Origin of the sequence: Halobaculum sp. D14, assembly GCF_051195135.1 — an archaeon.
Taxonomy (GTDB): Archaea; Halobacteriota; Halobacteria; order Halobacteriales; family Haloferacaceae; genus JBNTKA01.
Window position 1 is genome coordinate 880036 of record NZ_JBNTKA010000002.1, and the last position, 55594, is coordinate 935629.

At 70.6% G+C, this 55594-nt stretch carries 54 protein-coding genes and 1 tRNA gene (1 of these 55 cut by a window edge); 24 read left to right on the forward strand and 31 right to left on the reverse strand.

Features of this window, described 5'->3' with window-relative positions:
* Positions 1-75: 75 nt before the first annotated feature.
* Positions 76-1650 carry a thermosome subunit alpha gene (gene thsA, locus ACQUST_RS10325; protein WP_435127935.1) on the reverse strand — a complete coding sequence of 525 codons (1575 nt, stop codon included), beginning with the start codon at positions 1648-1650 and terminating at the stop codon, positions 76-78.
* 181 nt (positions 1651-1831) lie between these two features.
* Here thsA and ACQUST_RS10330 point away from each other — a divergent pair, with 181 nt between their 5' ends.
* From ACQUST_RS10330 to ACQUST_RS10340, 3 genes are all read left to right on the forward strand, one after another.
* Positions 1832-2284, forward strand: a complete 453-nt coding sequence (locus ACQUST_RS10330; protein ID WP_435127937.1) for a DUF5518 domain-containing protein — start codon at positions 1832-1834, stop codon at positions 2282-2284.
* Positions 2285-2411: 127 nt separating this feature from the next.
* Entirely contained in the window at positions 2412-4172 is a 1761-nt protein-coding gene (locus tag ACQUST_RS10335) for a radical SAM protein (RefSeq protein ID WP_435127939.1), read from the forward strand.
* A gap of 1 nt (position 4173) precedes the next feature.
* The gene (locus tag ACQUST_RS10340) at positions 4174-5001 is read left to right on the forward strand and encodes an MBL fold metallo-hydrolase (protein WP_435127941.1); all 828 of its coding nucleotides are present in this window, start codon (positions 4174-4176) and stop codon (positions 4999-5001) included.
* 33 nt (positions 5002-5034) lie between these two features.
* On the opposite strand, the gene ACQUST_RS10345 is transcribed toward ACQUST_RS10340, so the two are convergent.
* A complete protein-coding gene (locus tag ACQUST_RS10345; RefSeq protein ID WP_435127943.1) occupies positions 5035-5256 on the reverse strand; it encodes a DUF7511 domain-containing protein in 222 nt (73 codons plus the stop codon).
* Between the two features lie 166 nt (positions 5257-5422).
* On the opposite strand from ACQUST_RS10345, the gene ACQUST_RS10350 reads away from it, so the two are divergent.
* Positions 5423-6118, forward strand: coding sequence for a YkgJ family cysteine cluster protein (locus tag ACQUST_RS10350; RefSeq protein ID WP_435127944.1), 696 nt, complete (start codon positions 5423-5425; stop codon positions 6116-6118).
* Between the two features lie 96 nt (positions 6119-6214).
* Positions 6215-6613, forward strand: a complete 399-nt coding sequence (locus ACQUST_RS10355) for a TRAM domain-containing protein (protein WP_435127946.1) — start codon at positions 6215-6217, stop codon at positions 6611-6613.
* A 131-nt stretch (positions 6614-6744) separates the two neighbouring features.
* Here ACQUST_RS10355 and ACQUST_RS10360 read toward each other — a convergent pair whose 3' ends face one another.
* Positions 6745-7449 (reverse strand): class I SAM-dependent methyltransferase, encoded by a 705-nt coding sequence (locus tag ACQUST_RS10360; protein ID WP_435127948.1) that lies wholly within the window; start codon positions 7447-7449, stop codon positions 6745-6747.
* 263 nt (positions 7450-7712) lie between these two features.
* Here ACQUST_RS10360 and ACQUST_RS10365 point away from each other — a divergent pair, with 263 nt between their 5' ends.
* Positions 7713-7985 (forward strand): MarR family transcriptional regulator, encoded by a 273-nt coding sequence (locus ACQUST_RS10365; protein ID WP_435127950.1) that lies wholly within the window; start codon positions 7713-7715, stop codon positions 7983-7985.
* A gap of 136 nt (positions 7986-8121) precedes the next feature.
* Positions 8122-9033, forward strand: a complete 912-nt coding sequence (locus ACQUST_RS10370) for a glycosyltransferase family 2 protein (protein WP_435127952.1) — start codon at positions 8122-8124, stop codon at positions 9031-9033.
* An 85-nt stretch (positions 9034-9118) separates the two neighbouring features.
* Here ACQUST_RS10370 and ACQUST_RS10375 read toward each other — a convergent pair whose 3' ends face one another.
* Complete coding sequence (locus ACQUST_RS10375) at positions 9119-9949, reverse strand: amidohydrolase family protein (RefSeq protein ID WP_435127954.1); 831 nt, start codon at positions 9947-9949, stop codon at positions 9119-9121.
* A 105-nt stretch (positions 9950-10054) separates the two neighbouring features.
* Here ACQUST_RS10375 and ACQUST_RS10380 point away from each other — a divergent pair, with 105 nt between their 5' ends.
* Positions 10055-10213, forward strand: coding sequence for a DUF7559 family protein (locus tag ACQUST_RS10380; protein ID WP_435127956.1), 159 nt, complete (start codon positions 10055-10057; stop codon positions 10211-10213).
* Positions 10210-10797 (forward strand): Hsp20/alpha crystallin family protein, encoded by a 588-nt coding sequence (locus tag ACQUST_RS10385; RefSeq protein ID WP_435127958.1) that lies wholly within the window; start codon positions 10210-10212, stop codon positions 10795-10797. Before ACQUST_RS10380 ends, ACQUST_RS10385 begins: the two co-directional genes overlap by 4 nt.
* Here ACQUST_RS10385 and ACQUST_RS10390 read toward each other — a convergent pair.
* From ACQUST_RS10390 to ACQUST_RS10410, 5 genes are all read right to left on the reverse strand, one after another.
* Positions 10794-11957: an NAD(P)/FAD-dependent oxidoreductase gene (locus ACQUST_RS10390; protein ID WP_435127960.1), complete on the reverse strand. Its 1164-nt coding sequence runs from the start codon at positions 11955-11957 to the stop codon at positions 10794-10796. The genes ACQUST_RS10385 and ACQUST_RS10390 overlap by 4 nt on opposite strands.
* Positions 11954-12721 carry a creatininase family protein gene (locus ACQUST_RS10395; protein WP_435127962.1) on the reverse strand — a complete coding sequence of 256 codons (768 nt, stop codon included), beginning with the start codon at positions 12719-12721 and terminating at the stop codon, positions 11954-11956. Before ACQUST_RS10395 ends, ACQUST_RS10390 begins: the two co-directional genes overlap by 4 nt.
* Positions 12722-12965: 244 nt before the next feature.
* Positions 12966-13910, reverse strand: coding sequence for a DUF7388 family protein (locus ACQUST_RS10400; RefSeq protein WP_435127964.1), 945 nt, complete (start codon positions 13908-13910; stop codon positions 12966-12968).
* Positions 13911-14086: 176 nt separating this feature from the next.
* Entirely contained in the window at positions 14087-14686 is a 600-nt protein-coding gene (locus ACQUST_RS10405; protein ID WP_435127966.1) for an NUDIX hydrolase, read from the reverse strand.
* A gap of 151 nt (positions 14687-14837) precedes the next feature.
* Entirely contained in the window at positions 14838-15932 is a 1095-nt protein-coding gene (locus ACQUST_RS10410; RefSeq protein ID WP_435127968.1) for a glycosyl transferase family 2, read from the reverse strand.
* 170 nt (positions 15933-16102) lie between these two features.
* Between ACQUST_RS10410 and ACQUST_RS10415 the strand changes: the two genes are divergently transcribed.
* Together ACQUST_RS10415 and ACQUST_RS10420 are read left to right on the forward strand one after the other, a co-directional pair.
* Positions 16103-19807 carry an MMPL family transporter gene (locus tag ACQUST_RS10415; protein ID WP_435127970.1) on the forward strand — a complete coding sequence of 1235 codons (3705 nt, stop codon included), beginning with the start codon at positions 16103-16105 and terminating at the stop codon, positions 19805-19807.
* Positions 19808-20024: 217 nt separating this feature from the next.
* Positions 20025-21389, forward strand: a complete 1365-nt coding sequence (locus tag ACQUST_RS10420) for a PQQ-dependent sugar dehydrogenase (RefSeq protein ID WP_435127972.1) — start codon at positions 20025-20027, stop codon at positions 21387-21389.
* Positions 21390-21650: 261 nt separating this feature from the next.
* On the opposite strand, the gene ACQUST_RS10425 is transcribed toward ACQUST_RS10420, so the two are convergent.
* The 5 genes from ACQUST_RS10425 to ACQUST_RS10445 form a co-directional block, all read right to left on the reverse strand.
* Positions 21651-21753: transfer RNA gene (locus ACQUST_RS10425), tRNA-Gln, on the reverse strand.
* Between the two features lie 56 nt (positions 21754-21809).
* A complete protein-coding gene (locus ACQUST_RS10430; protein WP_435127974.1) occupies positions 21810-21962 on the reverse strand; it encodes a hypothetical protein in 153 nt (50 codons plus the stop codon).
* A gap of 131 nt (positions 21963-22093) precedes the next feature.
* Positions 22094-22549, reverse strand: coding sequence for a metal-dependent transcriptional regulator (locus tag ACQUST_RS10435; protein ID WP_435127976.1), 456 nt, complete (start codon positions 22547-22549; stop codon positions 22094-22096).
* A gap of 1 nt (position 22550) precedes the next feature.
* A complete protein-coding gene (locus ACQUST_RS10440; RefSeq protein WP_435127978.1) occupies positions 22551-23039 on the reverse strand; it encodes a ferritin family protein in 489 nt (162 codons plus the stop codon).
* 132 nt (positions 23040-23171) lie between these two features.
* The gene (locus ACQUST_RS10445) at positions 23172-23543 is read right to left on the reverse strand and encodes a DUF2267 domain-containing protein (RefSeq protein ID WP_435127980.1); all 372 of its coding nucleotides are present in this window, start codon (positions 23541-23543) and stop codon (positions 23172-23174) included.
* Between the two features lie 151 nt (positions 23544-23694).
* Here ACQUST_RS10445 and ACQUST_RS10450 point away from each other — a divergent pair, with 151 nt between their 5' ends.
* The gene (locus tag ACQUST_RS10450) at positions 23695-24897 is read left to right on the forward strand and encodes an MFS transporter (protein WP_435127982.1); all 1203 of its coding nucleotides are present in this window, start codon (positions 23695-23697) and stop codon (positions 24895-24897) included.
* Positions 24898-25024: 127 nt separating this feature from the next.
* On the opposite strand, the gene sufD is transcribed toward ACQUST_RS10450, so the two are convergent.
* The 4 genes from sufD to ACQUST_RS10470 all read right to left on the reverse strand — a co-directional run bounded on the left by sufD (position 25025) and on the right by ACQUST_RS10470 (position 31515).
* Entirely contained in the window at positions 25025-26236 is a 1212-nt protein-coding gene (gene sufD, locus ACQUST_RS10455; RefSeq protein ID WP_435127984.1) for a Fe-S cluster assembly protein SufD, read from the reverse strand.
* On the reverse strand, positions 26233-27663 hold the full coding sequence (sufB, locus tag ACQUST_RS10460; RefSeq protein WP_435127986.1) for a Fe-S cluster assembly protein SufB: 1431 nt from the start codon (positions 27661-27663) through the stop codon (positions 26233-26235). The genes sufD and sufB overlap by 4 nt, the downstream gene beginning before the upstream one ends.
* Positions 27664-27726: 63 nt before the next feature.
* Positions 27727-28638, reverse strand: coding sequence for an ABC transporter ATP-binding protein (locus tag ACQUST_RS10465; RefSeq protein WP_435127988.1), 912 nt, complete (start codon positions 28636-28638; stop codon positions 27727-27729).
* Between the two features lie 138 nt (positions 28639-28776).
* Positions 28777-31515, reverse strand: a complete 2739-nt coding sequence (locus ACQUST_RS10470; protein ID WP_435127990.1) for a DNA-directed DNA polymerase — start codon at positions 31513-31515, stop codon at positions 28777-28779.
* A gap of 176 nt (positions 31516-31691) precedes the next feature.
* Between ACQUST_RS10470 and ACQUST_RS10475 the strand changes: the two genes are divergently transcribed.
* The 3 genes from ACQUST_RS10475 (at position 31692) to ACQUST_RS10485 (ending at position 32924) form a co-directional block, all read left to right on the forward strand.
* A complete protein-coding gene (locus ACQUST_RS10475; RefSeq protein ID WP_435127992.1) occupies positions 31692-31865 on the forward strand; it encodes a DUF7331 family protein in 174 nt (57 codons plus the stop codon).
* Between the two features lie 141 nt (positions 31866-32006).
* Positions 32007-32462, forward strand: a complete 456-nt coding sequence (locus tag ACQUST_RS10480; protein ID WP_435127994.1) for a DUF7322 domain-containing protein — start codon at positions 32007-32009, stop codon at positions 32460-32462.
* Positions 32463-32504: 42 nt separating this feature from the next.
* Entirely contained in the window at positions 32505-32924 is a 420-nt protein-coding gene (locus ACQUST_RS10485; RefSeq protein ID WP_435127996.1) for a DUF7346 family protein, read from the forward strand.
* Positions 32925-32951: 27 nt separating this feature from the next.
* On the opposite strand, the gene rad50 is transcribed toward ACQUST_RS10485, so the two are convergent.
* The 3 genes from rad50 to ACQUST_RS10500 are packed head-to-tail and all read right to left on the reverse strand — an operon-like array spanning position 32952 to position 37440.
* Positions 32952-35648: a DNA double-strand break repair ATPase Rad50 gene (gene rad50, locus ACQUST_RS10490; RefSeq protein ID WP_435127998.1), complete on the reverse strand. Its 2697-nt coding sequence runs from the start codon at positions 35646-35648 to the stop codon at positions 32952-32954.
* Positions 35645-36973, reverse strand: coding sequence for a DNA double-strand break repair protein Mre11 (gene mre11, locus ACQUST_RS10495; protein ID WP_435128179.1), 1329 nt, complete (start codon positions 36971-36973; stop codon positions 35645-35647). Before mre11 ends, rad50 begins: the two co-directional genes overlap by 4 nt.
* The gene (locus ACQUST_RS10500; protein ID WP_435128000.1) at positions 36970-37440 is read right to left on the reverse strand and encodes a hypothetical protein; all 471 of its coding nucleotides are present in this window, start codon (positions 37438-37440) and stop codon (positions 36970-36972) included. The genes mre11 and ACQUST_RS10500 overlap by 4 nt, the downstream gene beginning before the upstream one ends.
* A gap of 137 nt (positions 37441-37577) precedes the next feature.
* On the opposite strand from ACQUST_RS10500, the gene ACQUST_RS10505 reads away from it, so the two are divergent.
* The 3 genes from ACQUST_RS10505 (at position 37578) to ACQUST_RS10515 (ending at position 40334) form a co-directional block, all read left to right on the forward strand.
* Positions 37578-38537 carry a succinylglutamate desuccinylase/aspartoacylase family protein gene (locus tag ACQUST_RS10505; protein WP_435128002.1) on the forward strand — a complete coding sequence of 320 codons (960 nt, stop codon included), beginning with the start codon at positions 37578-37580 and terminating at the stop codon, positions 38535-38537.
* A 70-nt stretch (positions 38538-38607) separates the two neighbouring features.
* On the forward strand, positions 38608-39702 hold the full coding sequence (locus ACQUST_RS10510) for a pyridoxal-phosphate dependent enzyme (RefSeq protein ID WP_435128004.1): 1095 nt from the start codon (positions 38608-38610) through the stop codon (positions 39700-39702).
* A 110-nt stretch (positions 39703-39812) separates the two neighbouring features.
* Positions 39813-40334, forward strand: coding sequence for an NUDIX hydrolase (locus tag ACQUST_RS10515; RefSeq protein ID WP_435128006.1), 522 nt, complete (start codon positions 39813-39815; stop codon positions 40332-40334).
* Between the two features lie 25 nt (positions 40335-40359).
* Here ACQUST_RS10515 and ACQUST_RS10520 read toward each other — a convergent pair whose 3' ends face one another.
* On the reverse strand, positions 40360-41769 hold the full coding sequence (locus ACQUST_RS10520) for a TiaS agmantine-binding domain-containing protein (protein ID WP_435128008.1): 1410 nt from the start codon (positions 41767-41769) through the stop codon (positions 40360-40362).
* 181 nt (positions 41770-41950) lie between these two features.
* On the opposite strand from ACQUST_RS10520, the gene ACQUST_RS10525 reads away from it, so the two are divergent.
* The gene (locus ACQUST_RS10525; protein ID WP_435128009.1) at positions 41951-42928 is read left to right on the forward strand and encodes a transcriptional regulator; all 978 of its coding nucleotides are present in this window, start codon (positions 41951-41953) and stop codon (positions 42926-42928) included.
* A gap of 252 nt (positions 42929-43180) precedes the next feature.
* Positions 43181-43882 carry a hypothetical protein gene (locus ACQUST_RS10530; RefSeq protein WP_435128011.1) on the forward strand — a complete coding sequence of 234 codons (702 nt, stop codon included), beginning with the start codon at positions 43181-43183 and terminating at the stop codon, positions 43880-43882.
* A gap of 108 nt (positions 43883-43990) precedes the next feature.
* Here the strand turns inward: ACQUST_RS10530 and ACQUST_RS10535 are convergent, their stop codons facing one another.
* Positions 43991-44251 carry a glutaredoxin family protein gene (locus ACQUST_RS10535; RefSeq protein WP_435128013.1) on the reverse strand — a complete coding sequence of 87 codons (261 nt, stop codon included), beginning with the start codon at positions 44249-44251 and terminating at the stop codon, positions 43991-43993.
* Between the two features lie 158 nt (positions 44252-44409).
* Here ACQUST_RS10535 and ACQUST_RS10540 point away from each other — a divergent pair, with 158 nt between their 5' ends.
* A complete protein-coding gene (locus tag ACQUST_RS10540) occupies positions 44410-45093 on the forward strand; it encodes a GNAT family N-acetyltransferase (RefSeq protein WP_435128181.1) in 684 nt (227 codons plus the stop codon).
* Between the two features lie 18 nt (positions 45094-45111).
* On the opposite strand, the gene ACQUST_RS10545 is transcribed toward ACQUST_RS10540, so the two are convergent.
* The gene (locus ACQUST_RS10545; protein WP_435128015.1) at positions 45112-46359 is read right to left on the reverse strand and encodes an amidohydrolase family protein; all 1248 of its coding nucleotides are present in this window, start codon (positions 46357-46359) and stop codon (positions 45112-45114) included.
* A 100-nt stretch (positions 46360-46459) separates the two neighbouring features.
* Here ACQUST_RS10545 and ACQUST_RS10550 point away from each other — a divergent pair, with 100 nt between their 5' ends.
* A complete protein-coding gene (locus ACQUST_RS10550) occupies positions 46460-47041 on the forward strand; it encodes a transporter (protein ID WP_435128017.1) in 582 nt (193 codons plus the stop codon).
* Positions 47042-47043: 2 nt separating this feature from the next.
* Here the strand turns inward: ACQUST_RS10550 and ACQUST_RS10555 are convergent, their stop codons facing one another.
* Positions 47044-47607 carry a GNAT family N-acetyltransferase gene (locus ACQUST_RS10555; protein WP_435128019.1) on the reverse strand — a complete coding sequence of 188 codons (564 nt, stop codon included), beginning with the start codon at positions 47605-47607 and terminating at the stop codon, positions 47044-47046.
* Positions 47608-47730: 123 nt separating this feature from the next.
* Complete coding sequence (locus ACQUST_RS10560; protein ID WP_435128021.1) at positions 47731-48354, reverse strand: metal-dependent hydrolase; 624 nt, start codon at positions 48352-48354, stop codon at positions 47731-47733.
* A 150-nt stretch (positions 48355-48504) separates the two neighbouring features.
* Here ACQUST_RS10560 and ACQUST_RS10565 point away from each other — a divergent pair, with 150 nt between their 5' ends.
* Both ACQUST_RS10565 and ACQUST_RS10570 read left to right on the forward strand, forming a co-directional pair.
* Positions 48505-49224 (forward strand): helix-turn-helix domain-containing protein, encoded by a 720-nt coding sequence (locus ACQUST_RS10565; protein WP_435128023.1) that lies wholly within the window; start codon positions 48505-48507, stop codon positions 49222-49224.
* Between the two features lie 123 nt (positions 49225-49347).
* Positions 49348-49719, forward strand: a complete 372-nt coding sequence (locus ACQUST_RS10570; RefSeq protein WP_435128025.1) for an ArsR/SmtB family transcription factor — start codon at positions 49348-49350, stop codon at positions 49717-49719.
* Positions 49720-49810: 91 nt separating this feature from the next.
* On the opposite strand, the gene ACQUST_RS10575 is transcribed toward ACQUST_RS10570, so the two are convergent.
* From ACQUST_RS10575 to ACQUST_RS10595, 5 genes are all read right to left on the reverse strand, one after another.
* Positions 49811-50176, reverse strand: coding sequence for a thioredoxin family protein (locus ACQUST_RS10575; RefSeq protein WP_435128027.1), 366 nt, complete (start codon positions 50174-50176; stop codon positions 49811-49813).
* Positions 50177-50291: 115 nt separating this feature from the next.
* Entirely contained in the window at positions 50292-51629 is a 1338-nt protein-coding gene (hmgB, locus tag ACQUST_RS10580; RefSeq protein ID WP_435128029.1) for a hydroxymethylglutaryl-CoA synthase, read from the reverse strand.
* 67 nt (positions 51630-51696) lie between these two features.
* Positions 51697-54021 carry an Ig-like domain-containing protein gene (locus tag ACQUST_RS10585; protein WP_435128031.1) on the reverse strand — a complete coding sequence of 775 codons (2325 nt, stop codon included), beginning with the start codon at positions 54019-54021 and terminating at the stop codon, positions 51697-51699.
* Between the two features lie 42 nt (positions 54022-54063).
* Complete coding sequence (locus ACQUST_RS10590) at positions 54064-54642, reverse strand: DUF2150 family protein (RefSeq protein ID WP_435128033.1); 579 nt, start codon at positions 54640-54642, stop codon at positions 54064-54066.
* A 108-nt stretch (positions 54643-54750) separates the two neighbouring features.
* Positions 54751-55594, reverse strand: partial view of a TatD family hydrolase gene (locus tag ACQUST_RS10595; protein ID WP_435128034.1) — the 3' portion only. It continues 5 nt past the right edge of the window; only the last 844 of its 849 coding nucleotides appear in the window; its start codon lies beyond the right edge, outside the window; its stop codon occupies positions 54751-54753.

Below are 55594 nucleotides of genomic sequence, written 5' to 3' on the forward strand. Positions count from 1 at the left end.
CCGCCCCAGTCTTCCCCACTTCGTCCGGGTCCGCTCCGGTCCGTCCCGCTTTGCCCGTCTCGTGGCGCGCGGTTCTCAGTTCGCCTTCGCCGCGATGACGTCGTCGATGCGGAGAATCATCGTCGCGGCCTCGGTCGCGGATTCGAGCGCCTCGCGCTTCACCGCCGCGGGGTCGTAGACGCCGGCCGCGGCCGGGTCGTCGATGCGGCCGACGCCGGTGTCGACGAGGACGCCGGCGGTGCCGTCGGCGTCGAACATCGCGCGGAGGTCGACCAGCGCGTCGATGGGGTCCATGCCGGCGTTCGCGGCGAGCGTCCGCGGCAGCGCGTCCACGGCGTCGGCGAACGCCTCGACGGCGAGCGCCTTCCGGCCGGTGACGGCGTTCGCGCCGTCCCGCACCCGGTCGGACACCGCGACTTCGACGGCGCCGGCGCCCGGAACCACGTCGCCCTCCTCGTAGGCGGCGGTCACGACGCCGAGCGCGTCGTCGATGGCGCGCTCCAGTTCGTCGACGACGTGGTCGGTGCCGCCGCGGACGAACAGCGTCACGGTCCGGGAGTCGTCGCTGCCGGAGAGGAACGTCAGGTCGTCGCCGCCGACGGCCTCGACGCGCACCTCGCCGGCCGTCCCGAGGTCGCTCGCCTCCAGGTCCGCGACGGCCCCGAGCCGCTTCGCGCCGGTCGCGCGAGCGAACGCGCGGGCCTCGGACTTCGAGACGTTCGAGAACGCCAGGATTCCCTCGTCGGCGAGGTGAGCCGCGACGCGGTCTTCGATCTTCTTCGAGCAGACCACGACGTCGGCGCCGGCGTCGGCGATGCCGCGGGCGATTGCGCGCCGCTCGTCGTCTTCGGCCTGCAGCGCGGCGTCGAGCTGGTCGACGGACGTGATGGTGTACTCGGAGTCGACGTCGCCGGTGCGGACGTCGAGTTTCACGTCGAGGACGGCGACCGATGCGTCGGTGACGGTCCGCGGCATGTTCCCGTTCACCGGCTCCTTCTCCAGGATGACGCCGGGGACGACGGACGTCGACGCGGCCGACGCGCCGGTCTTGGTGAACACGCGGACGTCGTCGCGGTCGACGCGGCCGTCGCGGGCGACCTGCAGCACCGCCTCGACGACGAGGTCGGCGAGCCGGTCGGCGGTGAGGTCGCCGGTGCCTTTCCCGGTCATCGCGGACTCGGCGACGGCCCGCAGCATCGTCTCGTCGACGTCGCCGTCGACGGTCATGCCGTCGACCGCGTCGAGCGCGAGCCGCAGCGCCTCGTAGTACCCTTCGACGATTGCCGTCGGGTGGACGTCGTCGGCGAGCAGGTCCTCGGCGCGCGCGAGCAGTTGGCCGGCGAGCACCGCGGCCGTCGTCGTCCCGTCGCCGACTTCGGCCTCCTGCGTCTCGGCGACCTCGACGAGCATCTGCGCCGCCGGGTGCTCGATGTCCATCTCCGTCAGGATGGTCGCGCCGTCGTTCGTGACGACGACGTCGCCGGTGGAGTCGACCAGCATCTTGTCCATGCCGCGCGGCCCGAGCGTGGTTCGCACGGCGTTCGCGACCGCGCGGCCCGCCGCGATGTTCGACTGCTGGGCGTCGCCGCCGCGGGTCCGCTGGCTGCCCTCCGCGAGAATGTACAGTGGTTGCTGGTGAATGTACGCCATGATACTCGAAGACCAGTATGGATGCGGTTCTATATGAAGATATCGAGAAACTTGGCGCGGAATTAGCAGGGCAGCGTGGCGGCAGCGTCCGGTGTCCTGTCTCCGCTCGCTGATGGTCGTCCGCGTGCAGCCACGCGACGGCCACCTATTTATGTGAACGTGCCGAAACGTCCGGCGGTAGATGCCCTCCGTTCAGCCCTTCATCGACCGGCTCCCGCCCGTGTGGCGATACGCTGCCGTCGGCGGCGTGGTCGGCGCCGCGCTGACCGTCGCGCAGAACTGGCAGTGGTGGGCCAGTTCCGACTTCTCCGCCGACATGGTCGTGGTCGGCGGGGTCGTCGCCGGCTACCTCGCGAAGCGAAGCGCGGCCGACGTGAACGCCGACCGCGCGGGGTTCCTCGCCGGCCTCGTCGCGGGCGTCCCCGGCTACGTCTGGCTGTTCCCGGCGCTGCTGGAGGCCGCTGCGAGCTTCGCCGGCGGCGGCGTGGCGCTGGCGGTCACCGCCGCGTTCTTCCTGCCGTTCAGCGTCGCCGTCCTCGCCATCACGGCCACGGCCGGACTGCTCGGCAGCATGGTCGGCGGCTGGCTCGCCGGGAAACTCGGCGCTCGCCGGGACGTCGCTGCGGGGAACTGACGGCGTTCCGCGGCGTCGACGCCGGCTTCGGCCTCGAACTCGACGCGGCCGCGTCGCGGGTCGCCGGCGGCGCCGCTCCGGTCGCGGGACCGCACGGTTTTAGCCGCTCGACCGTCCACGTCACAGTATGACCGCGCCGGACCCCGCAGACCTCTCCGTGACCATCGTCGACGGCTACGTCGACGAGCCGGCGCACTTCGGCGTCCCGCCGTACATCTCGACGTATCCGCGGTTCACGGCGGGCGCCATCGTCGACGCCGGCGTCCCGGAGTCGCAGGTGACGTACCACACCATCGACGAACTCCGCGACGACCGGCGGAAGTGGGGCGACGTCGCCGACGCCGACCTCGTGGTGTACGTCGGCGGCATGACCGTCCCCGGGAAGTACGTCGGCGGCACGCCGGCCGAACCCGACGAGGTGCGCGAACTCGCGTGGACCGCCGACGGCGTCACGCTGCTCGGCGGCCCCGTCCGGTTCGGCGTCGGCGACGAGAACGCCGGCGCACAGGAGATGGAGCGCGACGACCTCGACTACGACTTCGTGTCGATGGGCGACGTCGAAGCCGCCGCGCACGACCTCATCGAGAGCGGCCTCGAAGGCTTCGGGAACCGCATCCGCGACTACGACGAGGTGGCGCGCTGGAGCGGCATGGGCGCGTTCGTCGTCGAACAGCACCCGAACCACCCGGACTACCTCATCGCGGAACTGGAGACGTCACGCGGCTGCGCGTACCGCTGTTCGTTCTGCACGGAGCCGCTGTACGGCGACCCGGACTTCCGGACCGCGCCCGACGTCGTCTCCGAGGTCGACGCGCTCTCTGACTACGGCGTGAAGCACTTCCGGCTCGGCCGGCAGGCCGACATCCTCGCGTTCGGCGGCGACGGCGAGGCGCCGAACCCGGACGCGCTCCGACAGCTGTACGGCGGCATCCGCGACGTCGCGCCGGGGCTGGAGACGCTCCACCTCGACAACATGAACCCCGTGACCATCACGGACTACCCGGAGGCGTCGAAGGAGGCCATCCGGGTCATCGCCGAGCACAACACGCCCGGCGACACCGCCGCGTTCGGCCTCGAATCCGCCGACCCGGAGGTCCGCGAGCAGAACAACCTCCTCGTGAGCGCCGAAGAGTGCCTGGAGGCCGTCCGCGTCGTCAACGAGGCCGCCGGGTGGCGCCCCGGCGAGTCCCGCGGCGACGCGCCGACGTTCGGCGACGACGCCGCCCGCCGCCTCCCGAAACTGCTCCCCGGCATCAACCTCGTCCACGGACTGGAGGGCGAAACCGAGGCGACGTTCGAGCACAACAAGCAGTTCCTGCAGGACGTCCTCGACGAGGGGCTGTTGGTCCGCCGCGTCAACATCCGGCAGGTGATGGCGTTCGAGGGCACCGAGATGGCGGACACCGGCGCCGAACTCGCCCGCGACCACAAAAAGCAGTTCCAGCGGTACAAACGCGAGGTGCGCGAGCAGTTCGACCGGCCGATGCTGGAGCGCGTCATGCCGCCCGGCACCGTCCTCCCCGACGTCCACCTCGAATACCACGAGGACGGCACGACGTTCGGCCGCCAGCTCGGCACCTACCCGATTCTCGTCGGCATCCCGGGCGAGCGCGAACTCGGCCGCAGCGTCGACGTCGCCGTCGTCGACTGGGGCTACCGCTCGGTGACGGCCGTCCCGTACCCGCTCGACGTGAACGGCGCGTCGATGACCGAACTCGCGGCCATCCCGGGCGTCGGCGACAGCACCGCCGGCGACCTCGTCGTGAACCGGCCGTACGCCGACGCGCAGGAGGCCTCCGCCGTCGCCGACGTGGACCTCTCCCGGTTCGCCGAAACCGACATCCCCGGCGTCGACGACGCCGTCGAATCGTCGGGCCGCGCCGACTGAGATGCACGTCGACCAGTTCTCCGTCCCCGTCGACACGCGCGCGCCGACCGGGCAGACGAACGCGTACGTCGTCGTCGGCCCCGCCGCCGACCGGGACAGACACTCGGCCGCCGGCGACGCCGACAGCGCCGCGGAGACGGAGACGCTGCTCGTCGACCCGGCGGCGCGGACCGACACGCTCGACACCGTCGTCCGCGAGAAGGGCGTCGACCACGTCGCCGTCACCCACGCCCACCCGGACCACGTCGGCGCCGTCGCCGACTACGCCCGCGAGTCCGGCGCCACGGTGTGGGCGCGCCGCGGCCGCGAGGACCGCTTCCGCGACGCCGCCGGCGTCGCCCCCGACCGGACGTTCGCGGAAGGCGACCGGGTCGGCCCGGCGACGGTACTGGACACGCCGGGGCACGCCCCGGACCACGTCTGTTTCGCCGTCGCGAACCGAATCCTCTGCGGCGACGTCGCCGTCGCGGACGGCAGCGTCGCGGTCGCCGCGCCGGAGGGCCGCCTGCGCGCCTACCTGACCGCGCTCCGCCGACTCCACGCCCGCAACCCCGCCGCGCTGTACCCGGGCCACGGGCCGCGCATCGACGACGCGCAGGTGACGTGCGCCCGGCTCATCCGGCACCGCCTCGACCGCGAAGCGTCCGTGCTCGACGCCGTCCGCGCCGGCGCGACGGACCCGGACGCCGTCGTCGACGCCGCCTACGACGCGGACCTCACGGGCGTCCGCGACCTCGCGCGCGCCACCGCCGTCGCGCACATCGAGAAACTCGCGTGGGACGGCCTGGTGGAGTGGGACGCGGCCGCCGAGCGCGTCACGCCGCGCTGAGCGCCTGCGCCGTTCGGGTCGCGCTCGCCGTCGCTACCTGATCTCCGACAGCGGCACGAACGCGTCGGCGTCCGCGGAGAGCCAGTGGGTCATGAGGACGTGCTCGTCGACGTCGGACGGGTGGACGGTGCAGCGGTCCGGCTCGCCGTCGTGTCTCACCAGCGTCGCACGCAGCCCGGAGGGCGCGGCGAACCGCGGGTCGGCGGTGCGAAGCCGCTCGTCCGAATCAGCGTCGGAGTCGGTGGAAGCCGACATCGACTGTCGCTCGCCCCGCCGCCGCCTTAACCGTCGCTAAGACCAGTCCGGGCGGCTCCCCGGGACTATTGAGCCGTCCGGAGGCTCATGGACTGGCACGGCTGCGGGCGCGGCCCCGGTCCGCGCACCCGACGACGTTTTGGGCGCGGCAGCCCGACTCGGGGACGTGAAGCCACTCGAAGCGGAGCTCGACCGCGCCCGCGAGCTCGACGTCGACGCGCTCGCGGACGCCATCGAAACCATCGGCTTCGAGTGCACCCGCTGTGGCGCCTGCTGCAAGAGCGAATCCGGCTGCGGCGCCGACGACGCGGACGAAGAGCCGCACACGGCGACCGTGTTCCCCGACGAAGTCCGGACGCTCCAGTCCGCCGCCGACACCGACGACTACGACTGGCGGGACGTCGCCCGGCCGATGCCGTACGGGCTCACCGAAGGCCCGGACGGCCCGGAGGGCGAGACGTTCGAGTGGGCGCTCCAGACCGACGACTGCGGCGACTGCGTCTTCTACGAGGAGGGCGACGACGACTACTCCGGGGCCTGCGCGGTCCACGAGGACCGGCCGCTCATCTGTCAGACCTACCCGTTCAGCGTCGACCTCGGCGGCACCAGTCAGCCGATGGGCGAGGCGGTCGACGAGGAAGGGATGGTTCGCGCGCACGAGTGCGAAGGCCTCGGCCGCGACATCGACCGGGCGGACGCCGTCGACCTCGCCGAGGCCCTGAAGGCCCGCGCCGTCCGCGAACTCGAAGAGGCGATTTCGGTCCGCGACGCCTTCGAACCGGTCGAAACCGACACCGGAGAGGTCGTCGTCCACGACTCGGAGGGCGCGAAGCGCCCCGACGGAACGCCCGTCGACGACTGAACTCTCGGCCGGCCGTACCGCCGGCCCCGCGCCGCCGAACTCGGCGGTAGGTATTTGTCACCGCAGTCGGACGAACCGTGTGGAGGTCTATATACCGTGGAAATCTCGGACGAACTCCTCTGTCTGTTCAGCGCTGAAGTCCGCGAAGACGGGGACCGATACGTGGTGGAGGTGCCGCGCCGCGAGGTCGAAACAGGGAGCGTCGACGCCGGCGACGTCTACCGGGTCGCGCTCATCTCCCGCTCCGCCGCGGAGGACGGCGCCGAATCATCCGACGAACGCGTCAGCGACGGCCCGCAGCCGCCGGTCGAACCCGGCGAGGTCCGCTACGTCGAAATCGAGGACATCGGCAAGCAGGGTGACGGTATCGCCCGCGTCGAGCGCGGCTACGTCATCATCGTCCCCGGCGCCGAAATCGACGAGCGCGTGAAAATCGAGATTACCGAAGTCAAGTCGAACTTCGCCGTCGGCGAAATCATCGACGAGGACGTCTAGGCCGGGCGCCCCCGGCATCGACGTCCTCGCCTGCACCGCGCCGGTGAGCGGTGCGCGGGGCTCGTCGGTACGGACCCGTCGGTGCCGGGCGGTTCGAGTCGCGAAACGGACAGCGGTGTCGCGGCGGCCCGCTACACTTCGGCCGTCCAGTACGACACCGAGGAGAACCGGCCGCCGACCGGGTTGTCGACGATGGCCTGGTCGGCCGACCAGATCGGGTCGGCGACCGCGTTCGGCACTTTCCGGTAGAAGCCGTACGGGAGCAGGAAGTCGTGGCTGTGCTCGCGGAGGTGGAGGCCGGCGTCCTCCACGAGGCGTTCGACGCCGCTGCGGGAGTAGAGCCGCGACCCCATCGGGAGCGCCCAGTTGTAGAGGACGCGGAGCGACGCGTCGTCGAACGTGTCGAAGAACACGGTCCGCTTGGAGACGCGCGCCATCTCCGCGAGGAACTTCGCGGGGGTGTCGGCGAGGTGGAAAAAGCGCATCGCGAACACCGCGTCGAAGTGGTCGTCGGGGAACGGAAGCCGGGCGGCGTCGCCGCGCATGAACTCGATGTTGTCGGCGACGTCGGCCTGCCTGGCCTTCCGGCGGCCCTGTTCGAGCATCGCGTTCGAGATGTCGAGGCCGACGATGTCCGCGCCGCGCTCGGCGAGCATCACGGTGAACCGACCGGTCCCGCAGGCGATTTCGAGCACGCGCTCGCCGTCCACCGGCCCGATGGCGTCGAGAACCGCCTCTTTCTCCCGGCGGTCGATGAGCCGTCCGCCCTTCGAGAACCGCTTGGCGTCGTACTCCTCGGCCACCGAGTCGGCCTGGTACCACTCCTGCCCTTTCACGCTATCACGGCGTCCTCGCCGGAGTGGTAAAACCGCACCGATTGCGTCGCTCGGTCTGCGACGACGCGGCCGTCGTAGCCCCTGCGCCCGAAGATAACTGCTGAACGACACTTCCCATCGACTCGCGACGGACAGCACCGCTGACCCCCGTGGTGCGGCCGCGGTTCGACCCGAACGACCCATATAAGTGAGTATAAGGAGTATGGACGGTTTGAACCCGTATTGAGATAACCTTTACCACAGGGTGGCGATACTGACGGAGTATGAGCACCAGTGCAGCAGACCCGGAGGCAGCCGACCCCCTTTCAGAGACGGAGTACCGCGACCGCCTGCGCGACCTCCCGCCGAGCGCGAAACTCGTCGCGAAAGTCCTCGAAGGCGACGCCCCGCTCTCGCAGGGCCAGCTCGCCGAGGAGTCGCTGCTCCCCGACCGGACGGTCCGCTACGCCCTGAACCGCCTCGAAGAGTGCGACCTCGTCGGCTCGCGCTACTCGTTCAAGGACGCCCGCAAGCAGGTCTACTTCCTGAACACGTAACCGGCGTCGCCGCCCGTCGACGCCCACGGCTGGTCCCTCCGCGACGGAACCGCGGCTCGACGCCGCGCCCGTCTGTTCTCGGTTCGGTTCCGAATCCAATCCACCCATTTAAGTCTCGGAGTCGCTACCGTTGGGTATGGAGTTCACGGTGGTCGTCCCGACCCTGAACGGCCGGGACAGGCTCGCGGCGAGCCTCGACTCGCTCGCCGCGCACGCGCCCGACGCGGAGGTGGTCGTCGTCAACGGCCCCTCCGCCGACGGCACCACCGGGATGGTCAGGGAGCGAGACGACGTCGACGTCCTCGTCGAGATTTCGGCGCGGAACGTCAACGTCGCGCGGAACGCCGGCGTCGACGTCGCCGGCAACGACGTCCTCGCGTTCGTCGGCTACGACCACCGCGTCGAGGAGGGGTGGCTGGACGCCGCCCGCGACGAACTCGCCGCCGGCGCCGACGTCGTCACCGGGCCGCTGCGGCAGACCGTCCGCGGCGGCGCCACCACCGAGGAGCCGGAACGCCGCCGCATCGCCGACCGCGACGTCACCTACTTCACCGGCCGCAACGTCGTGTTCCGGCGGCGCGTCGTCGACCGGCTCGACGGCTTCGACGAGTACCTCGAGACGGGCGGCGCCCGCGACGCCGCCCACCGGCTCGCCGCGATGGACGTCGACGTGACGTGGGCCGCCGACGTCGCGGTCAGACGCGACGCGGACGCGCAGGCGGACGGCGGCCGCGACGACACCGACCTCCGCTGGAAGTACCGCTCGCTCGCCTACCGCCTCGCGAAGAACTACGGCGCCCGCCCGACCGTATTCCGTCGGCTACTCGCGCACGCAGGCGGCGGCGCGGCCGACGAACTGCGGGCGGTCCTGACCGGCGACACGACGCCGACGTCGTGGGTCGGCGCCGGCCGCGACGTCGTCGCCGGACTGGCGACCGGCCTCTCCGACGGACTGGTCGCGCGCGCCAAGGATCGGTCGACGACGCGGAACCCCCACGGCGTCTCCGACCGCGCCGACCGCGCCGTCGCGAAGTACGACCGACGGTAAGCCGGCCGCTGCGCCGCTGTTCCTCCGGGTACCCTCGTCGAGCTCGTCCGTCGCTGCGTTTCCGAGCCGCTGCTCGGCCGAGTCGCTACTCGTCGGCGCCGGGGGCGAGCCCCGGGAAGACGCGGGACGGGTTCGCGGAGAACGCTCGGCTCATCAGGTCCTCGGGGACGTCGAGCGTCAGCAGCTCCATGACGCCGACGTCGGGGTGGGTGTCGGGGGCGCCCGACCCGAACAGGACGCGGTCCGGGTGTTCGAGCAGCCCCTGTTCGAGCACGTCGCGGTACCGGACGAACGACGTGTCGAGGTACAGGTCGTCGTAGTCGTCGAGCAGCGCGAGCGCGTCCGTCATCAGGTCGCGGTTCAGCGGGTAGCCGCCGAAGCTGCTGAGCACAACCGGGAAGCCGTACTCCAGCACCGTGTCGGCGGCGGCGGCCGGCGGGAACGACTCGCCGGCGTGGACCAGCAGCGGCGCGCCGGCGTCGTCGACCTGCTCCAGGACGGCTTCGGTCGGCAGGCCGTCCATGCCGGGGTCGAGCACGAAGCCGTGGAACCGGTCGTCGTAGGCGTACTGCTCGACGTCCCCCGGCTCGGTGTGGTGGCTCGCGGGGGACGCCGTGAGGTTCCGGAGCCGAGAGACCGGGGTGTCGCCGGGGTCGCGCGGCCCGTTCAGCCGCGCCACCGCGCAGAACGGCCGGTCGACGGAGAGGCGGGCGACGGCGTTGTTCGCGCGGAGGTAGCCTTCGCCGGCGGGACGCGGCCCCGGCGAGACGGCCGCCCGGACCACGCCGGCCTGATGCATCTCCCGCTGGAGCCGCTCGGGCGACACCTCCCGGCCGCGTGCCGCCACGGCGCCCTCGTCGGGGTCGAGTCGAGCGTGGACGTCGACGACCCGGAACTCGTGCTCCAGTTCCAGCATTCGTCTTCTGTGTGGATGTGGGGTGTCTTAGATGTTGCAGAAAGCGCCGTGGCCGTCGCGGTCCGCCCCACGCCGTTTATTGTGGCCGACGCCGTACCGTCTGGTATGCCCGCCACGAAGGAAGTCAAGTGCACCAGCGACGACTGCGAACTCGACATGTTCGAGAACCACTACACCTACGACATCGCCGACGACCACTCCGTCTCGGACCTGTCGTGTCCGCTCTGCGGCGGGACGGACTGCCTCGAAGAGATCGAGCTATGAGCCAGCGCGGCGTCGACGTGGCCGGCCTGAGAGCCGTCGGCGAGTCGGCGGTCAGCGCCGTCCTCGACCGCGTCGGCCGCGGCGTCTCCGCGGTCCAAGAGCGGACGCCGCTCCCGTACGACGTCCTTGAGTCCGACGACGCGTACCTCGTCGTGTTCGACGCGCCCGGCGCGACGAGCAGCGACGTCCAGGTCCGGTTCCGCGACGGCGCCGTCGAGGTGCGCGTCGACCGGTTCCGCGACCCGCACGACGGCTTCGAGATGCGGTTCCCCGGCCGCGGGCTCTCGCTCGACGGCCGCGCGGAACTCCCGCCGGGCGCCGCCGTCGACCCGGGCGGCGCCGCTTCGACGCTCACCGGACGCGGCACGCTCCGCGTCAGACTCCCGAAAACCGAGGCGGACCGCGAACACGCCGTCGAAATCACCGACGTCGACGCGGACGCCGAGACGGCGGATGCGGCCGCGGACGCAGACGCTGACGCCGAGACGACCGGCGCGGACGAGGAGACGCTGGAGGAAGATGACCCGGACGAAGACGGAGATGACCGCGGACGCGGCGCGGGCGCGGGAAGCGCGGACCGCTAGTCCGTCGCCTCTCGCCGCTCTTCGACGACCATCCCTTCTCGAATCTCGAACTCCCGGTCGCCGTCGAACCGGGTCGGGTCGAACGACGCCGGACCGTCGCGTTCGCCGAGCACCTGCTCGGCGACGAGTTCGCCGGTCGCCGGCGCGCGCATGAAGCCGTGGCCCTGCCAGCCGGCGGCAACGTAGACGCCGTCGGCGACGGCGCCGACCAGCGGGTCGCCGTCCGGAGTCGCGGTACAGAGGCCGGCCCAGGCGCGCTCCGGGGCGGCGTCGTAGTCGGCGCGGTGCCGCAGGACCTCGCGGGTGTCCGCGACGAACCAGTCGTCGCCGTCGCGGTCCCAGTCGTCCGGGTCGGCCTCCTCGGGCACGGTGCCGTCGCCGCCGAGCAGGCCGTCGGGGTGCGGCCGGAAGTAGACGCCGGCGGTGGCGTCGTAGCACATCGGGCCGTCGTAGCCGTCGGCGCCGACGAGCGCCTGCACCCGGTACGGTTTCAGCGGGAGCGCGACGCCGGCCTCCCCGAGCAGCGCCGCGGTGTGCGCGCCGGCGGCGACGACGACGGCGTCGAACGGCCGCGTCGCGGCCGCGTCGCCGCCGCTGCCCGTCCCCGAAACCGTGACCGCCGGTGGCGACGTCGACACCGACACCGCCGCGTTCAAGCGGAGTTCGGCGCCGGCGTCGACCGCCTTCCGGGCGACCAGTTCGACGTAGCTCGCCGGGTCGGTCCAGCCGGCGTTCGACGCGACGGCCGCGGCGGCGACGTCGTCGGTGCGGAGCGCCGGGAACCGTCGGCCGAGTTCCGCGCCGGAGACGGTGTCGACGTCGCGGCCGTGCTGACGCATCCGGGCCGCCGCGGCGCCGATGGCCTCCGCGCGGGCGTCGTCGCCGTCGCGGGCGAGCATCACGTACGGGCACTCGCGGAGCCTGAAGCCGCCGTCCCCGGAGAACGACCGGAATCGCTCCATCGACCGCGCGCCGAGTTCGGCGTCGACGTCCTCGGCGTAGGCGTCGTACAGCACGCCGGCGGCCCGGCCGGACGACGCGGCAGCGACGCGGTCGCCGCGCTCGAACACGGTGACGTCGGCGCCGCGTGCCGCGAGGTCGTAGGCGGCGGTGACGCCGACCGCGCCGGCGCCGACGACCGCGACCCGTTCGGGGCTCACCGGTGGGGCTCCGGCATGAGCGCGTCGAACGGCCGGGACGCCAGCCAGTCGACGAGCGCGTCGAGTTCGTCGGTCGCCTGCTCGTACAGCCTCCTGCCCTTCTCGGCGTCGCCGCGCGTCGGCTCGCCGACCGCGCCGGACTCGGAGAAGTCCGCGGTGTCGAAGCCGACCGACGCCCCGTGGACGCGCTTCCCCCACGACTCGGCGGCGCCGGCCTCCGCGTCCGCCAGTTTCGCCTCCCGGACGAGGTCGGCGGCGACGTACGACACCATGCTGGTCTCCATCGCGTCCGCGTGCCCGATGCCGGACTGGTCGAACAGCTCCTCGTCGAGGCCGCCGAGGCTCGACCACCAGTCCCACGGCGCGACGAACGCGACCCGCTCGCCGCGGATGCGACGCGCGGCGCGCTGGAGCGCGTCGGTGTTCCCGCCGTGGCCGTTACACACCACCAGTTTCCGGACGCCGTGGGACGCGACCGACGCCAGAATCTCGCCGACGTAGTCCTCGAACGTCTCCGGTTCGGCCCACAGCGTCCCGTCGAACTGGCGGTGGTGCGCCGACACGCCGACCGGCACCGTCGGCAGCACCACGACGTCGTCGCGGTCGACGCCGCGCGCCACCGCCTCCGCCGCGATGAAGTCCGTGCCGAGCGGGAGCGCCGGGCCGTGCTGCTCCACCGACCCCGTCGGCAGGACGGCGACCTCGACGTCGTCGTCGAACAGGTCGCCCACTTCCGCCGTCGTCTGCTCGTGCAGGAGTCGCATACGTCGTGTTCGCGCCGCCGAGCCCTTAGCCGATTGGGTCCCAGCACACCGAACGTGGGCACTCCTCAGAAACGGATTCGTCGCGCTCGCCCGCCGCCTCCGTCTGAATAAGCGCGTCTGGAACCGAGTCGCGGCCGCGGTCGGCGTCGCAGTGGCGGTCGGCGTTGCCGTCGCGGTCGGCGTCGCAGTGGCGGTCGGCGTCGCAGTTCCAGTCGCGGTCGACGTCAGCGCGCCGCCGCGTCGGTCAGCGGAACGTCTCGACGCCGGCGGCCGGGTAGCCGACGACGGTGTCGACGCCGACGTCCCTCAGGGCGGCGACGCGGTCGCCGACCGTGTCGGGGTCGCCGACGAGCGCGTAGTCGCGCACCGCCTTCGAGAGCACGTCGCGGGCGCGGCCCTCGGCCGACGAGTCGGTCGCGGCGCCGTCGGGCAGCGCCTCCCGCACCGGCTTCCGTCGGGCGGCGTAGTCGCCGACCGCGTCGAGCACGTCGTCCTCGTCGTCGGTCGGGACCGTCGGCGCGTACACCGCGATTCGGCCGTCGTAGCCCGCCGCGCGGAGGCCGCGGACGTCGCGTTCGGTGGTCCGCGAGAGCAGTTCGTACTGGACGCCGCCGGCGGCGAGCGCGAGCCGCTCGACGCCCTCGGTGCCGACCCACGGCTCACCGTCAGGGTCGTCGTCGGCGACGGCGTCCATCGCGTCGCCGAGCCGCGGCGCGACCGCGCGGCGCCGCTCCGTCTCGCTCAGGTACGCCGGGTGGCCGGCGACGAGCACGCGCCCGACCGACGCCGGGACCCGTCGGCTCAGCGAGTCGTCGCCGCGCGGGTCGAAGCCGTCGGCGCGCACCGGAGTCGCCAGCCGGACGTCGCGGTCGGCTGCCAGCTCCGCCAGCAGGTCGAACGACGGCAGCTCGTCGCGGCCCTCGTAGTCGACGCAGACGAGGCCGAACGGCAGGTCGGCGGCGACCGACACGTCACACTCGGTCGGCTTCAGCGCCACGCCGTCCAGCCCGGTCCGGGCGGCGACGCTCCCCTCCGGCGCCCGGCGTTCGACGGCTCCCGCCGCGTCGTCGGCCGCGTCGACCCGGCTGTCGCCGTGGCCGTCGGCGTCGTCGCGCGCGGCGTCGCTGTCGGCGTCGGTCTCGGCTCTGGTCGTCGCGTCGGCGTCGTCGGCGTCGGTGAGTGCAGTCATCGGTGGGGAACGTCGTCGCTGGCGGTGATGGAAGTCGATTCGGAGCGGTCGCTGAACGCAGAACGGGTTTCAGTGCGGTCGCGGAACGCGACCAATCGCCTGTGCGGCCATACACGTCGAAAGCGGCCAGTCCCGGATAAGCGTGGTGCTCCCGTCAGAATCGACTCGTTCGGCGGCTACACCGGGTAGTCGGCGTCGGGGTCGACGACGCGGTCCGGCTCCGCCGGCGCCTCCCAGTCCGTCGTGAGTTCGAGAAGCTGCACCAGCATCCGACCGGTCGCGCCCCAGACGGTGTAGCCGTCGACGTGGAAGAAGTGGAGTCGGACCGCGCCGTGGTGCGGGTGGTCGCGGCGCTCGGACTCGTAGTTCGACAGGTCGGTGAGGTCCGCCACCGACAGCACCGCGATCTCCGCGACTTCCGCGTCCGACGGCTCGTACTCACGGTCCGGAACGGTCCCGACGAACGGCGTCACGACGTACTCCGAGACGGTCGGCAGGTCGTCGAGCCGGCCGACGACCGACGCCTCGGCGGGCCGCAGCCCGATTTCCTCCTCGGCCTCCCGGAGCGCCGTCGCCTCCAGGCTGTCGTCGACGGACTCCGCGCCGCCGCCCGGGAAGCTCATCTGCCCCGGGTGGTTCCCGAGGTGGTCCGCGCGCTTCGTGAACAGGATGTGCGGTTCGCCGTCCCGCTCCAGGACCGGTGCGAGCACGGCTGCGCGCCGCTCGGCGTCCGCGACCGTCACCGGCGCGTGGTCGCTGACCCCGGCGAGGTTCATGTCGGCAGTCGGCGCGGACCGGCCTTCAACTGTGCGGTCCGCGCCAATCGTGGCCGCGGTCGTCGCTGCGCTGCCCCGTGCCGCCGTCCGCGCCACCGCACCGCCGGCTCTCGTGACCGCCCCACGTCACTGTCGCTCGCTCGGATACGGGTCAGTCGTCGACGTCGTCGGCGTCGGCGCGGGCGGCCGCGGCGACCTCCGCGGGCGTCAGGTCCGTCTCCGACCAGGCTGGGAGCCGGTCGTCGTCGCCGGGCGGCGCGATGGCGTCGGCGTACGTCTCCACCTGGTCGCGCTCGCCGGCGCGGTCGAACTCCAGGCCGTTGAACGCGGCGTCCGTCGCGTACGACCGGATGAACGACGCCGCGGTTTCTCGGTAGCGCGCCGGCAGCGTGTCGTACGCCGGGTCGACGCCGCGCTCCTCTACGGCGCGCAGCAGCGCCGCCCCGACCGACCGGCTCATGTCCGAGAGCCCGGTCGGCCCGGAGACCGCGCGGTGGTCGTGCTCGTAGCTCCCGAGGTCGACCTGCGCGGCGCCGTCGAAGCCGACCGCCTCGAAGGCGTCCGCGAGCGTCCCGACCTCCAGCCCCCACGTCGGCTGGACGCGCAGCGACGCCACCACGTCGCTCGTCGCGGCGAACTCGCCGGCGAGCGCGTACCGGAACGCGCCGAGGAACTCCAACAGCGGCTCGTCGTGGGCGTCGCGGAGCGCCCTGACAAGCGGCGCGTAAAACAGCCTGAACAGCCGGCCGTACAGCCGGTCGTTCTCGACGCGGGCGTAGTACCCCTTCGAGAACGAGAAGTCGTGCGCCAGCGGGAACAGGAGCCGCTGGACGTACCGCCGCGAGTACGAGGTCGTGTCGGCGTCGTGCAGCACGACGAACTCCTCGTCGAGCGCGCGGCCGAGCGCGAGCCAGACGTCGCGGCCCTTCCCGCGCTCGCCGGAGATTCCGGCCTCCGCGAGCAGATCGGCGACGCGCGGGCCGTCACACCACAGCACTTCGAGCGTCAGGTCGAAGCCGTCGAGCCACTCGCGGAACGCCGGGACGCGTTCGGCGGACGCCCGCAGCGGCACGACGACGCGCGCCGGGTTCAGCGCCTCCAGTTCCGAGAGCACCTGCTCGGCGGCGAGGCCCGCGTACTCGCGCTCCGTCATCGGTACGACCACGGCCGCGCGGTCCGTCGGCGCCGACGGCGCCGCGTCGCCGAGGTCGTGGAGCGTCGTCACGCGCTCTTGGACGTACTCCATCACCTCCCGGTCGGGGCCTCCCCGGTAAATAATCGGGTGCTCGACGGCGACGCCCCGAGATAAACTGCGAGAAACTCCCCGGGAGTTCCACGACCCATAAGTACTGAACGAACGTTCAGTCGATAGATACTGTTCAGTATGACCAGCCAGGCACACACGACGCGGGGACGATGAGCCGGTTCGACGCGGTCGTTTCCGCCATCACAGACCACAGCCGAGCGGCCATCGCGGTCATGCTCGTCCTCACGATAGCCATCGGGGCGGGCGCGCCGATGGTCGAGCGGTCCTCCTCGCTCGACCAGTTCCAGACCGACTCGGTCGAGTCGCAGAAACTCGACTACATCGAGGCGAACTTCTCCACCGGCGCGGCGAACACGACGTCCGCGCAGATAATCATCCGCGACGAGAACGTCCTCGACAAGGAGTCGCTGCTCGAGAGCCTCAGATACCAGCGGGCGCTCCGGCAGAACCAGACCGTCAGCGAGACGCTGACGAACGAGACGCCGACCGTCGGCGTCGCCAACATCCTCGCGACAGCGGCGATCACGCAGGAGGCGGGTCGCGACCTGCAGACGACTGCCGCGAAGGTCCAGCGGCTCAACGCCACCGTGACGGCCGAGCGCGCCGCCATCCAGAACCGGAGCGACGCGCTCAACGCCACCGCCGAGGACCTCCGGGCGGCGCTGACGTACCTCCGGCAGAACCCGGACGCCAGCGTCCGCACGCAGTTCGACCAGGTGCGCGCGAACACGACGGTCACGCTCAACGAGTCGGACTACGCGACGTTCGAACGCGCGGCCGAACAGCTCAGAGGTGCCTCCACGCAGGCCGAAGCCGAGCAGGCGTACACGCTCGGCACGCGCGGCGTGCTCTCCGAGGAGTACGCCGCGGTGCAAGAGCGCGCCGCCGCGCTGCGCGAGAAGGTCGACCGGCTCCAGCGGCTCGCCGAGGAGCTCGAAGCCGACCGCGCCGCGTTCCGGAACGCCTCGGAGGCGACGCTCGCCGAGCAGATCGACCAGATACGGTCGATGAACGCCTCCGAGATCGACAGCACCATCACGGCCGTCCTCGGGTCCGGCGACGGCTCCGGCAGTTCCGCGGCCAGTTCGGCGGCGCTCGCGTTCATGCCGACGAGCTACGACCCCGGCGCGACCGAAGCGAACGCGACGATGCTGCTCGTCACGCAGGTGAGCGACGGCGGCGGCACCGGCGGTGCCTCCGCCTCCGAGGCGGTCACCGACGCGCAGCTCGCGATGCAGGACATCGCCCGCGACCGCGACACCGGCCACGAGTACATGGTGTTCGGCGCCGGCATCATCAGCCACGAGCTCACGTCGTCGATGACCGACAGCCTCCTCATCGTCGGGCCGCTCGCCGTCCTGTTCGTGCTCGTCGCGCTCGCTGTCGCCTACCGCGACCCGCTCGACATCATCCTCGGCCTGCTCGGCATCGGCGCCGTGCTGGTGTGGACGTTCGGGTTCATGGGCTGGACCGACATCGACTTCAACCAGATCTTCATCGCGGTCCCGGTGCTGCTCATCGGGCTCAGCATCGACTACGCCATCCACATCTTCATGCGGCACCGCGAGGAGCGCACCGCCGCCGAATCCGTCGAGGACGCACCGAGCGACCCGCGCGGCTCCATGCGGGTCGCGCTCGCCGGCGTCGGCATCGCGCTCGTCTGGGTGACGGCGACCACCGTCATCGGGTTCCTGTCGAACCTCACCAGCCCGGTGCCGCCGATTCGGGACTTCGGCGTCGTCAGCTCCGTCGGCATCGTCGCGGCGCTGCTCGTCTTCGGCGTCCTCGTCCCGGCGCTCAAGGTCGAACTCGACGAGTTCCTCGAAGCGCGCGGCGTCGACCGGACGCTGCAGGCGTTCGGCACCGGCGGCGGCGCGTTCTCGCGCGTCCTCCGCGTCGGCGCCGTCGGCGCGAAGAAGGCGCCGTACCTGGTGCTCATCGTCGCGGTGCTGCTCAGCGCCGGCGGCGCCTACGGCGCGACGCAGGTCGACACCTCGTTCAGCCAGTCGGACTTCCTCGCCGAGGACCCGCCGGGCTGGATGGAGGACCTCCCCGAGCCGTTCGCGCCCAGCGAGTACAGCGCCAAGCAGAACCTCGAGTACGTCAACGAGCACTTCATCCGGGAGGACTCACAGGCGCAGATCCTGATCGAGGGCGACGTGACCGCGCCCGGGATGCTCGAACGCATCGAGTCCGCCCACGACCTCGCCGCCGAAAAGCGCGTCACGCAGGAACTCCCGAACGGTGAACCGGACATCACGAGCCCGGTCAGCGTCATCAGGCAGGTGGCCGCGCAGAACGAGTCGTTCAACAGCACCGTCGCCGCCGCCGACACCGACGGAGACGGCATCCCCGACCGGAACCTCGAACGGGTCTACGACCGGCTGTACGAGGTCGCCCCCGAGCAGGCTGAAAGCGTCGTCTACCGGGACGACGGCGAGTACGTCGCCGCCCGCATGGTCATCTCCGTGGAGGGCGGCGCCTCCGGCGACGCCGTCACGACGCAGATGCGCGACGTCGCCGAGTCGCTCGAAGGCGACGACGTCACCGTCACCGCGACGGGCAGCGCCATCCTGAACCAGATCGTTCAGGACGAACTGCTCGAAACGGTCGTGAACAGCCTCATCATCACGCTGGTCGCGACGTTCCTGTTCTTGATGGTCGCCTACCGGCTCGCGAACGGCAGCGCGACCCTCGGCGCCGTGACGCTGCTCCCCGTCGCGTTCAGCGTCGCCTGGATTCTCGGGACGATGTACCTCATGGACATCCCGTTCAACGTCCTCACGGGGATGATCACGAGCCTCACGGTCGGGCTCGGCGTCGCCTACAGCATCCACCTCTCCGAGCGGTACACCCAGGAACTCGAACGCACCAGGGACGTCTGGACGGCGATGCACCGCGCGGTCACCGGCACCGGCGGCGCGCTGCTCGGCTCCGCCGCGACGACCGTCGGCGGCTTCGGCGTGCTCGTGTTCGCCATCCTCCCGCCGCTCCAGCAGTTCGGCGTCATCACCGGGCTGACCATCATCTACGCGTTCCTCGCGTCGGTGCTGGTCCTCCCGAGCCTCCTGGTCATCTGGACCCGATTCGCCGGCCCCGACTGGGCGGCCGAAGCCGTCGACAACGACGACGGCCCCGGCGGTTCCGGCGGCTCCGGCGGCGCTGACGAGGCAGGCGGCGACGCCGGCCCGGACGGCTCTGACGTCGCTGCCGAAGCCGTCGCGGCGCCGTCGACGGCCGACGCCATCGAACCCGACGCGCACACGGCTGAACCGGCGGCCGCCGAAGACGAGTTCGCCGAGGCGGACTTCGTGCCGGCGGCCGTCGTCGACGCCGACGCCCGGGTCGTCCGGGTCGTGGACCGCGAGTACGTCGCGCCCGGCGACGACGTGCAGGTGACGGTCCGCGCGAGCGGCGTCGCGGACCGCGTCGTCCTCCACGAGGAGTTCGACGGCGACGTCGCGCTCGACGAAGCGACCCCCGAACCGGTCGACGTGGTCGAACGCGACGGCGAACTGTACGTCGCCTGGGACGCCACGGACGGGGTCGCGCTCCAGTACGACGGGACGGTTCCCGCCGACGCCGACGACGGCGCGTCGTTCGGCTTCGACGGCGCGCTGATGGCCGCGGACGGCGACCGCCCGGTCGGCGGCGCCGACGCCGTCTCCGTCGTCGAAGACCTGTTCGAGCGGGTGCTCGCCGCCGGCACCGTCACGGACGACGACCTCCGTGACGCCCGCGAACGCTTCGAGGACGGCGCCATCAGCGACGCGCAGTTCGAGCGCATCCACCGCGCCTGGATCCGCGGCGACCAGCGCACCACCGACGAACTCCCCGCCGGCGACGACAACTGACCGGCTGGACGCGCCGCCGGCACACCCGCCCGCCGCACTCCCCGCTGCATTCGGCCCTCCCCGCAACGCAGTCCGACCCGGCCGCTGCCGAAACGTGGAATTATGCCCGATGCGCCCCAACGACCGGCAATGAATCGGCAGCAAATCCTCGCGCTCGTGCTGGTGGGGCTCATGCTGTTCTCGTCGTTCGCCTACGCGATTTCGGTGCTCTGACTCCATGACCCGGCCCACGGCGACGCGGCGGCGGCTGCTCCGGGCGGTCAGCGTCGGCGCCGCCGCGGGGCTCGCCGGCTGCGGCGGCGCGACCGCCCCGCGGCGAACCTCGGAGTCTCCCGGCGACGAACCCCCAAAATCCGGGACAGACGAACCGGGTGGCGGCCAGCCGGTGGAGACCGTCGGCCTCGACACCGTCGTGGACGGGCTCCGCGCGCCGCTCGCCGTCGCGTTCGCGCCGGACGCAGACCGTCGGTACGTCGCCGAACAGCACGGAATCATCCACACGCACGGCCCCGACGGCCGCCGCGACGAGCCGTTCTTGGACCTCCGGGACACCGTTATCGCCGGCGGCGAAACAGGGCTGCTCGGCGTCGCGCTCCACCCGTCGTTCGCCGACAACCGACGCGTGTTCGTCCGGTACAGCGCGCCGCGCCGGCCCGGCACGCCGTCGACGTACAGCCACACGTTCGTGCTCTCCGAGTTCCGCGCCACAGCCGACGGCCGCCGCGTCGTCCGCGACTCCGAGCGCACCGTCCTGGAGATTCCCGAACCGCAGTCCAACCACAACGCCGGCGACCTCGCGTTCGGCCCGGACAGTTTCCTCTACGTCCCCGTCGGCGCCGGCGGCGCCGGCGGCGACCGCGGCACCGGCCACGCCGACGACTGGTACGGCGGCGTCGACGGCGGCAACGGCCAGGACGTCACCGAGAACCTCCTCGGCAGCCTCCTCCGAATCGACGTCGACAGCCGCGACGACGGCCGACCGTACGGAGTCCCGGACGACAACCCGCTCGTCGGCCGCGACGGCCGCGACGAACACTACGCCTGGGGGTTCCGGAACCCGTGGCGCGTCTCGTTCGACGGCGACGACCTCTACGCCGCCGACGTTGGACAGAACCGCTACGAGGAGGTCAACCTCGTCGAGCGCGGCGGCAACTACGGCTGGAACGTCAGAGAAGGGACGCACTGCTACGGCGCCGACAGCTGCCCCGCCCGGACGCCGCCGAGCGTCCGCGGCGGCGAACCGCTCCGCGACCCCGTCGTCGAGTACCCGCACTCCGGCGGCGCCGTCAGCGGCGTCTCCGTCATCGGCGGCCACGTCTACCGCGGCGACGCCATCCCCGGACTCCGAGGCACCTACGTGTTCGGCGACCTCGACGCCGACGGCCGGCTCTTCGCCGCGACTCCTCCGGCCGACGGCGACGGTCTCTGGCCGACCCGCGTCGTCGACGTCGCCGACGAAGACGCCGCGAAACTCGGCCGCATCCTCTCGTTCGGCCGAGACGCCGCCGGCGAACTGTACGTCCTCGGGACCGGCACGAACGGCGGCGGCGTCCACCGGCTCGTCCCCGCCGACGGCGAGTGAGACGCTTCTCCTGGACGTTTCTCGCAGAGATATCTCTCGCTCACTTGCGTTCGCGAGAAGATAGTCCCGGGCGGATTCGAACCGCGAGGACTCGCATCCGCTCGCCCTCTGGGCGTCGAATCCGGCGGACTATCCGCTCCTCACGTTCGTTCGTCGCAGGATAGTCCCGGGCGGATTCGAACCGCGGTCGTTCCGCTGACGCGTCACTCCCTGCTTCGAATCCGCTGGGATATCTCTCGCTCCCTTGCGTTCGCGAGAAGATAGTCCCGGGCGGATTCGAACCGCCGTCGAAGGCTGTCTTCCGCGCCGGTCGGAGCCGGGCGCGTCCAAAGGCCCTCATGATTGGCCACTACACCACGGGACTGCGTCGCGTCTGTCGGTACTCGCTCGTCGCCCTAAGCCGTTCCGGAACCGCGCGGGCTACGCGCGGCGGATGTCGAAGCTGCCGCAGTCGGGGCACTGCTGGCGGTTCGCGTCGAACGTCGCCTCGCAGCGCTGACACTGGAAGGAGAGTGCGTCCTCGTCGTCTCGCCCGACGAGTCGCTTGAGCCGTCTGGTGACGTCCGACGCCATTGTGGATGGACCGTGGCGGCCACCGGACTTAACAGCGACGGCTCGGTTCGAGCCGCGAAAACGCGGGACTGCGCCGGTTCGCCCCCGAAGGATCGGCGGCGTCGTGCGGTCGTCGGAGCGGCGGACCGCGGTCAGTCCGCGATGTTCTCCTGCTCGCGGTCCTGCTCCGGAGTCGGCGGGTCGAGGTACTTGCAGGCGTCCGCCTCCGCGTCGAAGCAGTCCGGGCACTCGTCCGACCGGTCGATGATGGTGTCGAGCCGCTCGGCGACCGTGTCGTCGATGACGGCCTCCAGCGACCGCGCCTCCGCGCGGAACTCCTCGACTTCGAGGACGTTCGCGAGGAACCGCTCGATGATGCAGTAGTTCGACAGCGCCTCGCGGGCGCGGACGATGCCGTCGTCGCTGAGCGAGACGCCCTTGTACTTCTCGTGTTCGGCGAGCCCGCGCTCTTCGAGCTTCCCGATCATCTCGTTGGCGGACGCCGGGCTGACGTCGAGCGCGTCGGCGACGGAGCCGGTCGAGGCGGGGCCGTCTTCGGCTTCCTGTACGAGGTAGATCGCTTTGAGGTACTGGTCTGCCGTGTTCATGTCAGGCTCTCCGCTCCATGATCTCCGTCACTTCTTCGACGCCCTCCGCCTCCTCCTCGCGGATGCCGCGCAGCGTCGCGAGCACCGCGTCGCGGTCGATGGAGAACTCGGAGTCGCTGCCTTCGATGGCGTCGATGAGGTCGTCGTAGAACTTGTACGCCGTCTCCTCGTTGCACAGCTGGTCGTACAGCACGCCGTCGAAGTCGTCCGGCTTCGTCTGGCCGTACTGGGCTTCGACGAGCGTCTCGATGTCGTCGTACGACACCGACTCCGCGTCGAGCTGCGCGATGAGGTCTTCGAGCCGCTCGCGGTGGTCTGCGGACTCCTCGGCCGCCTCGTCGAGCAGCGCCTCGATCTCCGGGTCGAGCTCCTCGTCGAGCGCCCGGTAGTGGTGGTGCGCGCGGGCCTCGACGACCTCCTCCAGGACGACGCCGATCTGGAGGAGCCGGGCGAGCTGGTGGTCGGAGGCGACGCGCTGACCGACGCTCACGCTTCCCCACCTCCGGCGTCGTCGGACGCGGCGGCGCCGAACGCGGCCGCCGGCTGATTCGTGGACGATACGTGTCCCATTGTCCCCGTTTCAGGGGGAGAGCGACTTAAACCCGACCCTTCGGCCACCGACTCAGAACAGCGTGTCGTACTCGTCGGGGAGCTGCCCCTGAACCGCGGACCGCTCGAACGCGCTGATCTCCATCTCCAGCGCGTCGACCGCCGCCTGCGCCCGGTTGTGCGCCGTCTCCGTGTCGACGTCGAGCCGGTCGGCGACCCGGTCGCAGAACTCGTCGACGCCGAACGGCTGCGCCGACTCGGTGTCCCAGTCGATGACCCACGTCTCCATCTCGTCGGGGAGCTGTCCGGCGACGTCTTTCGCCTCCTCGCGGGAGATGCGTTCGCCGAGCACTTCGAGCGTCGCGCGCAGCGTCGCCTCGGCGGTGTCGTCGTCGTCGACGCTGGACTCCCGCTGCACCTTGACGATCGCGCCATCGAGCGACATGTTCGTCGGAGCCGACGACCGCCGCACATCTGTATTTAGTGGCCGTGGACGCCCCGCGGACCGGGTCGACGTGGCCGTGGACAGCCCGGAGCCGGTCCGCCGCCGACCCGCATCATCAACGCTCAAGCCGGTCGGTCTCCAAGCGTCGGTAATGGCTGCCCGACGCGACCGGTTCTCGCTCGCCGCCGTCGTCTTCGCCGTCATGCTGGCGCAGACGTTCGTCTACCCCGGCGTCGACCTGCTCGCCGCCGAACTCGGCGGGGAGGGCGTGGCGGCGCCGACGCTGTTCCTCGCCGCGGAGTTCGCGGCGTTCGTCGTCTTCGCCGGGCTGTGGGGCGCCGCGAGCGACAAGGTCGGACGCCGCCGTCCGCTCATCGTCGTCGCGGCCGCCGGCGGCGCAGTCGGCTACCTGCTGCTCGCCGAACTGCCGCGGTACGGCCTGACGTTCGGGGGCGCGCTCGTCCTCCGGGCGCTGCAGGGCGGGATGACGGTCGGCGCGTTCTCGCTCGCCGTCTCCGCGCTCGCGGACCTCGGCGGCGGCAACGGCCGGAACATGGGCGCTGCGGGCATCGCTATCGGCGCCGGAACCGCGTTCGGCGCGCCCGTCGGCGGACAACTGTTCTCCGTCGGGACGTTCCTGCCGCTGTACGCCGCCGCCGCGCTGCTCGGCGTCGCCGCCGTCGTCGCCGCGACCGCACCGGACAACGCGCCCGCCGGCGGCGCCGACCGGGGGCTCGCCGCGCTCGTCTCCGGGCTCCGCCGCCACACGGACCTCGCGGTGCCGTACGCGTTCGGCTTCGTCGACCGGCTCACCGCCGGCTTCTTCGCGCTCGTCGGGACGCTGTACTTCCGCGAGGCGTTCCACCTCGGCCCCGCCGCGACCGGGCTGCTGCTCGCCGCGTTCTTCGCGCCGTTCGCGCTGCTGCAGTACCCGTTCGGCGTGCTCTCCGACCGCGTCGGCCGCGTCGTCCCCGTGGCGGCCGGCTCCGCGCTGTACGGCGTCGCCGTCCTCGGCGTCGGCCTCGCGCCGTCGGTGCCGCTCGTCGCCGTCGGCATGGTCGTCGTCGGCGTCCTCGGCGCGCTGATGGCGCCCGCCACGATGGCGCTGGTCGTCGACCTCGTCGGCGACGACGAACGCGGCGTCGCCGTCGCCGGCTTCAACGCCGCCGGCAGCCTCGGCTTCCTCGCCGGGTCGCTCGTCGGCGGCGCCGTCGCCTCCCGCTACGGCTACCTCGCCGCCTTCGGCGTCGCCGGCGGCCTCGAACTGCTGCTCGCCGCCGCGACGCTCCCCGCGCTCCTCCGACTCCGCCGGACCGGCGGCTCCGCCGCCGTCTTCGACTCCAGCACGGACTGACCAGCCTCACCGAAGAATCAGGCCCCGGGTGCCGTCGACGCGGCAACGGCTCGCAGACGCGCTATCGGCGGTGGCGTCGACGGCGAAGAAAAATCGGTTCGCGGAGTCCGCGAAAATTCGCGGCCGGTTACCGGAGCCGCGCCGCGATGAGAGACTCGATGTCCTCGCGGAGTTCGTCGACTTCGACCTCCTCGAGCACCGGGACGAAAAAGCCCTTGACGAGCATGTCGCGGGCCTGCTGCTCCGAGATGGACCGGGAGGTCATGTAGAACAGGTCCTCCTGGTCGACCTGGCCGACGGTCGCGGAGTGGCTCGCCTCGGTGTCGTGGTTCTTGATGATGAGCTTCGGCGACGCGTCCGCCTCGGAGTCGTCCGACAGCATCAGCGTGTTCTCGCGCTGGTAGCTGGAGGTGTCCCAGGCGTCGCGGCCGACGTCCTGGACGCCCTCGTACACCGAGCGCGCCTCGTCGTCGAGGACGCCGCGGGTGACGAGGTCCGCCGTGGTGTGTTCGGCGTTGTGCCAGACGCGGGCGTTGACGTCGAAGTGCTGGTCCTCGTGGCCGAAGAACGCGCCGACGATCTTCGACTCCGAGGAGTCGCCGTTCAGCTCCGTCTCGATGTCCGAGCGGGTGAGCCGCGAGCCGATGTTCCCCTCGATCCAGTTGACGGTCGCGTACGTCGCGGCGTCGCCGCGCTTCAGCGTGAAGTCGTACACGTTGTCGTCGAGGTTCTGCAGCGACCCGTACTGGACGTAGCTGTTCTCGCCGGCGTCGACCTCGACGAGGTTGCTGAAGTAGCGGTCCCCGTCGACGTCGCCGTCGCCGTTCTCGATGCGTTCGAGGATGGTGACGGAGGCGTTGTCCTCCGTGACGACGAGCGTGTGGCTGAACAGCGACCGGCTGTTCATCTCGGCTTTCACCTTCACGTCCTCGGCGTCGACGCCCTCCGGGACGTAGATGAACGTCCCGGTGGTGAACAGCGCCGTCGACAGCGCCGTCAGGTAGTTCGTGTCCGCCGAGACGACGGAGCCGAACTTCTTCTCCAGCAGCCCGGAGTGCTCGTCGAGCGCGTCCGCGAAGCTGAGCACCTCGGCGCCCTCGGCGCTGACGCGCTCGGTCTCGTCGCTCTGGTTCAGCGGGTCGACCAGCGCTTCGAACTCGAGGTCTTCGAGGTTCGTCCAGCGGCGGCCCGGCGTCTCGATGACGTCCGGCAGGTCGAGGTCGTCGAGCAGCCGGAACGCTTCGAGGCGTCGCTCGAGCAGCCACTGCGGCTCGTCTCGTTCCTCCGAGATGGTGTGGATGGTGTCCTCGGAGATGCTGAGCGGTACCTGCGTGCTCATCCGAGCGACCCCTCCATTTCGAGTTCGACGAGGCGGTTCAGTTCGACCGCGTACTCGATGGGCAGCTCCTCCGTGATGGGCTCGATGAACCCGGAGACGATCATCTGCTTCGCGTCGTCGTCGTCGAGGCCGCGCGACTGGAGGTAGAACACGTCCTCGTCGCCGATTTTCCCGACGGTCGCCTCGTGGGCGACGTCGACGGTGGACTCGTTGATCTCCATGTACGGCATCGTGTCCGACGTCGACTCGTTGTCGAACATCAGCGCGTCACACTCGACGGACGTCGACGACCCTTCGGCGCCGTCGGCGATGTGGACGAGGCCGCGGTAGTTCGTGCGGCCGCCGTCCTTGCTGATGGACTTCGACTCGATGGTCGACTTCGTGTCCGGGGCGTTGTGGTACACCTTCGCGCCGGTGTCGATGTTCTGCCCCTCGCCGGCGAACGCGATGGTGATGTGGTTGTCGGAGGCGCCGCGGCCCTTCAGAATCGACGACGGGTACAGCATCGTCGCCTTCGACCCCATGGAGCCCGAAATCCACTCCATCCGGCCGTTCTTCTCGACGAGCGCGCGCTTCGTGTTGAGGTTGTACGTGTTCTTCGACCAGTTCTGCACGGTCGAGTACTGGACGTGCGCGTCCTCGCCGACGAACACTTCGACGCCGCCGGAGTGGAGGTTGAACGCCGAGTACTTCGGCGCCGAGCAGCCCTCGATGTAGTGGACCTCGGAGCCCTCCTCGGCGACGATGAGCGTGTGCTCGAACTGCCCCATCCCCTCGGAGTTCATCCGGAAGTACGCCTGCACCGGCATCTCGACCGTGACGTCCTCGGGGACGTACACGAACGAGCCGCCGGACCAGACGGCGCCGTGCAGCGCCGCGAACTTGTTGTCGCTCGGCGGTACGCACGTCGTCATGAAGTGCTCGCGGACGATGTCTTCGTGCTCCTGAACGGCCTCGTCCATGTTGCAGAAGACGACGCCCTTCTCCTCCCAGCGCTCCTGCATGTTCTGGTAGACGACCTCGGACTCGTACTGGGCGCCGACGCCGGAGAGCGCGTTCTTCTCGGCCTCCGGGATGCCCAGTTTGTCGAACGTGTCCTTGATGTCGTCGGGGAGGTCGGTCCAGTCGTCGACGCCGCCGCGCGTCTCGACGTCCGGCCGGATGTACGGGACGATCTCGTCCACGTCGACCTCGGTGAGGTCGGGCTGGCCGGGCCAGTCGGTCGGCATCGGCATCGCGTGGTACTGTTCGAGCGCGCGGAGGCGCCGTTCGAGCATCCAGTCGGGCTCGTCTTTGTCCTCGGAGATGGCGCGAATCGTCTCCTCGGTCAGGCCCTTCTCCGTCTGGAACGCCGACTTCTCGTCCTTCTTGAAGTCGAACCGGTCCTCGGTGTCTGTCTCTTTTAGGTGGTCTTGATCCGAACTCATATGTGTGCGTTACGTGGTAATTGCGTCGCGGTACGTATCAGGCTGTTCAGTAACCACGGACGGTTACGCGGCCTCGTACACTTCCTCGCGGACCCAGTCGTACCCCTTGTCTTCGAGCTCCGCGGCGAGCTCCGCGCCGCCGCTCTTGACGACCTTGCCGTCCAGCATGACGTGGACGTGGTCAGGCTCGACGTAGTCGAGGATGCGCTGGTAGTGCGTAATCTGGAGGACGCCGGTGCCCTGCTCGTCGCGCAGCGCGTTGATGCCGTCGGAGACGTCCTGCAGCCGGTCGATGTCCAGCCCGGAGTCGATCTCGTCGAGCACCGCGATGGACGGCTCGAGGATGGCCGCCTGCAGCACCTCGTTCTGCTTCTTCTCGCCGCCGGAGAACCCGGCGTTGAGGTAGCGGGACGCGAACTTCTCGTCCATGTCGAGCAGCTCCATCTTCTCTTTGAGGAGCTGCTGGAACTCGGCGACGCCGACTTCGCCTTCCTCGACGTCGCCCTCCATCGGCGAGGTCTCGTAGCCGGCGTCGTCCTCGTCGGCCTCGTCGGCCTCCTCGTCTTCGAACAGTTCTTCGCGCTCTTCGAGTTTCGCGTTCAGCGCCTGCCGGAGGAAGTTCGTCATCGTGACGCCCTCGATCTCCGCCGGGTACTGGAACGCGAGGAAGATGCCGAGCGCGGCGCGCTCGTTCGGTTCGAGGTCGAGCAGGTCCCACGTGTAGTCCTCGTCGTCGAGGTCGGCGTCGACGTCGGCGACGTCGTCCTCGTCGAGTTCGAGGACGACTTCGCCGTCCGTGACGGCGTACGCCGGGTGGCCGGCGATGACCTTCGCGGTCGTCGACTTCCCGGAGCCGTTCGGCCCCATCAGCGCGTGGATTTCGCCGCTGCGGACCTCGAGGTCGACGCCTCGCAGGATCTGTTCGCCCGTCTCCGCGACCTCCGCCTGGAGGTTGTTCAGTTTGAGTGTCGCCATTATGGTCTCCTCGTGTGTGTGGAGTGGCGGTTTCGACGCATAATGGTTTCGCATCAGCCGCCATGTGGTTCGTCACCACGAAAAATTCGTTTCTAAATCGGAAACTCGGGTGGGGGGAGTCGGACAGCTCGACGCTCGCTACATGAAACTGCCGAGGCCGGTCTGCTCCTGGCCGGTCTTCACTTCGTCCCACGACATCCCGAGCGCCTCGATGATGCGCGAAATCGGCCCCTTCAGCGTCTTGTCCAGCATCTCGTCCCAGTCGACGTCGAACTCCTCCGGTATCTGGTCTGCGTACTCGAAGCAGATGACGTCAGGGTCGCGCTTGAACTCGCCGTACAGCGGGTCGGTCTGCGGGTCCAGTCCGCGCTCGTTCTCCATGCGCTCGAAGAAGTCCGGGTGGACCTTGTCGAGGTAGAGCCGCTTCGGCTTCGACCCGCGCTGGAAGTTCGTGCCGAGCAGCATGTTCGCGTACTTCGCGCCGCGGACCTGCGCCGTGTCAGTGTCGTAGTTTTCGAGGCGCTTGCCGATGCCGCCCGGAATCCCGATGTCTTCGAGGTCGGCGTCGCCGTTCAGGAACGACTGAATCTCGTCGTGCAGGTACTCCTTGACGTCCTCGGTGTCCCGGCCGTGAACGATCATCTCGATGACGCGCTTTTGGACCCGCTTGGTCACCGGCGCGATGTCCGACCGCTTGTACTCGAACCCCGTGATGTCGATGTCGTCGACGTCCTTCCCTTCCTTCCAGACGATGTGGCCGGCGTAGCGCTTCTTCTTCCCGGCCTGGAAGAACCGGCGGTACAGCTTCTCGAACTCGATCTGGAACCGGTGCTCCTCGGCGTCGAGTTCGTCGAGCGCGAAGTCGTCGTATCGGCCGTTGATGTGCGCCTCGATGTCGAACGACTGCTCGATCGCCTCTTCCGTCGAGACGTCGCCGCCGAGTTCCAGCATCACGGAGTCCGTGTCGCCGTAGGCGACCTCGTGGCCGATTTCGTTCGCGGCCTCCTCGGTGAACTCGATGACGCGGCGCCCCATCGCGGTGATCGCGGCGGCGTTCTCCTTGTCGTACAGCCGGAACCGGTCCCAGCCGGAGACGCCGTACAGCGAGTTCATGATGACCTTCACGGCGGCCTGCTGCTGGTCGTACTGGTCGTACTCGTCGGAGTCCGGGTCGTACTGGTCGCGGGTCTCCTTCAGCCGTTCGCGCTCCGTGAGCAGCTCGTCGACCATCTCGCGCATCATGCCGTCGGGCTCCTTCCGGAACCGCGTCCCGTTCGGCGCCCGGTACGTCTCGCCGTCGTACGACTCGGGGTCGTCGACGATGGTCTCCGGGGAGGCGTTGATGGTCACCATGCACATCGGGTACAGCGACTTCAGGTCGAGCACGGTGACGTTCTCGCGGACACCGGTGAGCGGCTCGAAGACGGCGCCGCCCTCGAACTCCTCGCTCTCCTGTTGGCCCTTCGTCGGCAGCACGAACTCGCCGTACGCCTCGTGGAGCACGTACATGTCGACGGCGTCGCCGGGCGTCGGGGCGTCTTCGATCTGGCAGCCGACGATCTTCCGGGACTCGTTCCAGAACGCCACGATGTCCTGTTTCCGGTCGATTTCGACGCACAGCTCGACGTCCCGGAGGTTGTACTCGAGCAGCCGCTCGGGCTCTTGCTCCCACAGGTCGCCGATGTCGCCGGTGTACCGCTCCTTGCCGACGTCGAGTTCGAGTTCGCCGACGGCGTCCAGCCGGTACGACTCGAGTTCGGAGAACTGCCGGCGCTGGTAGGCGTACAGCAGGTCGAAGACGACGCGGCCCTTCACGTCCGGGCCGCCCCAGCCGCTCCGCCACGTCTCGCCGACCCGCGACAGGCGGTCCGGCGACAGGTCGTAGTCGCTCTTCCCGTCGAGCAGTTCACAGCGGTCGAGGAAGTACGGCGCGTCGAAGTCCTCGAAGTTCCAGCCCGTGAGCAGGTCCGGGTCGGTGTCGTCGAGGTAGTCGATGAAGGCGTCGAGCATCGCGTCCTCCTCGTCGAAGCTCTCGACGCGGATGTCGGGGCTCTCCCGGAGCGCGTCGTACCGGTCGAGCGCGGCGGGGGCGTCGACGCCGCCGACCGGCGCGTCGTACAGCCAGACGACGTACTCGTCGCGGTAGGAGTCGTGGCTGGTGAGACAGACGATGGACTCCTCGCCGTCCTCCGGGAAGCCGTTCCGGTCGTCGACCTCGATGTCGAAGGTGTTGACGCGGAGCGACGCCTCGACGTCGCACGGTTCGAGGTGGCCGGGGAACACCTGGAGCGAGCCGTCGTCGAGGCGGCGCTCCTCGACGCGGATGCCGGAGGAGACGTCGTTGTCGATGAGGAACCGGTTCGGGAACAGGATGTCGGCCTCGTACGTCCGGTCGAAGTCGTCGCGGATGGAGCCGACGTCACGCGGCGTGCGCGCGATGACTTTCGTCACCGGCTCGCCGCGGATGCTCTCGAAGCGGTCGGCGTCGTCGTCGCCGTGCGGCCGGTCGCGGGTGTCGACGACGACGTCGTACTCGTCGACGAGGTCGCGCGACTCGACGTCGGCGGTGGGGACGTAGAAGTACGGCTCCAGGCCGAGCACGCGGACGTGTTCGGCTTCGTCGTCCGCGGTGCGGCCGAAGACGTGGACGACGGGGTACTCGTCGGCGCCGCTGCCTTCGACGGTGTAGTCGACGGAGGTCACCATCAGTTCGACGGTGCCGTCGGCGTCCGGCACCCGGAGGTCTTGCGCGTCGACGACGTCGCTCACGTGGACGGCGTCGCCGCCGGCGACGTACGCCGCTTCCTCGTCGGGCCGGCCGCCGTCCCCGTCGGCGGCCGAGCCGTCGGCGAAGTCCGTGAGGCTCGCGTTGGTCATACGCCGCGTTGGCTGTTCGCGGTGAAAAAGCCACCCTTCCGGGTGGCCGAATCCGCCTCAGACGTGGCCGCTTCCGGAGCCACCGGACTCCGCTGACGCCGCGGACGCGCCGCGGACGGCGATGTCCGCCGCGACGGAAAGGCATATACCGTGTTACAGTCTACCATGGGCTGGATATGACCCACGCATCCGACTCCCTTTCGGAGGAGCCGAGCGCCGAACGGTCGGACGAGGCCGTCGAGACGGTCGAGGCGTACGAGGACGACGGTCGAACCGTCCTGTACGACGCCGAGAATCCGCTCGCGTGGGTGGAGACGACGCGCGCCGTCACACTCGCGGACCTGGCGTAACGACGTCGCCGCGGTGGGGCCGGACTCGGACGAACGGGCCCGGGCAAGGTCAGACCAGACCAGCCAGACTCGACCGGACCGCCACCGACGGCGTCGCCCCGTGAACAAACCCTTTTCACCTCGATTCGCCAACGACGAGGCGTGCTGGACGAGGACGACTCCGGAGAGCCGCCGGCGTTCGACGTCGAGGAGCGCTGGGGAAACCCGGAGGAAGACCTCGCCCCCGAAACCGAGACGCCGGAGGTCAGAAACCCCGCCGACGGCCTCCCGGACCCCGCCGACGTCGACCAGGCGGTTCAGTCGGCGTTCTGGGCCGCCGTCGTCTACGCGAACGTCGCGCTGTTCGGCGTCGCGCTCGGCGCCATGCTCGTCGGATTCCGCGGCGACTGGGCGGCCGGCGGCGCCGCAATCCTCGTCGGACTGCTCGCCGCCGGCCGCGTCTACCAGACCTACCGGGCGTTCCGCGACCGCGACCGCGACGATGCCGAGAACGGCGACGACGTCGCGGAAGACTCCGACGGAGGGACCGCCGCGGACGCCGACGAAGATGACGCCGCCAGCCGGACTGACGGCGGCCGCCCCGCTTCCCGTCGCTGACTCACCGACACGGCTTTCGGCGCCCGCGCCGTTTCTCCGCGTATGCAGACGGTTCGCCACGAGGACGGAACGCGGTACCTGCTCGTGAAGCGGAGCGACGAGTCGAGCCTCGTGCGCGACCCCGCGACGGGCGACGAGCGGTACGTTCCGAACGACGACCTGGACGCGGTCGACGAGTCGCCGCTGGCCGCGTCCGCAGGCGGCCTCCCGGACGACGTCCGCCGCGCCGTCCTGGCGTGCCGAGACGACCGGGCGCTCGGCCTGCTGGTCGAGTTCGTCGACCGCGGACCGCTCGCCGTCCGCACGCTGCTTGACTCGTACGGCCTCTGCGAGTCGGACCTCCACGGCGTCCTCTCGGAGTTCCGCGCAGCCGGCCTGCTCGAACAGACGACGGTGGCCGGCGAGCGCGGCTACGCCCCGACCGACGCCGCCAGCGACGCCGTCGACAGGCTCCGCGGCTGATTCTGCGGCCTCGAATCCGCCGGCTCCTCAGTCGTCCGCGGCTTCGTCCGCCGCCAGCACCGCGGCGGCCCTGTCGTCCGCGTGCTCGACGGTCGACCGGTTCGACGTCGGGTTCTTCTCCACCCGGACGAGGTCGTCGGCGGCCTCGACGAGTTCCTCGTCGTGGCTCACGATGATTATCTGGCGGACGCCGAAGCCGCGCATCTCCTCCACCAGGTCGACGAGCCGGGAGACGTGCCCTCGGTCCAGGAACACGGTCGGTTCGTCGAGGATGAGCGGCGGCGTCGGCGCCGCGCCCTCGATTCCCTCCGCGAGCAGCCGGTAGATGGCGCAGCGCAGCGACAGATTGAACAGGGCGCGCTCGCCGCCGGAGAGCTGCTCGGGGTCGAGCGGTTCGCCGTCCTTCTGGTACACCGTGAGTTCGTACTCGCCGTCCAGTTCGATGTGCGAGTAGGCGTCGTTCGCGTACACCAGCTCGAACGTCTCGTTCAGCATCCGTTCGAGGCTCTCGACGTTCCGGCGGCGGAGCTCCGCGCGGAGGTCGCCGTACATCGCCTCCAGCTCTTCGGCCTCCTCGTGAACCGACTCGAGGCCTTCCACCCGCTTCGCGAGTTCCTCGCGGCGCTCTCGGAGCGACTCGAGCTCCTCGATGTCCTGGGTGACCGCGCCGATGTCGCTCTGGAGTTCCGTCCGCCGGTCGCGGAGCGATTCGAGCGTCTCCGTCACCTGCTCGATGTACGACTCGGCGTTCGAGAGCCGTTCGCGCGCCGTCTCGATGCGGTCCTCGTCGAAGCCGTCGCGGAGTTCGTCGCGCCGCTGCCGCTTCTCCGCCAGCCGGTCGCGCCGCTCGTCGTTCAGTTCGGCGAGGGTGTCGCGGCGCTCGGCGAGCCGGTCGATTTCGTCGGTCGCGTCCTCGATCTCCTCGCGGACTGATTCGACGCGGTCGAGCGCGTCGTGTGCCGCGTCGACCGCGTCGAGGTCCGCCTCGATTTCCTCCACGCGCTCGCGCTGTTCGGTCGCCTGCTCCGCTTTCTCCGATGCGACATCGCGTTTTTCGGCGGCGTCTGACTCCAGGTCGTCGGCGTCTGCCCGGAGCGACTCGGCCTCGTCGCGCCGCTCGCCGATTTCGGCGCGCTTCTCCTCGACTGCGGATTCGAGGAACTCCCGGCGCTCTTCGAGCGTGTCGAGTTCTGATTCGGCCTGGACGAGCGTCTCGGCGCGGCTCAGCGCCTCGTCCAGTTCGTCTTCGCGCTCGCGGAGCGACGCCAGTTCGGCTTCGAGCTCCGACACCCGTTCGCGGTCCTCCTCGAGCGTGTCGACGTGCGGAGAGTCCTCGACCGGCTGGCCGCACTCCGGGCACTTCCCGGCGTCGAGCAGTTCCTCGGCCTCCTCGACGACGGTTCGCGCGGTGTTCAGCTCCGACGTCGTCTCGGTGAGCGCCTCCTGCAGGTCGGCGAGCTCGGACTGGAGCTCCTCGCGGTGGGCCGCCGCCTCCCCGACGTCGACCGGGGCGTCTTCGAACGTCGCTTCCAGGTCGGCGCGGCGCTCCGACAGTTCGCTCAGCGACTCCTCCCGCTCCGCCACCGCTTCGGCCGCCTCTTCGGCGGCGGCTTCGAGGTCGTCGGCGCGGCTGCGTTTCTCCTCGGCGCGCGTCTCCGCCTCGTCGGCGCGTTCGCGGAGTCGGTCCGCCTGGTTCTCGAAGGCGGTCGCGTCGTCCCGCGCCTCGTCGCGTTCCTCGCGGAGGTCGGCCTGCCGGTCGTCGAGCGCGTCGCGTCGGGCCGCGACCGACTCCGGGTCGGCGTCGTCGAGCGCCGTCTCCGCCAGCCGGGCGTCGAGCGTCTCCTCCAGGTCGGCGACGTCGTCGCGGAGCGAGCCGATTCGGTCCGCGAGCGCTTCCCGCTCCGTCTCGGACTCGCGGATGGTCTCCTCCAGGTCGTCGATGTCGGCCTCGACGTCTTCGAGTTCGGCGCGCCGCTCCTCGTACTCGTCGAGCACCGTCCGCGCCTCGTCGCGCGTCGCCTCGGCTTTCTCCCGCTGCTGTTCGTAGTTCTCGATGCTCTCGTCGAGCTCGTTCAGCTCGGTCTGAAGCCCGTTCAGCCGCTCGTGGAGGTTCCGGTCGGCTTTCTCGCTGATCTGGTCGTCGAGGCCGTCGAGCGCGCCGCGCTTTTCGGACAGGACGTCCTCGACGCCGAGGCGGGCGTTCCCGGCGCGCTCGCGGTACTCTTCGAGCCGGCCGAGCTGCAGCAGGTCGTCGATCATGTCCTGCCTGTCGGACGGCGTCGCGTTGATGAGCTTGTTCACCTCGCCCTGCCGGACGTACGCGCAGTTCACGAACGCCTCGGCGTCCATCCGGAGCAGGTCCGTGACGAACTGCCGGACGTCGGTGGCGCCGTCGCGAGCCACGTCGCCGTCGACCGACTCCAGGGTGCAGGTCGTCGTCTGAATCTGTTCGCCGTACCGCTTCAGTTCGCGGGCGACGTGGTAGGACTCGCCGTCGTGCGTGAACCACAGTTCGACCTCGGTCTCGTCGGCGCCGTTCGTCACGACGCCCTCCAGCGTCCCGTCGAGCGCCTTCGACCCGTACAGCGCGAAGAAACACGCCTCCAGCAGCGACGACTTCCCGGAGCCGTTCAGCCCGTGAATCACCGTGACGCCCTCGCCGAGCCGGAGGTCGGTGTCGGCGTAGGGCTTGAAGTTCCGGAGCCGAATCCGGTCGAACCTCACAGCGAATCACCCAGCGTGAGCTGCGAGTCGTCGTCCGCGTCCGAGTCCGCAGGCGCGTCCGGGTCGTCTGAGCCATCCGGATTGTCAGCCACATCCGGCTCCTCGTCGGCCCTGTCCGTTTCCTCGTCGTCGGCAGTCGTCGCCGCGGCGAGGAACGAGTCCAGCGTCTCGCCCTCCGCGTCGCTCGCGCTGTCGCCGCCGCCGTCGCCGCCGGTGTCAGCGTCGTCGAGCCGCTGTTGAATCCGCTGTTTCACGTCGTCTCTGACGTTCGCGTCGGCGGTTTCGCCGCGGACGACGTCGTCGATGTCGCGGGCGACCGTCGACAGGCCGAGTTCCGAGACGCGTTCGCGGACCGCGGCGTCCGGGTCGGCGAAGTTCACGGACACGTCGGTGTCGGCCTCGACTTCGCGTCGGTCTTTCACGCGGACGATGAGCGCGCCGCGCTCGGCCGCGAACTCCTCGACGGCGGCGGGGGCGACCGGGTCACCGTCGCCCGTGATTTCGACGATGACGACCGCGTCGTCAACGTCGTGTTCGCGGACGCGGTCGCGGACGCGGTCGACGCCCTCGGACGGCCCGAGTTCGGCGTCGATGAAGACGAACGGCCGCGTGTCGAGCGCGCGCCGCCGGATGTCGACCGCGTCGCCGTCGCGGTCCGCGTCGAACGTGACGATGTTGTAGCCGCGGCCGTCGCGTTCGGTCGCTGACGCCCGCTCGGTCGACCCGCAGTACGTCACCCAGGTCCCCCGCACCTCGGCGGTTCCGGGTGCGTGGTTGTCGCCGAGCAGCACCGCGTCGAAGTCGACCGACGACTCCGTCAGCACGGTTTCGGTGTCCCAGTTCGCGTGGGCGAACGGCTCGAACAGGCCGTGGCTGACGAGCGCCGCGGTGTCCGCCGCCGCGGGCGGCGACGCGAAGTCGTACTCCAGCCGGTCCCGGCGGGACTCGGGGACGTGGTCGAGCCCGTAGAACGCGGTGTCGCCGACGACGACGGGGTCTGCGTCGAGCCGCGTCGCGAGGCCGAGCGACTCGAACAGGTCGAGCCACTGGCCGCCGCGCGTGGACTCGTGGTTGCCGACGACGGCGAGGAACGGGACGCCCGCATCGTCGAGTCGGCGGAGCGCGGAGAGCGTGCCGAGCAGGTCCGGGAGGTCGGGCCGGCGGTCGTGGAACAGGTCGCCGGCGTGAACCACTGCGTCGACGTCCTCGTCGACCGCGTCGGCGACGACGGCCTCGAAGGCGTCGAGGAAGTCCTGTCGGCGCTCCGGCGAGTGGTACTGCCGGTACCCGATGTGGGTGTCGCCGGTGTGGATGACCCGCGTCATGAGGTGTTGTCCGTCCATACTTCGCCGCCCGGCTTAAGCCCCTCGCGACCGCGGTGAAAGTGGTCTCCGGCGGCGGCCCGGTACGCCTCGACCGCCGCCAGAACGGCGCGGCAGCGCTCGGCCGTCCCGTCGGCGTTCCGCGCCTCGGCTGCGCGTTCTGCGTCGCGGAGCCTGCAGAATCCGCCGTCGGCCGCGAACGCCGCAGCCGCCCGAACGTCGTCCAGCGCGGCTTCGGCGTCCGAAAGGAGCACGTCTGCGTCTGCCGGTCCGACGCGGTCTCCGTCCCGGCCGGCCCCGGCCTGCGCGTTGGCGCCGACTGCGAGCGCACGGAGCGCGTCTTTGAGTACCCGAACGGACGGCTGTTCTCCCCCGCGGCCCCGGCTTCCCCCGCAGTCAGTACGTCCCGCAGAGTCACCGCCGGCGCTGCGTTCCTCGTCGTTTTCGCGTCTCCCCGACGCTGGCGCCATGCCCTGCCCTGTCCTCGTCATCGCTGATAAACGCTCGCCGGGGAGCGGTCGACGGACGTCCTCGCCCGAGCGGTCGGCGGTGTGTCGCTCCGCCGGACCGAACCCCTAAAGTCGGGCGACACCGTCGCTCCGATATCATGACGACGACGTTCGGGAGTGCGAGCGCGGCCCCCGGGGAGTTCGACACGGGGCGGCTCGACGTCGGCGAGACCCGGGACGGCACGACCATCGGGCTCCCGGTCGCGGTGCTGAACGGCGCCGAAGACGGCAAGACGCTGTACGTGCAGGCGGTGAGCGACGGCGACGAACTGAACGGGCTCGGGGTCGTCAACCAGTTCGTCCCGCAGGTCGACCCGCAGGAGCTCGCCGGCACCGTCCTCGTGACCGGAATCGTGAACTACCACGCCTTCCAGGTCGCAGAGCACCGCAACCCCATCGACGACACGAAGATGAATCGGGCGTACCCCGGCGACCCGAACGGCACCTCCAGCGAGCGCATCGCCGCCGCGACGTTCGACGCAGCCGAACGCGCCGACCTCATCGTCGACCTCCACCAGGGCTCCACGTCCCGGATGATAAACGAGGTCCGGGTTCGCTGCGGCCCGCACCACCGGATTCACCGCGAGTGTCTCGAACTCGCGAAGGCGTTCGGCGTCGGCCACGTCCTCGACCAGAAGGGCCCGGACGGCCAGCTCGCCCGCGCCGCCCCGGACGAGGGCATCCCGACCATCGACCCCGAACTCGGCGGCGCCGTCGGCTGGGACGACGAGAGCATCCGGCTCGGCGTCGAAGGCATGTTCCGCGTCCTCCGCTACTACGACTTCCTGCCCGGCGACGTCGACACCGACCTCCAGACGCGCGCCTCCGGCTTCGACCAGTACGGCTCGCCGACCGGCGGGCTCGTCACGTTCCAGCAGGAACTCGGCGCCAGCGTCAGCCGCGGCGACACGCTGTTCGAAGTCACCGACACCTTCGGCACCCTCAAGAGCCGCATCACCGCCGACAACGACGGCGTCTTCTGGCGCCGCCGCCGCCTCCCGCAGGTCGCCACCGGCGAGTACGTCTGCTCAGTCGGCACCGACATCGACGAGTTCTGACGCTCCGAGCCGACTCCCCGCTGCGTCCGCAACCGTCACCTATTGGTGTCGCCACCGCGGGGACCCAGCCATGAGCACTTCGTCGCCGCCGCCGCTCCGGTGCGGCTCCTGCGGCGCCACCTACGCGGACCGCTGGCGCTGCGAGTGCGGACACCCGCTCGACTACGCCGAACAGCCGCTCCCCGACCGCGCCGCGCCCGACCCGGCGTCGTTCGACGCCCGGGACGGCCTCTGGTCGTTCGCTGAGTTCATCCCGGAGTCGCCGACGGTGACGCTCGGCGAGGGAATGACGCCGCTCGTCGACGCCCCCGCGTGGGACGCGCAGTTCAAACTGGAGTACGTGTTCCCGTCGGGGTCGTTCAAGGACCGCGGCGCGACGACGATGCTGTCGCGGGCGGCCGCGCTCGGCGTCGACACCGTCGTCGAGGACTCGTCGGGGAACGCCGGCGCCGCCGTCGCGACGTACGCCGCCCGCGCCGGCATCGACGCCGAAATCTACGTCCCGGCGTCCGTGAAAGAGGCGAAACTGGCGGCGATTCGCCGCGCCGGCGCGGCGACGGTCGAGACGGAGGGGCCCCGGCAGGCGACGACGGACGCCTGCGTCGCGGCGGTCGAAGCCGGCGCCGGCTGGTACGCGAGCCACGCGTGGAACCCGGCGTTCTTCGCCGGGACGGCGACGTTCGCCTACGAGACGGCGCTCCAGCGCGACTGGGACGCCCCGGACGCCGTCGTCTTGCCGCTCGGACACGGCACGCTGTTTCTCGGCGTGTACCGCGGCTTCCGCGCGCTGCAGCAGGCAGGCTGGACCGATTCGGTTCCGCGGCTGCTCGGCGTGCAGGCCGCCGGGGCCGCCCCGATAGTCGAGGCGCTCCACGGCGAGGCGGCGGCCGCGGGCGAGAACGACGCCGCCGACGGAATCCAGATCGCCGAGCCGGTCCGGAAACGGCAGATTCTGGACGCCGTCGACGACACCGACGGCGACGCAATCGCGCTCGGCGCCGACGCCGTCGACGCGGCCCTCGACGACCTCCACGCCGCCGGGTTCTACACGGAATCGACCTCCGCCGTCGCCCCCGCGGCCCTGTCGGTGTACCGCGATCGCGACGTCCTCGGCCCCGACGACGACGTCGTCGTCCCGCTGACCGGAAGCGGACTCAAACGCTGACTCTCCGCGACCGCTCTCTCAACGGTCGTTTTCAGGCTCCGTCTTCGACGGCACCGGGGCGGGTCGGCGCGATAGAAAACGGCTTTTCGCTGCCGCCCGAACCGTCGGCCGTGCTCACGGTTCCCGGCGACTACTGTCCGCTGTGCGGCGCCGAACTCGGCCGCGTCGACGTCGAAGGCCGGCGGCGCCGGTACTGCGCCGCCTGCGACCGCGTCGTCTGGCAGAACAGCCGGCCCGTCGCCGGCGCGTTCGTCGTCGACGGCGACGAACTGCTGCTGGTGGAGCGCGCGACGGAGCCGGACTTCGGGACGTGGGGCGTCCCCGGCGGCAACATCGAGTTCGACGAGCCGCCGGCGGTCGGCGCGGCCCGCGAACTGGTCGAGGAGGCCGGCGTCCGCGTCGACCCGGAGGAGTTGACGCTGTTCCGCACCGACCACGCCGTCCGGGACGGGCGCGGCGTCCTCGCGCTGCGGTACGTCGTCGACCGCGCGGACGTCGTCGGCGACCCGGTTCCGGGCGCGGAGGTGACGGACGCCCGGTTCGACTCGCCGTCGTGGTTCGAAGCCACCGACCGCGGCGTCGCGAGCCTCGACGCGGACGCGATTCGGGAGGCCAGCGGCTACTTCGACTGACCGGCGCGTCGAAGCCGCTGCGGACTCAGCGTTCTGGGTGCGTCGGCACGTCGAAGCCGCCGCGGACCAGCGGCTTCGCGACGTGTCTGCGGGCGCACGGCGGCACCTCGTACCAGCCCGGTTCGAGGTCGCGGTCCAGCGGCCGGTCGACCTTGCCGTCCGCGTCGGTGCCGCAGTCGCGGCACCGGTACCCCTGATTCCGGCCGGCCGACTCCATCGACCGGCCGCAGCCGGGGCACTCCGGAACGGCGGGCTCGGTGTCGACGAGGTCGCGCACCGCGAACTTCTCCAGTTTCAGCGTCCCGTCGGTCACCTCGCCGCACACCGTGAGTTCGTCGCCGACGCGGAGCGCCCGGACGCGGTCGCGGAACCGCTTCGTCGGCTCGAACGCCGCGCAGTCCAGCGTCGCCGCCGCGTCGCCGTCGCTGTCGCCGTCGCCGGTGCTGTGGTCGTCGCTGTCGCCGTCGCCGGTGCTGTGGTCGTCGCTGTCGCCGTCGCCGGTGCTCTGGCCGTCGCTGTCGCCGTCGCCGTGGTCGTCGCAGACACTTTCGTCGACCGGTTCGACGGAGAAGAACACGTGGCCGCCGCGTCGAGTCTCCGGTGCGGCGGCGACTTCGCAGTCGACGCGGTAGGCGTGGCCGTCGCGGACGGCGGCGAGGGAGGCGTCGCGGAGGTGGGCGTCCGTGCCCTGATTCGTTCGGAACAGCGCGGCGCGGTCGACGCGCTCGGAGTCGATTCCGTCGGCGACGCGCCGGACCGCTTCCGGGTCGTCGCCGCGGACGCCGTACAGAATCGGGCCGGGCGCGCTCGGGACGCAGACGGCCTCGCCCTCCGCCCGGTCGACGGTGTCCCACGCCGCCGGGTACGCCTCGTCGGCGGCGCGAAACACGGAGTCGGCGTCGACGTCGCGGGGCGTGCCGCACCGGTCGAATTCGCGGTAACTGACGTGTTCGACGGTCCAGTCGTCGAACGCGCGGTCGGCGCCGACGGCGGCCAGCGCCCCGATTCGGCCGCGCCCGCCGGCCCAGCCGCGGTGGGCGAAGCCGGCGGACTCCGCGAGCGCGACCGCGTCGTCGAGGTCGTGGAAGTCCCGGACGGCGCCCCGCGAGAACTCGGCGACCGCGGCCGGGACGTCCGCCGGGCCGCGGTCGGCAACGACGACGCCGGGGCTGGTCTCCGGGTCGTCGTCGACGGCGTACGTCTCGACGAGGTCAGCGGCGAGTTCGAGCGCCCGGTCGGCGTCGACGTCGGCGTGGACCGCGAGCGCGGCGTTCCCGCGGGTCTTGTGCTCCACGGCGGGGTTCAGCCGCACGAGCAGCAGGTCCCGGACGGCGCCGCCCTCGCGGTCGATGGCCTCGGCGAGCAGCGCGGCGAGGTACGTGCTGCACATGCCGTCGCTGCGGGAGTCGGTGTCGTCGAGGCCGATGACGGTCACGGACGAACCGAGGCGGCGGACGGAATTGGGTGTTTCGCGTCGCGCCGACCGCCGAACGGCGAGCGCTGACCCGACCGCATCGCGTCGGCCGCGAACCCTCGACAGAGCGCCTGACGGCGGCCGCTCCCGTCCGCTCTGCCCGGCACAACCCATATATGTTGGGGACGGCTTACAGTCGAACATGTCTCGGAAGGCGGTCATCGAGAACGTCACCGCGATGCTCGCGGACGTGGACTTCCTCGTCAGCGAGCGGTGCGCGGTCCGCCCCAAGAGCTTCGACCTCGCCGCGCGGCGCGGCGAGGACACGCTGCTGCTGAAAGTGCTCGGCAACGTCGACGCCTTCGACGGCCCGACCGGCGCCGAGATGCGTCGACTCGGCAACTACCTCTCCGCGACGCCGATGGTCGTCGGGCTCCGCACCCGCGACGAGGACCTGAAGCCGGGCGTCGTCTACTTCCGGCACGGCGTCCCAGCGATTCACCCCGACACGCTGTACGACCTCGTCGTCGAGGAGGTGCCGCCGCTCATCTACGCCGCCCCCGGCGGCCTCTACGTCAACATCGACGGCGACCTCGTCGGCGACGAGCGCCGCGAACGCGGCTGGAGCCTCGGCCAGCTCGCCGACGAACTCGGCGTCTCCCGGCGCACCGTCGCGAAGTACGAAGACGGCATGAACGCCTCCGTCGAGGTCGCCGTCCAGCTCGAAGAGCTGTTCGACCGGCCGTTCTCGGACCCGGTGAACGTCATGGAGGGCGCCGAGGAGGTCCGCGACGCCGACCCGACGCCGGAGCCGCCGGCGGCCGACCCGGACGACGAACACGTCCACGCCGTCCTCTCGCGCGCCGGCTTCCTCGTCCACCCGACCCAGCGCGCACCGTTCAAGGCTGTCAGCGAGGACGCCGACCGGTCGCAGGTCGAGTTCACGCTGCTCACCGGCCACTCCGCGTTCACGAAGACCGCGGCGAAGCGCGCCAAACTGATGGCGTCGCTCGGCCGCGTCACCCGAACCCGCGCGGTCTACTTCACCGAGGAGCGCAGCAAGCGCGACTCCGTCGACGGCACCGCCATCGTCTCCATCGACGAACTCGCCGACAGCGACGACCCGGACCGCATCCGCGAGCTCATCCGCGAACGCAGCGACGAACCGCAGGAAGCGTAACGGCCGTGAGACCCGGCTCCGGTCGGTGCGGACGCGTTCCCGGCTGATAGAGCAGCGGCCATCTGCTGTTGACGCGCAGAAAGCATTTACGCGGAACGACGAAGCGTCAGTGTGATGCCCTCCAGACGCGCGTATCTCGCGGCTCTCGCAGCCGCGGGTACCGCCGGCTGCATCGGCGGCTCGGCCGGTTCGACGACCGGGGCACCGACGGACCATGGTTCGGCCGGGTCGAGGACCGCTTCGCGTCCCGCAGTGACCGTCGAGGCGGCGGCCGTTCAGTACGCCTACCGCCACATCGAGAACGTCGACTGGAACGGGATTCGGTCGGCAGACGGCCAGTTCGTGTTCGTGACCGTCGACGCCACCGACGCGGAGCAGCCGCCGAATCGAGACGCGTTCACGCTCGTCACCGCTGACGACGTCTACGAGCCGGCGGACATCAGAGACACCGCCCCGGTCGGCCTCGACGTACCGGGAGGGTTGTACACGCCCGAACAGGAGAACGAGAAACCGACCGGGTGGCTCGCGTTCAGTGTGCCGGCCCGACTGGACGCGGCGCCGTCGCTCCGACTCGACGCCGAGAACAACTCCTGGAAGCGGAGACTCGACACCGAGAAGGCGACGGCGCCGCCGCCCGCGTGGGACTGGACCGCAAGCGCACCCGAGACGGTCCGACCGGGCGAGCGGTTCACGATCACCGTGACCGCCGACAACGTCGGCGACGGCCCCGGGACCTTCCGCGGCGCCGTGAATTTCTCGTTCCCCCTCTATCGGCCGGAGGGGTTCGACATCGTGCTCGACTCGGGCGAGTCCGGCGAGGCGACTATCTCGGCGAGTAGTACGCACGCCGACCCGGGAATGGAACTGGAATACGGCGTCCGGACGCCTGCGGGAGAGTCGACGGTGACCGTCGCCGTGGGGGCCGAGTCGGCCACCACCGGGAGTCCGAACTGAGTTCCGGTTCCCACGAACGCCGAGCTGCTGGGCTGATTCGGGACGCTGCCCTTCGAAAATGAGTGGCCGCTGTCGGCGGGCCGCACCTGTCGTCGACGTGGTGGGGCGTCAGGCGCCGGCGTTCGAGCCGTACGTCTCCTCGAGGTACTCGACGATGTCGTCGGACTCCGGCATGCCCTCGACGCCGTGCTCCTCGTCGACGAGGACGGGGACGCCGGTCTGGCCGCTGACCTCCTTCACCTCGGTGCGCTCGTCGTGCGACTGCGGCACCATCACGGAGTCGTATTCGAGGCCGAGCTCCGCGAGCTTGTTCTTCACTTTCGCGCAGTACGGGCAGCCTTCGAGTTCGTAGAGGACGAGGTCTGACATTGCAGCGGGGAGTTGGAGTCGCCCGCTCTTAAACCCGGCCGTGGTGTGCGTCGCCGGCACCGAGTCGTGCGGCCGCCGGGTCACCCGACGGCCGTCGGTGCGTCACGCGGTCGCACGGCCGAGCAAACGTTTTTGTGGTGGTGCCGGACGATGCGGCCGTGTTCCCCGACCGCATCCGCACCGACCGCCTCCGACTGGACCGCCACGACGCCGCCGTCGACCCGCTGACGTTCTACGCGCACGCCGGCGCCGACCAGACCGACAGCATCGACCGGGAGACCGAACACGTGTCGTGGTCGCCGCACGACACCCCGAAGGAGAGCGCCGAGGTCACCGAGCGGTTCGCCGACGGCTGGACCGGCCGCGAGGCCGCGACGTACGCCGTCTTCCCGCGCGACGGCGAGGACGGCGCCGGCGAGTACGCCGGCAACACCGGGCTGCAGGTGGACTGGGACCGCCGGACCGGGACGCTCGGCATCTGGCTCCGCGAGCCGTTCTGGGGGCGCGGCTACTCCGGCGAACGCGCGATCGCGCTCGCCGACCTCGCCTTCCGCCGCCTCGACCTCGACCTGCTCGCCGTCGAGGCGTACCCGGCGAACGACCAGTCGGTCCGCGCCATCGAGAAGTACGTCGACCGCCTCGGCGGCCGCGAAGCGGGCGTCTTCCGCAACAGAATCGCGGACGCCGACGGCGACCCGCGCGACGTCCGCCGGTACTCGGTCAGCCGCGACGAGTACGAAGACGCCGTCGACGCCGGAGCCGCCGGCGACGAGGCAGGAGGCGGTGGCGTCGACGGCTGGCCGCACGCCGCGTTCGTCGACGCCGTCGCCTTCGAGGCGTAGCCGGGCGCCGCTCGCGCGCTACTCGGCCGGCTCCGAGTCGCGTGCGCCCTTCGCGGTCCGAGACACCGCGGCGTCGTCGCGGCCGGCGTCCCGAATCGCGTCGCGGAGCTCGTAGTCGCTGCCGCCGACGACGTCGCCGCCCTTCAGGACGACCGCCGGGTCGTTCAGCGTCGCGAGGTCGTCGGTCGGATCCGCCGCGCACAGCACGACGTCGGCGTACGTCCCCGGTTCCAGCGTGCCCTGGTCGTCGAGGCCGACAGCGTCGGCGGCGGTCTCGGTCATGGCGACGATGGCGTCCAGCGGCGACATGCCGTACTCGGCCATGAACTCGGCTTCGGCGGCGTTCGCTCCGTGCATGTTGAACGGCGTGCCGGCGTCGGTGCCGCCGGCGACGCGCACGCCCGCCTCGACCGCCCGGCCGAACGACTCGATGTGGCGCTCGTAGACGTGCTCGGTCTTCCGCTGGACGTCCGCGGTGGCGGCGTCCATGTTCCGGACGATGTGGTAGGGCGCCGACAGCGTCGGCACCAGCGTCGTCTCGGTTTCGAGCAGCAGGTCGACGGCTTCGTCGTCGAGGAACGTCCCGTGTTCGACGGTGTCGACGCCGGCCCGCACCGCGGCCTTCACGCCGGCGGCGCCGTGGGCGTGCGTTGCGGCGTGCATCCCGCGGCGGTGCGCCTCGTCGACGAGCGCGTCCAGTTCGTCGTCGGTCAGCGCCACCGCGTCCGGGTCGGTGCCGGGCGTCGTCACCCCGCCGGTCACCATGAACTTGATGAAGTCGGCACCCTGCTTGGACTGCTCGCGGACCGCCTTCCGGGCGTCGACCGGGCCCGTGATTTCGCGGCCGAGGTGGTGGCCGTGGCCGCCGGTCGCGGTGATCGACCGGCAGTTCGCCGCCATCCGCGGGCCGGGGACGTCGCCGACGTCGATGCGGTCGCGGAGCCGGACGTCGACGTCGCGTGCACCCATCGCGCGGACGCCGGTGACGCCGGCCTCCAGCGTCCGCCGGGCGTTCCGCGCTTCCACCAGCGCCAGTTCGGCGTCGCTCATCCCGACGACGTCGTCGACGGTTCGCTCGCCCGACAGCGAGAAGTGGACGTGCGCGTCGACCAGCCCCGGAACCGCGGCTACCTCGGGGAGCGACACGACCGATTCGTCGCCGTCGGCGGTCAGGTCGCCGACCGCGGCGATGCGCCCGTCCGACACGCGGAGGTCGCCCGTGCGGACGCCGTCGCCGTCGACCAGCGTGAGATCGCAGAGAAGCACGTCCCGTTGTCCGTCCGGCCCGCAAAAGACGATTTCGGCTCGTTGGATTCGCCCGCTGCGGCCAGAAAAGATACGGTGCCCGCCGTCAGAGACTCCCGTCGTGAGTCAGACAGCCTCTCGGTCCCCGACAGACGACGTCCCGTTCGGCGTCGGCGCCGTCGCCGGCGTCGCCGCGTACGCCCTCGGCTACCTGGTCACGTACCTCTGGCAGTCCGGCGCGGTCCGCGAACAACTCAACGCCTTCAACTTCCTCGCGGAACTGCTCGGCGGCGACCCGATTCCGGTGTGGAAAGGCGTCGGCTGGTACTTCTACAACGCCCACTTCGTCGACGTGCTCGTCCCCGGACTCGGCGGCGCCCGAACCGCGAACTTCATCGCGAGCGCCGACGGCGGGAACATCGCGCTGCTGTACGCCGTCCCCCCGGTGCTGCTGCTGCTCGCCGGCGCCGCCGCGGGCGCGCTCTCGGACGCCGACGTGCCGAGCGACGGCGCGGTCGCCGGCCTCTCGGTCGTCCCGGCGTACTTCGTCTTCGCGGCGGCGGGGACGTTCCTGTTCGCGTACGGCGTCGGCGACGCGGGCAGCGTCCACCCGGACTACGTCACCGGCGTCCTGCTGGCCGGCGTCGTCTACCCGGCCGTCTTCGGCGGCGTCGGCGGCGCGGCCGCGTCGCTGTTCGAGTAGGCCTACAGCGGCCGCGCCACCATCTCGCCCCAGTGCGTGAAGCCGAACCGCTCGTAGAACGCCGCCGCGCGCTCGTTCTCCCGGTCGACGTCCAGCACCATCCGGTCGAGCGGCAGGTCCTGCGCCCGGGCGGTGCCGAGCGCAGACGCCAGCAGCGCGTCGGCGACCCCGGTGCCGCGCGCGTCCGGCGCGACGAAAATCTCGTTCAGCACCGCCGCGTCCCAGACGAACGACAGCGACTCCGGCAGCACGAACACGTAGCCGACGAGCGAATCGCCGTCGTCCGCGACGGCGACGCAGCCGCGGTTCTCGTCGACGCAGCGACCCACCCAGTCCAGCCAGCGCCGCCGGTAGTCGTCGGTGAGTTTCGCCTCGTACTGCGCCGCCTTCTCGTCGCCGCCGGTGCCGGCGCCCAGCCCGATTTCGAAGCCGCACTTGAGGTCCCACAGCGCCGCGGCGTCGCCGTCGCGGTACGGACGCACGGTCACGCCGTCCGGGGCGGCGTCGTCGACCGGGTCAGCGGCGTCGCCCCCTGGCTCTGTCGAGTCTGTCGAGTCGGTCGGCATGGGTGCGTCGTCGCCCGCGCCGGTGATGAACGCCCGGGTCGCGGTCGTCGTCGCTGGTGGCAGTCGCTCGCCGCTTTCGCCCGCCGTGTCGCGGCCGAAAGACGGCGGTCGCTGTCGGTGCTGTCAGCGCGCCGCGCGGCGCCCGCGGACCGTCAGGACGGCGGCGCTCACCGCGACCAGCAGCAGCTGCCAGCCGCTCCAGACCACCGGGAACACCCGCTCGACGGACCGCTTTTCGGCGCCCGGCGTCGGGTCGACGCCGGTGCTGTAGTGCAGCGTCTCGGTCGTCCGCACCCGCTCGGGCGTCAGGTCGACGAACGTCTGGACGACGCCGCGGGTGCTCGACAGCGACAGCTTGCCGTTCAGCGTGTAGAACTGATCGTGAATCGGCCAGAACAGGTTCACGCCGTTCGTCACGTAGTCCAGGCCGACGCCCGCGACGGCGAACGCCGCAAGCGCCGTCCACGCGACGGCCGGGCCGCGGGCGCCGTACCGCGCGTACAGCACGGACACCTCCCGGACGCGCGTGTCGTACAGCAGCACCGCGGCGGCGGCGACCGGCAGCAGGGCGTTGTGGCCGAGCGACCGGTGGGCCCCCACGACAACGGTCGAAAAGAACGCGTCGAGGTCCGGGACCGCGGCGGCGACGAGCACCGCCGCGACCGCGCCGCGCGTGAAGTCGTCGTCGCGCAGCAGCGCCGCCGCCAGCAGCCCCGCGAACGCGACGTGAACCAGCGTCGACGGCATCGCCACCGACTCCGCCGCCGGAACGGATGTACGTTTCGCCGACCCGCCCGCTGCTCGCCGCGCCGGCGGCCTGCCACCGCGCCGGCGACGCGGAGCGCGTCGCCGGTCGGCTCCGACACCCTTATCGCGCCGTCACCGTTCCGTTCAGCCATGACCACGGGGGACGACCCGGGGGCGCCGCGCGCCGAACTGGCGCGCCGCATCGCCGGCGAAATCACGCTGTCGGACGACCCCGGCGCGACGCTCCGGAAGTGGCGGACCGACTTCAGCGTCTCGCAGACCGAACTCGCAGAGCGGATGGACGTCTCGTCGTCGGTCGTCTCCGACTACGAGAGCGGCCGACGGGAGTCGCCCGGCATCGGCCTCGTCTCCCGCGTCGTCGAGGGGCTGCTCGACATCGACGAGTCCCGCGGCGGCACCCGCATCCGCCAGTACGCCCGCGTCGTCTCCGCCGGCTTCGAGTCCGACATCGTCCGCGACATCCGCGAGTACCCGACGGCGGTGCCGACCAGCCGGGTCTACGACGCGCTCGACGCCACCGAAATCGTCGCCGGCGAGCGCGACACCGTCAACGGCCACACCGTCATCAACTCCATCCAGGCCATCACGTCGCTCTCCAGCGAGGAGTTCTACCGGCTGTACGGCCAGTCCACCGACCGCGCGCTCGTGTTCACCGGCGTCACCCGCGGCGAGTCGCCGCTCGTCGCGCTCCGCGTCGTCACGCCCACCCCGAACGCCGTCATCCTCCACGGCCTCGACGAGGAGGCGCTGTGGGACCACGCCGGCGCGCTCGCCGACGTCGACGGCTTCTCGCTCGCCGTCTCTACCGCGCCGCTCGAGGAGGCGCTCGACGAACTCCGGCGCATCTGACCGGGTCCGCGGCCGCCGCGGCCGCCCGGCCCGACGGGTCCACGCAGCACCGATTCCGCGACACGTCGACTCTCGGCCGCCTCGCCGCCGCTGTTTTCCGCGTCCGCACGGAACACGGACCCGATGGGGAGCGACGGAGACGACCGTTCGGACAACGCCGAAATCCCGGGTGGCTCTGCGGACGCCGCCGGACCCGAGGACGACGGAGCCGACCGCGACGTCGACGCGGTGCTGGACGCGCTCGGCAACGAACACACCAGAGCCGTCCTCGCGGCCGCGGGCGACGGCCCGGTGGACGCCGACGACATCGCCGAGACGTGCGACGCGTCGCTCCCGACGGTGTACCGGCGGCTCGACGACCTCTGCGACCTCGGGCTGGTCGACGAACGCCGCCGCGTCGACGACGACGGCACTCACTACCAGACCTACGAGGCCACCGTCGACCACCTCCGCGTCGACGTGGCGGACGGCGCGCTCGGACTCGACGCCCGCTGACGGCCGCACGAGTGCCGAGTCGGGAATCCGAAAGAAGAGGGTTGAGAACTCCGAAGCCGGCGGCTTCTGGCGCGCTGCGCTCGGCGGACCGTTAGCGGTGGTCCTCGACGAACTCCACGACGCGTTCGGCGCCGACGAAGCCGTCGACGAGCCGCCCGACCTCCTCCGGTTCGCCGTCGTCGGCGCGGAACAGCAGCAGCGCCGGGACCGACGTGATGTCGTGGTCGCCGACCAGCGACGGGTCGTCCTGCGGATTCACCGTCAACACCGGGACGTCGGCGGCGCGGGAGACGACGCCGAGCACCGGCTCCATGCTCTGACACAGCGTACAGCCCTTCGTGTAGAACTCCACCAGCACGAGGTCGGCGTCGTCGCAGGCGGCTCCGAGTTCGTCGGGGAACGCTCGGGCGTCGACGTCTCGCGGCGGCCGCGCGGAGACAGCGTCGGATTCGCTCACACGGACGCTGACGCGGCGTGCGGTGAAAGCGGTTGCACGGTCGTGTGCTGTCGGCGCACCGGCGTCTCGCGGTGCGGGACGCGAAAAGCGCGGCGTCGTCGCGGTCGCGGGGCGGCTACTCGACGTAGTCGTACTTCCGTTCGTTCATGCGGCCCCAGCCGGTGTGGACGAACTCGCCGTCGGGCTGCGTGAACTCCTCGATTTCGGCGTCGAGGTCGTGGTTGTGCGCGTCGTGCACCGTCTCGTACTCGTCGAAGTCGAGGTCGTACCGCCGGTCGAGCTGGTCGTCGATGCTGAGCGCGGACACCTCGTCGGCCCAGCCGTCCCGGACGGTTTCGGCGTGGATTTCGGCCTGCGCGCCGGAGCCGTACGAGCCGACGAGCAGTTTCCTCCCGGTCATGTCGACGCCCTGCTCGGCGGCGTGTTTGAGGGAGGCGGCGCGGGCGACGTGGACGGAGCCGGTGTACCAGTTACCGACGCGGCGGGCGAGCCCGAGCGTCGGCTCGATGGTCTCGCCGTACCAGTCGCGGTAGCGGTCGGTGCGTTTCAGTTCGTCCATGTAGTCGCGGATGGCGTCCTCGTAGGCGTCCCAGGAGTCGTACTCGGACTCGCGGGGCTGCCGGCCGATTTCGGCTTCGAGGTCGTCTTCGATGTCGGTGCCGCGAATCATGTGTCGGTAGCCGAGCAGCCCCGCCTTCCGGACCATGCCGGGGAACGGCGTGTGGAACGGGATGAACTCGAAGTCGTCCGGGTGGGTGTCCCACGCGACCGACTCGAAGTCCTCCAGCGCCTCCCGCATCCGCGCGAGGTACACCTGCATCGACCGCTTGCCGTCGACGGACGGGAACTGCTGGTTCGGCTTCAGGAAGTCCGTCTCGTCGGCGGAGCCGTACCCCTGCTCGGTCGACAGTTCGACGACCGACGGGTCCTCGTCGATGAGCATCGCCACCGCGCCGGCGCCCTGCGTCGCCTCGCCGGGGTCGCCGCGGGCGTACAGCGCCGTGTCGGTCGCGATGACGAGCGCCGCGCGGCCGCGGTTCCGCCCCGCCCGAATCCAGTTGTACGCGTCGTCGATGGACTGCGTGCCGGCGACGCACGCGAACTTCCGTTCGCCCTTGTTCGCGTGGTGGAAGTCGCCGTCGTACACCTGTTCGAGACACCCGGCGATGTACGTCGACACCGGCTTCGAGTTGTCGAAGGCGGACTCGGTCGCGACGTCGATGCGGCCGATGTCGTCCGGCGAGAGGTCACGGCGGTCCATCAGCCGCTTGGCCGCGTTCGCCCCCATCGTCACGATGTCCTCGTAGGTGTCAGGGAACGACGACGTCTCCAGCCCGAGCCCCTTCGTGTACTTCTCGGGGTCCTCGCCTTTCGCCGGCGCGAACGTGTTCGGGAGGTCGAGCTGCAGCTTCCCGGTCCAGATTTCGATGGCGTCGATGCCGACGGCTGTCATGGCCCGCGCTTCGGGGAACGGGCTTATGGGTCTGTCGATGAGTGATACGTCAACTGTCGTACCTGCGTCAGTTCGGCGACACCGTTCCGACCGTCGCGCTCCCGCTGACCGTGATGTCGTCGGGGCTGTAGACGAGCACTTTCGCGTTGCCGTTCCCGCGTCTGATCACCGCTCCGTCGACCGAGAGCGTCGCGGAACTGGTGGAGAGCTCTGCATCGAAGCTGCTGTACTGGTCTCCGACGAGTTCGGCGTTCGTGAGGGTCATATCCCCGTTCGATATCAGGTCCAGATCGGCGTTGCTCCCGGACGACACGTCGAGTTCGGCCCCGGACGCGTCGAGCGGTCCTCCGTTTGCACCGAGGCGAAGCAGTCCGGTCACGGTTATTTCGGCGTCTTCCGCCGAGACCGTCCCGGTCGCAGTGACGTCGAAACTCCGGCCGTTGCCGCCGGTGTTGTCGATGGTGGCGCCGTCGAGCGAGACCTCGCCAGCACTGGCGGTGACCGAAATCGACGCCGCGGACCGAATCGTTCCGCCGCTCACATCCACGCTGTCACCGTTCAGGGTGACCTGCGCTCCAGTTGCGTCTGTGGTGTCGATGGTTCCGGCGACCCGGACGGCACCGTTTTCGGCCTGGAGTGTCGTCGCGCCGTAGTCCTGCACAGTCATCGTCGCACCCGACTCGACTGTGATCGACGCCGCCTGGATGTCGAAGCCGTTTGCGGTCACGTCTCGCTCGACGACCAGATCCACGTTCGTATTCTGGAAGTCCTGAAGGTCGGAGTCCGTGTAGGTGGTTTCGCCGTCGTCGTAGACGCCGTTCTCGTTGGCGTCGTTGAACGCCACCGCGCCGGACGGAAGCGGCTCACCGCCGTCGCCGCCCACGACACGGACGGGCAGGGAATCACCGCCTCCACCGGCTGTGGCGTACACGACGGCTTCGCCGGTGGCGAACGAGAGTTGCACAGTAGTGCGACCGTCAGCGGCCGTGACGCCGGTCGAACTGGCGCCGGAGAACGCCGCAACGGAGGCGTTCGTCGTACTGAAATCGACCGAGGCCCCGTCCACGGGCTGACCGTCCTCGCTGGTCGCTCTGACCGTTACGTCGATCGGCGAACTGACGACGGAGGCGTTGATCACGAGCGTGCCGTCGGGTGCGACCGTCACTCCGGACGGCTCCTTGATCCGGTCCGTGTCCCAGACCAACGAGTACGTCGCGTCCCCCGCCGTGCTCCCCCCGTCAGTCACTGTCACGGAGACGTTCGCGTCCGCGGCGGTCGAGGCGTCGAACCCGGAGCCGGTGACGTCGCCGTAGCTGAACTGGAGGGTCACCGAACCGACGTCGGTCGCGCGGTATTCGAACGTCGCGTACCCATCGTTATCGGTCCTCACTGTCTCTGAGACGAACGATCCTGGGCCGTTCGCGAGGCCGTTCACTTGCGTGTTGGTCACCGGGTTACCGTACTTGTCGCGGACCTCGACGACGACCTCGCGAACCGATCCGGGGTCAGCAGCGCCCGGTGCCCGGACGACGTCGACGTACGCCGGCTCGTTCGTCGCAGCGACGTCGCGACCGACGCCGACCGCCGCGACGCCGAGCGAGTAGTCTCGGCTCGCGTTCAGGTGGATGCGGACGCGGTCTGCACCGACCTGAGTTATCTCCGTGACCCAGCCGGCGGCGAGTTCGTCGTCGAGGAGTTTGTTCGACCACGTGGTCGCCGACAGCGTCGTCGGAACGACGATCGTGAGGTTTCCTGAGACGGTTTCGCGTCTGTCGATCGTGCTCACCGCGGACGGATCGACCGAGACCAGCTGTACGCCGTTTCGCGAGAGCGTTCCGTTGACGGTGACGAGCGTGATTTTGTCGCCGTCGACGACCGTCGGCTCGTCGAGTACCAGCGACTGCTCGCCGAAATCATTGACGACCGCAGTCGACTCATAGCGGGTCACCGGCGCCTCGCGGTACTCGTTGTACTGCGGCTGGTAGACGACGAACTTCGACGAGAAGTTCCGTCCGCCCGTCCAGTAGTCGTTCGCCTCGCCGCCCGTAGTCGAGAGAACCGTCACGTTGCTGAGCGAGAGACTGCCGCCCGGCTCGGTGCGAAGCGACCCGCTTGCCGGTGGGGGGTTGACGAAGAACGTCCGGGTCGGGTAGCGCGTCCCGAGTTTCACCGTTGCCGGGGGTGCGCTCCCGGCCCGACCGGTCGCGTCGATACTGTTTCCGAGCCGGACAATGTCGTTTTGCACCGCCTGGCTGTGACGGAACTCGACCTCCTCGTTCTGCTGCGGAACGACCGTCGCCTGGTACATCGACATCGCGACGACGAGAAACCCGAACAGGATGACGACGCCGATCTGCACGGACTGCGCGCGGTCGTCGTCGAGGAGGCGCATACCAGTTTCTCCGGGGCGGCTCTGAAAAGCGTGCCGCCCGACTCAGTCTTCCTCTTCGACGACCTCGGGGTCCGACATCGCCGACTGCAGCGAGTCGAGCCCGTTCACCCACTCCGAGACGAGGCCGTACTCGAGGTCCTCGACGACGTCCATCGGGAGTTCGGCGCCGTCGATGATTTTGGTGCCGGCCTGCACGAGGTAGCCGAGCGCCGCGTCGACGTCGTCGTTCTGCTCGGCGTCGGCGGCGGCGCGGACGTACTCCTCGACGGAGCCCTCGTCGGCGGCGCCGCCGACGACGTACTCCTCTGCGGCGTAGAACACGCAGACCAGGCTGGTCTGGACGCCGTCGATGAGCATCGCCTTCTCCTCGCTTTCGAACTCCGGCTCGGAGAGCACCACGTCGCGGATGTCGGCGAGTTCCTGGGTCGCGCGGTCCTCGTCGATGCGGCCGTCGTCGTACGCCGCGACGACCTTCGCGATGGCGATGGCGGTGTCGTCCTGCAGATTGAGAAGCAGGCGCGCGGACTCTTCCTCTTCGGGGTCGAGGTCCTCCTCCCGCACTCTGTCGAGCCAGTTCTGCCACCGGTCTTCGGTGTAGAACGTTTCCTCGGATTCGCTCATACACCAATCGTCCGGGGCTGCATTGATATGCCTTCCGTATCCCTGAATTTCCGGCGAAACGCCGGGAGAACCGCGGGAGGGCGGAAGAACGAGCGGCGCCGATCCGCGTCACTCGAGCGTCGCGACGGTGTCGATACCGTACACAGTCGCCGGTGTTTCCACGTGCGCGAGCGCCACGGCGTCGTCGTACCCCTCCTCCAGGAGCCACCGGACGCGACGCGGCACCGTCTTCGGCCCCATGACGGCGCCGGGCCGGTCGGGGTCGTCGACGTAGTCGGTCTCCATCAAGAACGGGTCGCCGCGTTCGGCGGCGGTCACCAGCCAGTCCTTCTCGCACATCACGCTCGGCGTCGGCCCGACGAGCGACCCGCTCGCGTAGTGTTTCACGACGCGCTCGGCCGGCATCCCGGCGTCCGAAGCCCACGACGCCACCTCGGTCAGGTCGTCCGTCGTCTCCGTGTGCAGCTGGACCGCGCAGTCGAGGTCGGCGCCGAGTTCGAACGCGTGCCGCATCACGTCGTTCGACGCCGCCCACACCGCGTCGTCGACGTCGTAGTGCGGCCGCCCGGACTTCAGCGCGAGCGCCCGGCCGTCGGCGACGTACTCCGCGGCGACGTCGAGGCCGCCGCACATCAGTTCACGCGCCTCCGCGGGCGCGAAGCCGCGGTCGTCCACCAGCCGCGAAATCAGCCCGGGGTGGACGCCGAGCACCGGCCACGCTCGGCCGCGGAGCAGCTCCGTCGCCTCGGCCACGACGGAGATGGTCTCCTCGAAGACGGAGCGGAAGTCCGCCGGCTCGTCCGCCTCCACGCCGAGGTGCCACGACGGCTTGTTCACGACCAGCAGGTGCGTCCCGCCGAGCCGCGCGAAGTCCTCCACCGCGTCCATGCCGCGGGCGTGCGCCGGGTCGAGATGCAGGTGGTCGTCCAGCACCGGCGTCCCGAGGTCCTCG

Excerpts from the sequence above, each read along its gene's own strand:
- thsA (WP_435127935.1), bottom strand. The coding sequence starts at position 1,650 with ATGGCGTACATTCACCAGCAACCACTGTACATTCTCGCGGAGGGCAGC.
- ACQUST_RS10330 (WP_435127937.1), top strand. The coding sequence starts at position 1,832 with ATGCCCTCCGTTCAGCCCTTCATCGACCGGCTCCCGCCCGTGTGGCGA.
- ACQUST_RS10335 (WP_435127939.1), top strand. The coding sequence starts at position 2,412 with ATGACCGCGCCGGACCCCGCAGACCTCTCCGTGACCATCGTCGACGGC.
- ACQUST_RS10340 (WP_435127941.1), top strand. The coding sequence starts at position 4,174 with ATGCACGTCGACCAGTTCTCCGTCCCCGTCGACACGCGCGCGCCGACC.
- ACQUST_RS10345 (WP_435127943.1), bottom strand. The coding sequence starts at position 5,256 with ATGTCGGCTTCCACCGACTCCGACGCTGATTCGGACGAGCGGCTTCGC.
- ACQUST_RS10365 (WP_435127950.1), top strand. The coding sequence starts at position 7,713 with ATGAGCACCAGTGCAGCAGACCCGGAGGCAGCCGACCCCCTTTCAGAG.
- ACQUST_RS10370 (WP_435127952.1), top strand. The coding sequence starts at position 8,122 with ATGGAGTTCACGGTGGTCGTCCCGACCCTGAACGGCCGGGACAGGCTC.
- ACQUST_RS10375 (WP_435127954.1), bottom strand. The coding sequence starts at position 9,949 with ATGCTGGAACTGGAGCACGAGTTCCGGGTCGTCGACGTCCACGCTCGA.
- ACQUST_RS10380 (WP_435127956.1), top strand. The coding sequence starts at position 10,055 with ATGCCCGCCACGAAGGAAGTCAAGTGCACCAGCGACGACTGCGAACTC.
- ACQUST_RS10385 (WP_435127958.1), top strand. The coding sequence starts at position 10,210 with ATGAGCCAGCGCGGCGTCGACGTGGCCGGCCTGAGAGCCGTCGGCGAG.
- ACQUST_RS10395 (WP_435127962.1), bottom strand. The coding sequence starts at position 12,721 with ATGCGACTCCTGCACGAGCAGACGACGGCGGAAGTGGGCGACCTGTTC.
- ACQUST_RS10400 (WP_435127964.1), bottom strand. The coding sequence starts at position 13,910 with ATGACTGCACTCACCGACGCCGACGACGCCGACGCGACGACCAGAGCC.
- ACQUST_RS10405 (WP_435127966.1), bottom strand. The coding sequence starts at position 14,686 with ATGAACCTCGCCGGGGTCAGCGACCACGCGCCGGTGACGGTCGCGGAC.
- ACQUST_RS10410 (WP_435127968.1), bottom strand. The coding sequence starts at position 15,932 with ATGGAGTACGTCCAAGAGCGCGTGACGACGCTCCACGACCTCGGCGAC.
- ACQUST_RS10415 (WP_435127970.1), top strand. The coding sequence starts at position 16,103 with ATGAGCCGGTTCGACGCGGTCGTTTCCGCCATCACAGACCACAGCCGA.
- ACQUST_RS10420 (WP_435127972.1), top strand. The coding sequence starts at position 20,025 with ATGACCCGGCCCACGGCGACGCGGCGGCGGCTGCTCCGGGCGGTCAGC.
- ACQUST_RS10430 (WP_435127974.1), bottom strand. The coding sequence starts at position 21,962 with ATGGCGTCGGACGTCACCAGACGGCTCAAGCGACTCGTCGGGCGAGAC.
- ACQUST_RS10435 (WP_435127976.1), bottom strand. The coding sequence starts at position 22,549 with ATGAACACGGCAGACCAGTACCTCAAAGCGATCTACCTCGTACAGGAA.
- ACQUST_RS10445 (WP_435127980.1), bottom strand. The coding sequence starts at position 23,543 with ATGTCGCTCGATGGCGCGATCGTCAAGGTGCAGCGGGAGTCCAGCGTC.
- ACQUST_RS10450 (WP_435127982.1), top strand. The coding sequence starts at position 23,695 with ATGGCTGCCCGACGCGACCGGTTCTCGCTCGCCGCCGTCGTCTTCGCC.
- sufD (WP_435127984.1), bottom strand. The coding sequence starts at position 26,236 with ATGAGCACGCAGGTACCGCTCAGCATCTCCGAGGACACCATCCACACC.
- sufB (WP_435127986.1), bottom strand. The coding sequence starts at position 27,663 with ATGAGTTCGGATCAAGACCACCTAAAAGAGACAGACACCGAGGACCGG.
- ACQUST_RS10465 (WP_435127988.1), bottom strand. The coding sequence starts at position 28,638 with ATGGCGACACTCAAACTGAACAACCTCCAGGCGGAGGTCGCGGAGACG.
- ACQUST_RS10470 (WP_435127990.1), bottom strand. The coding sequence starts at position 31,515 with ATGACCAACGCGAGCCTCACGGACTTCGCCGACGGCTCGGCCGCCGAC.
- ACQUST_RS10475 (WP_435127992.1), top strand. The coding sequence starts at position 31,692 with ATGACCCACGCATCCGACTCCCTTTCGGAGGAGCCGAGCGCCGAACGG.
- ACQUST_RS10485 (WP_435127996.1), top strand. The coding sequence starts at position 32,505 with ATGCAGACGGTTCGCCACGAGGACGGAACGCGGTACCTGCTCGTGAAG.
- mre11 (WP_435128179.1), bottom strand. The coding sequence starts at position 36,973 with ATGACGCGGGTCATCCACACCGGCGACACCCACATCGGGTACCGGCAG.
- ACQUST_RS10500 (WP_435128000.1), bottom strand. The coding sequence starts at position 37,440 with ATGGCGCCAGCGTCGGGGAGACGCGAAAACGACGAGGAACGCAGCGCC.
- ACQUST_RS10505 (WP_435128002.1), top strand. The coding sequence starts at position 37,578 with ATGACGACGACGTTCGGGAGTGCGAGCGCGGCCCCCGGGGAGTTCGAC.
- ACQUST_RS10510 (WP_435128004.1), top strand. The coding sequence starts at position 38,608 with ATGAGCACTTCGTCGCCGCCGCCGCTCCGGTGCGGCTCCTGCGGCGCC.
- ACQUST_RS10525 (WP_435128009.1), top strand. The coding sequence starts at position 41,951 with ATGTCTCGGAAGGCGGTCATCGAGAACGTCACCGCGATGCTCGCGGAC.
- ACQUST_RS10535 (WP_435128013.1), bottom strand. The coding sequence starts at position 44,251 with ATGTCAGACCTCGTCCTCTACGAACTCGAAGGCTGCCCGTACTGCGCG.
- ACQUST_RS10555 (WP_435128019.1), bottom strand. The coding sequence starts at position 47,607 with ATGCCGACCGACTCGACAGACTCGACAGAGCCAGGGGGCGACGCCGCT.
- ACQUST_RS10560 (WP_435128021.1), bottom strand. The coding sequence starts at position 48,354 with ATGCCGTCGACGCTGGTTCACGTCGCGTTCGCGGGGCTGCTGGCGGCG.
- ACQUST_RS10565 (WP_435128023.1), top strand. The coding sequence starts at position 48,505 with ATGACCACGGGGGACGACCCGGGGGCGCCGCGCGCCGAACTGGCGCGC.
- ACQUST_RS10570 (WP_435128025.1), top strand. The coding sequence starts at position 49,348 with ATGGGGAGCGACGGAGACGACCGTTCGGACAACGCCGAAATCCCGGGT.
- hmgB (WP_435128029.1), bottom strand. The coding sequence starts at position 51,629 with ATGACAGCCGTCGGCATCGACGCCATCGAAATCTGGACCGGGAAGCTG.
- ACQUST_RS10585 (WP_435128031.1), bottom strand. The coding sequence starts at position 54,021 with ATGCGCCTCCTCGACGACGACCGCGCGCAGTCCGTGCAGATCGGCGTC.
- ACQUST_RS10590 (WP_435128033.1), bottom strand. The coding sequence starts at position 54,642 with ATGAGCGAATCCGAGGAAACGTTCTACACCGAAGACCGGTGGCAGAAC.